Annotated in this window: 58 protein-coding genes, 1 tRNA gene and 1 riboswitch (1 of these 60 only partly in view); of the genes, 28 read left to right on the plus strand and 31 right to left on the minus strand. The window is 65.2% G+C overall.

Going from position 1 to position 54,771, the window contains the following annotated elements; all coding sequences use genetic code 11:
* Positions 1-192, plus strand: a 192-nt coding sequence (locus PSA7680_RS06210; RefSeq protein ID WP_217808310.1) for a transposase, incomplete at its 5' end; no start/stop codon positions are given.
* On the opposite strand, the gene PSA7680_RS06215 is transcribed toward PSA7680_RS06210, so the two are convergent.
* Entirely contained in the window at positions 189-1,064 is an 876-nt protein-coding gene (locus PSA7680_RS06215; protein ID WP_085867808.1) for an SDR family oxidoreductase, read from the minus strand. The genes PSA7680_RS06210 and PSA7680_RS06215 overlap by 4 nt on opposite strands.
* A 175-nt stretch (positions 1,065-1,239) precedes the next feature.
* Here PSA7680_RS06215 and PSA7680_RS06220 point away from each other — a divergent pair, with 175 nt between their 5' ends.
* From PSA7680_RS06220 to PSA7680_RS06230, 3 genes are read left to right on the plus strand one after another with little or no spacing between them, the layout of a single operon-like run.
* Positions 1,240-1,554: an ArsR/SmtB family transcription factor gene (locus PSA7680_RS06220; RefSeq protein WP_085867809.1), complete on the plus strand. Its 315-nt coding sequence runs from the start codon at positions 1,240-1,242 to the stop codon at positions 1,552-1,554.
* Position 1,555: 1 nt separating this feature from the next.
* A complete protein-coding gene (locus tag PSA7680_RS06225) occupies positions 1,556-1,990 on the plus strand; it encodes an SRPBCC family protein (RefSeq protein ID WP_085867810.1) in 435 nt (144 codons plus the stop codon).
* 18 nt (positions 1,991-2,008) lie between these two features.
* Positions 2,009-2,323, plus strand: coding sequence for a YciI family protein (locus tag PSA7680_RS06230; RefSeq protein ID WP_085867811.1), 315 nt, complete (start codon positions 2,009-2,011; stop codon positions 2,321-2,323).
* A 75-nt stretch (positions 2,324-2,398) separates the two neighbouring features.
* On the opposite strand, the gene PSA7680_RS06235 is transcribed toward PSA7680_RS06230, so the two are convergent.
* The 6 genes from PSA7680_RS06235 to ade form a co-directional block, all read right to left on the minus strand.
* Positions 2,399-2,809, minus strand: a complete 411-nt coding sequence (locus PSA7680_RS06235; RefSeq protein ID WP_085867812.1) for a thioredoxin family protein — start codon at positions 2,807-2,809, stop codon at positions 2,399-2,401.
* 10 nt (positions 2,810-2,819) lie between these two features.
* Positions 2,820-3,533 carry a cytochrome c biogenesis CcdA family protein gene (locus tag PSA7680_RS06240; protein ID WP_085867813.1) on the minus strand — a complete coding sequence of 238 codons (714 nt, stop codon included), beginning with the start codon at positions 3,531-3,533 and terminating at the stop codon, positions 2,820-2,822.
* Between the two features lie 69 nt (positions 3,534-3,602).
* Positions 3,603-4,472 (minus strand): DMT family transporter, encoded by an 870-nt coding sequence (locus PSA7680_RS06245; RefSeq protein ID WP_085867814.1) that lies wholly within the window; start codon positions 4,470-4,472, stop codon positions 3,603-3,605.
* An 84-nt stretch (positions 4,473-4,556) separates the two neighbouring features.
* Positions 4,557-4,844, minus strand: coding sequence for an HU family DNA-binding protein (locus tag PSA7680_RS06250; RefSeq protein ID WP_085867815.1), 288 nt, complete (start codon positions 4,842-4,844; stop codon positions 4,557-4,559).
* A gap of 143 nt (positions 4,845-4,987) precedes the next feature.
* Complete coding sequence (locus PSA7680_RS06255; protein ID WP_085867816.1) at positions 4,988-6,469, minus strand: AMP nucleosidase; 1,482 nt, start codon at positions 6,467-6,469, stop codon at positions 4,988-4,990.
* 4 nt (positions 6,470-6,473) lie between these two features.
* Positions 6,474-8,282, minus strand: coding sequence for an adenine deaminase (gene ade / locus PSA7680_RS06260; RefSeq protein WP_085867817.1), 1,809 nt, complete (start codon positions 8,280-8,282; stop codon positions 6,474-6,476).
* Between the two features lie 122 nt (positions 8,283-8,404).
* Here ade and PSA7680_RS06265 point away from each other — a divergent pair, with 122 nt between their 5' ends.
* Entirely contained in the window at positions 8,405-9,154 is a 750-nt protein-coding gene (locus PSA7680_RS06265) for a class II aldolase and adducin N-terminal domain-containing protein (RefSeq protein ID WP_085867818.1), read from the plus strand.
* A 31-nt stretch (positions 9,155-9,185) separates the two neighbouring features.
* Here the strand turns inward: PSA7680_RS06265 and PSA7680_RS06270 are convergent, their stop codons facing one another.
* From PSA7680_RS06270 to PSA7680_RS06300, 7 genes are all read right to left on the minus strand, one after another.
* Positions 9,186-9,863, minus strand: coding sequence for an HD domain-containing protein (locus tag PSA7680_RS06270; protein ID WP_245824487.1), 678 nt, complete (start codon positions 9,861-9,863; stop codon positions 9,186-9,188).
* Entirely contained in the window at positions 9,847-10,959 is a 1,113-nt protein-coding gene (gene aroC, locus PSA7680_RS06275) for a chorismate synthase (protein ID WP_085867819.1), read from the minus strand. Before aroC ends, PSA7680_RS06270 begins: the two co-directional genes overlap by 17 nt.
* Positions 10,960-11,091: 132 nt before the next feature.
* Complete coding sequence (locus PSA7680_RS06280) at positions 11,092-11,886, minus strand: cytochrome c1 (protein ID WP_085867820.1); 795 nt, start codon at positions 11,884-11,886, stop codon at positions 11,092-11,094.
* 20 nt (positions 11,887-11,906) lie between these two features.
* The gene (gene petB, locus PSA7680_RS06285) at positions 11,907-13,235 is read right to left on the minus strand and encodes a cytochrome b (RefSeq protein WP_085867821.1); all 1,329 of its coding nucleotides are present in this window, start codon (positions 13,233-13,235) and stop codon (positions 11,907-11,909) included.
* Positions 13,236-13,246: 11 nt separating this feature from the next.
* Complete coding sequence (gene petA, locus PSA7680_RS06290; protein ID WP_085867822.1) at positions 13,247-13,807, minus strand: ubiquinol-cytochrome c reductase iron-sulfur subunit; 561 nt, start codon at positions 13,805-13,807, stop codon at positions 13,247-13,249.
* A 247-nt stretch (positions 13,808-14,054) separates the two neighbouring features.
* Positions 14,055-14,660: a glutathione S-transferase gene (locus tag PSA7680_RS06295; RefSeq protein WP_085867823.1), complete on the minus strand. Its 606-nt coding sequence runs from the start codon at positions 14,658-14,660 to the stop codon at positions 14,055-14,057.
* Between the two features lie 58 nt (positions 14,661-14,718).
* Positions 14,719-15,339: an FMN-binding negative transcriptional regulator gene (locus tag PSA7680_RS06300; RefSeq protein ID WP_085867824.1), complete on the minus strand. Its 621-nt coding sequence runs from the start codon at positions 15,337-15,339 to the stop codon at positions 14,719-14,721.
* A gap of 65 nt (positions 15,340-15,404) precedes the next feature.
* Positions 15,405-15,549: riboswitch (FMN riboswitch) on the plus strand.
* Positions 15,550-15,638: 89 nt separating this feature from the next.
* On the opposite strand from PSA7680_RS06300, the gene PSA7680_RS06305 reads away from it, so the two are divergent.
* Positions 15,639-16,073 carry a 6,7-dimethyl-8-ribityllumazine synthase gene (locus tag PSA7680_RS06305; RefSeq protein ID WP_085867825.1) on the plus strand — a complete coding sequence of 145 codons (435 nt, stop codon included), beginning with the start codon at positions 15,639-15,641 and terminating at the stop codon, positions 16,071-16,073.
* 102 nt (positions 16,074-16,175) lie between these two features.
* Here the strand turns inward: PSA7680_RS06305 and PSA7680_RS06310 are convergent, their stop codons facing one another.
* Genes PSA7680_RS06310 through dapF form a run of 3 tightly spaced genes read right to left on the minus strand, consistent with a single transcriptional unit; the run spans position 16,176 to position 18,916 of the window.
* A complete protein-coding gene (locus PSA7680_RS06310) occupies positions 16,176-16,808 on the minus strand; it encodes a glutathione S-transferase (protein ID WP_085867826.1) in 633 nt (210 codons plus the stop codon).
* 1 nt (position 16,809) lies between these two features.
* Positions 16,810-18,078 (minus strand): tRNA (N(6)-L-threonylcarbamoyladenosine(37)-C(2))-methylthiotransferase MtaB, encoded by a 1,269-nt coding sequence (gene mtaB, locus PSA7680_RS06315; protein WP_085867827.1) that lies wholly within the window; start codon positions 18,076-18,078, stop codon positions 16,810-16,812.
* Position 18,079: 1 nt separating this feature from the next.
* Positions 18,080-18,916 carry a diaminopimelate epimerase gene (gene dapF / locus PSA7680_RS06320; RefSeq protein ID WP_085867946.1) on the minus strand — a complete coding sequence of 279 codons (837 nt, stop codon included), beginning with the start codon at positions 18,914-18,916 and terminating at the stop codon, positions 18,080-18,082.
* 107 nt (positions 18,917-19,023) lie between these two features.
* On the opposite strand from dapF, the gene PSA7680_RS06325 reads away from it, so the two are divergent.
* The 10 genes from PSA7680_RS06325 to PSA7680_RS06370 all read left to right on the plus strand — a co-directional run bounded on the left by PSA7680_RS06325 (position 19,024) and on the right by PSA7680_RS06370 (position 27,257).
* Positions 19,024-19,099 (plus strand) — tRNA-Lys (locus tag PSA7680_RS06325).
* Positions 19,100-19,282: 183 nt separating this feature from the next.
* Complete coding sequence (locus tag PSA7680_RS06330; protein ID WP_085867828.1) at positions 19,283-19,519, plus strand: Lrp/AsnC family transcriptional regulator; 237 nt, start codon at positions 19,283-19,285, stop codon at positions 19,517-19,519.
* A gap of 171 nt (positions 19,520-19,690) precedes the next feature.
* Positions 19,691-21,427, plus strand: coding sequence for an ABC transporter substrate-binding protein (locus tag PSA7680_RS06335; RefSeq protein WP_085867829.1), 1,737 nt, complete (start codon positions 19,691-19,693; stop codon positions 21,425-21,427).
* Positions 21,428-21,551: 124 nt separating this feature from the next.
* Positions 21,552-22,616, plus strand: coding sequence for an ABC transporter ATP-binding protein (locus PSA7680_RS06340; RefSeq protein WP_085867830.1), 1,065 nt, complete (start codon positions 21,552-21,554; stop codon positions 22,614-22,616).
* A gap of 14 nt (positions 22,617-22,630) precedes the next feature.
* A complete protein-coding gene (locus tag PSA7680_RS06345) occupies positions 22,631-23,716 on the plus strand; it encodes an ABC transporter ATP-binding protein (RefSeq protein ID WP_085867831.1) in 1,086 nt (361 codons plus the stop codon).
* Positions 23,716-24,579, plus strand: a complete 864-nt coding sequence (locus PSA7680_RS06350) for a carbohydrate ABC transporter permease (RefSeq protein WP_085867832.1) — start codon at positions 23,716-23,718, stop codon at positions 24,577-24,579. The genes PSA7680_RS06345 and PSA7680_RS06350 overlap by 1 nt, the downstream gene beginning before the upstream one ends.
* A gap of 10 nt (positions 24,580-24,589) precedes the next feature.
* Positions 24,590-25,387: a carbohydrate ABC transporter permease gene (locus tag PSA7680_RS06355; protein WP_085867833.1), complete on the plus strand. Its 798-nt coding sequence runs from the start codon at positions 24,590-24,592 to the stop codon at positions 25,385-25,387.
* Positions 25,387-25,665 (plus strand): DUF2160 domain-containing protein, encoded by a 279-nt coding sequence (locus PSA7680_RS06360; protein ID WP_085867834.1) that lies wholly within the window; start codon positions 25,387-25,389, stop codon positions 25,663-25,665. Before PSA7680_RS06355 ends, PSA7680_RS06360 begins: the two co-directional genes overlap by 1 nt.
* A gap of 82 nt (positions 25,666-25,747) precedes the next feature.
* Complete coding sequence (locus tag PSA7680_RS06365) at positions 25,748-26,155, plus strand: BlaI/MecI/CopY family transcriptional regulator (protein ID WP_085867835.1); 408 nt, start codon at positions 25,748-25,750, stop codon at positions 26,153-26,155.
* Positions 26,130-27,257, plus strand: a complete 1,128-nt coding sequence (locus tag PSA7680_RS06370) for a M56 family metallopeptidase (protein ID WP_085867836.1) — start codon at positions 26,130-26,132, stop codon at positions 27,255-27,257. The genes PSA7680_RS06365 and PSA7680_RS06370 overlap by 26 nt, the downstream gene beginning before the upstream one ends.
* A gap of 75 nt (positions 27,258-27,332) precedes the next feature.
* Here PSA7680_RS06370 and tal read toward each other — a convergent pair whose 3' ends face one another.
* Both tal and PSA7680_RS06380 read right to left on the minus strand, forming a co-directional pair.
* Positions 27,333-28,280, minus strand: a complete 948-nt coding sequence (tal, locus tag PSA7680_RS06375) for a transaldolase (RefSeq protein ID WP_085867837.1) — start codon at positions 28,278-28,280, stop codon at positions 27,333-27,335.
* Positions 28,281-28,429: 149 nt separating this feature from the next.
* Complete coding sequence (locus tag PSA7680_RS06380) at positions 28,430-29,455, minus strand: NAD-dependent epimerase/dehydratase family protein (protein WP_085867947.1); 1,026 nt, start codon at positions 29,453-29,455, stop codon at positions 28,430-28,432.
* Positions 29,456-29,707: 252 nt separating this feature from the next.
* Between PSA7680_RS06380 and PSA7680_RS06385 the strand changes: the two genes are divergently transcribed.
* Complete coding sequence (locus tag PSA7680_RS06385) at positions 29,708-31,210, plus strand: SulP family inorganic anion transporter (RefSeq protein WP_085867838.1); 1,503 nt, start codon at positions 29,708-29,710, stop codon at positions 31,208-31,210.
* A gap of 11 nt (positions 31,211-31,221) precedes the next feature.
* Positions 31,222-32,070: a universal stress protein gene (locus PSA7680_RS06390; RefSeq protein WP_085867839.1), complete on the plus strand. Its 849-nt coding sequence runs from the start codon at positions 31,222-31,224 to the stop codon at positions 32,068-32,070.
* Positions 32,071-32,184: 114 nt separating this feature from the next.
* Here PSA7680_RS06390 and PSA7680_RS06395 read toward each other — a convergent pair whose 3' ends face one another.
* Positions 32,185-33,465 carry a DEAD/DEAH box helicase gene (locus PSA7680_RS06395; RefSeq protein ID WP_245824489.1) on the minus strand — a complete coding sequence of 427 codons (1,281 nt, stop codon included), beginning with the start codon at positions 33,463-33,465 and terminating at the stop codon, positions 32,185-32,187.
* A gap of 432 nt (positions 33,466-33,897) precedes the next feature.
* On the opposite strand from PSA7680_RS06395, the gene PSA7680_RS06400 reads away from it, so the two are divergent.
* Both PSA7680_RS06400 and PSA7680_RS19070 read left to right on the plus strand, forming a co-directional pair.
* The gene (locus PSA7680_RS06400; protein ID WP_085867841.1) at positions 33,898-34,920 is read left to right on the plus strand and encodes an aspartate-semialdehyde dehydrogenase; all 1,023 of its coding nucleotides are present in this window, start codon (positions 33,898-33,900) and stop codon (positions 34,918-34,920) included.
* 529 nt (positions 34,921-35,449) lie between these two features.
* Positions 35,450-35,581 carry a hypothetical protein gene (locus PSA7680_RS19070; protein ID WP_275936520.1) on the plus strand — a complete coding sequence of 44 codons (132 nt, stop codon included), beginning with the start codon at positions 35,450-35,452 and terminating at the stop codon, positions 35,579-35,581.
* 37 nt (positions 35,582-35,618) lie between these two features.
* On the opposite strand, the gene PSA7680_RS06405 is transcribed toward PSA7680_RS19070, so the two are convergent.
* Positions 35,619-36,269, minus strand: coding sequence for a carbonic anhydrase (locus PSA7680_RS06405; protein ID WP_085867842.1), 651 nt, complete (start codon positions 36,267-36,269; stop codon positions 35,619-35,621).
* 164 nt (positions 36,270-36,433) lie between these two features.
* Between PSA7680_RS06405 and PSA7680_RS06410 the strand changes: the two genes are divergently transcribed.
* From PSA7680_RS06410 to PSA7680_RS06420, 3 genes are all read left to right on the plus strand, one after another.
* Complete coding sequence (locus PSA7680_RS06410; protein ID WP_085867843.1) at positions 36,434-36,787, plus strand: hypothetical protein; 354 nt, start codon at positions 36,434-36,436, stop codon at positions 36,785-36,787.
* 65 nt (positions 36,788-36,852) lie between these two features.
* Positions 36,853-38,238, plus strand: coding sequence for a leucyl aminopeptidase family protein (locus PSA7680_RS06415; protein WP_085867844.1), 1,386 nt, complete (start codon positions 36,853-36,855; stop codon positions 38,236-38,238).
* A complete protein-coding gene (locus PSA7680_RS06420; protein ID WP_085867845.1) occupies positions 38,235-39,077 on the plus strand; it encodes a C40 family peptidase in 843 nt (280 codons plus the stop codon). The genes PSA7680_RS06415 and PSA7680_RS06420 overlap by 4 nt, the downstream gene beginning before the upstream one ends.
* 75 nt (positions 39,078-39,152) lie before the next feature.
* On the opposite strand, the gene PSA7680_RS06425 is transcribed toward PSA7680_RS06420, so the two are convergent.
* A complete protein-coding gene (locus tag PSA7680_RS06425; RefSeq protein WP_085867846.1) occupies positions 39,153-39,500 on the minus strand; it encodes a DUF2794 domain-containing protein in 348 nt (115 codons plus the stop codon).
* Positions 39,501-39,790: 290 nt separating this feature from the next.
* Here PSA7680_RS06425 and PSA7680_RS06430 point away from each other — a divergent pair, with 290 nt between their 5' ends.
* Positions 39,791-40,111, plus strand: a complete 321-nt coding sequence (locus PSA7680_RS06430; protein WP_085867847.1) for a hypothetical protein — start codon at positions 39,791-39,793, stop codon at positions 40,109-40,111.
* A 6-nt stretch (positions 40,112-40,117) separates the two neighbouring features.
* Here the strand turns inward: PSA7680_RS06430 and PSA7680_RS06435 are convergent, their stop codons facing one another.
* The 4 genes from PSA7680_RS06435 to gpmI all read right to left on the minus strand — a co-directional run bounded on the left by PSA7680_RS06435 (position 40,118) and on the right by gpmI (position 44,712).
* A complete protein-coding gene (locus PSA7680_RS06435) occupies positions 40,118-40,606 on the minus strand; it encodes an RNA pyrophosphohydrolase (protein WP_085867848.1) in 489 nt (162 codons plus the stop codon).
* An 84-nt stretch (positions 40,607-40,690) separates the two neighbouring features.
* Positions 40,691-42,031, minus strand: coding sequence for a S41 family peptidase (locus tag PSA7680_RS06440; protein WP_085867849.1), 1,341 nt, complete (start codon positions 42,029-42,031; stop codon positions 40,691-40,693).
* A 6-nt stretch (positions 42,032-42,037) separates the two neighbouring features.
* Positions 42,038-43,195, minus strand: coding sequence for a murein hydrolase activator EnvC family protein (locus tag PSA7680_RS06445; RefSeq protein ID WP_085867850.1), 1,158 nt, complete (start codon positions 43,193-43,195; stop codon positions 42,038-42,040).
* Positions 43,192-44,712, minus strand: a complete 1,521-nt coding sequence (gene gpmI / locus PSA7680_RS06450; protein WP_085867851.1) for a 2,3-bisphosphoglycerate-independent phosphoglycerate mutase — start codon at positions 44,710-44,712, stop codon at positions 43,192-43,194. The genes PSA7680_RS06445 and gpmI overlap by 4 nt, the downstream gene beginning before the upstream one ends.
* Before the next feature lie 123 nt (positions 44,713-44,835).
* Between gpmI and PSA7680_RS06455 the strand changes: the two genes are divergently transcribed.
* Positions 44,836-45,360, plus strand: a complete 525-nt coding sequence (locus tag PSA7680_RS06455; protein WP_139838572.1) for a GNAT family N-acetyltransferase — start codon at positions 44,836-44,838, stop codon at positions 45,358-45,360.
* Between the two features lie 6 nt (positions 45,361-45,366).
* Here PSA7680_RS06455 and PSA7680_RS06460 read toward each other — a convergent pair whose 3' ends face one another.
* From PSA7680_RS06460 to dapE, 5 genes are all read right to left on the minus strand, one after another.
* Positions 45,367-46,689 (minus strand): lytic murein transglycosylase, encoded by a 1,323-nt coding sequence (locus tag PSA7680_RS06460; RefSeq protein ID WP_085867853.1) that lies wholly within the window; start codon positions 46,687-46,689, stop codon positions 45,367-45,369.
* A 120-nt stretch (positions 46,690-46,809) separates the two neighbouring features.
* On the minus strand, positions 46,810-49,071 hold the full coding sequence (gene rnr, locus PSA7680_RS06465) for a ribonuclease R (protein WP_085867854.1): 2,262 nt from the start codon (positions 49,069-49,071) through the stop codon (positions 46,810-46,812).
* A gap of 31 nt (positions 49,072-49,102) precedes the next feature.
* The gene (locus tag PSA7680_RS06470; RefSeq protein ID WP_139838573.1) at positions 49,103-49,666 is read right to left on the minus strand and encodes a TIGR04282 family arsenosugar biosynthesis glycosyltransferase; all 564 of its coding nucleotides are present in this window, start codon (positions 49,664-49,666) and stop codon (positions 49,103-49,105) included.
* Positions 49,667-49,698: 32 nt separating this feature from the next.
* Complete coding sequence (locus PSA7680_RS06475) at positions 49,699-50,124, minus strand: GNAT family N-acetyltransferase (RefSeq protein ID WP_085867855.1); 426 nt, start codon at positions 50,122-50,124, stop codon at positions 49,699-49,701.
* Positions 50,121-51,269: a succinyl-diaminopimelate desuccinylase gene (dapE, locus tag PSA7680_RS06480; protein WP_085867856.1), complete on the minus strand. Its 1,149-nt coding sequence runs from the start codon at positions 51,267-51,269 to the stop codon at positions 50,121-50,123. Before dapE ends, PSA7680_RS06475 begins: the two co-directional genes overlap by 4 nt.
* 299 nt (positions 51,270-51,568) lie before the next feature.
* On the opposite strand from dapE, the gene PSA7680_RS06485 reads away from it, so the two are divergent.
* The 3 genes from PSA7680_RS06485 to PSA7680_RS06495 form a co-directional block, all read left to right on the plus strand.
* On the plus strand, positions 51,569-53,131 hold the full coding sequence (locus PSA7680_RS06485) for a Hint domain-containing protein (RefSeq protein ID WP_245824491.1): 1,563 nt from the start codon (positions 51,569-51,571) through the stop codon (positions 53,129-53,131).
* Positions 53,132-53,201: 70 nt separating this feature from the next.
* Positions 53,202-54,260: a Hint domain-containing protein gene (locus PSA7680_RS06490; RefSeq protein WP_085867858.1), complete on the plus strand. Its 1,059-nt coding sequence runs from the start codon at positions 53,202-53,204 to the stop codon at positions 54,258-54,260.
* A 37-nt stretch (positions 54,261-54,297) separates the two neighbouring features.
* A protein-coding gene (locus PSA7680_RS06495) for a transporter substrate-binding domain-containing protein (RefSeq protein ID WP_085867859.1) crosses the window boundary here: on the plus strand, positions 54,298-54,771 show its 5' end (the start). Its footprint extends 582 nt past the window's final position; the window shows 474 of its 1,056 coding nt (coding positions 1-474); it begins with the start codon at positions 54,298-54,300; its stop codon lies off the right edge, out of view.

The raw sequence follows: 54,771 nt of genomic DNA on the forward strand, positions 1-54,771 counted from the left end.
AACGTCCGCGTGGTCAGGACCGTCGACCGAGACCTCTACCGCGAACGCAACAAGGTCGAACGGTTCTTCAATCGTCTCAAACACTTCCGCGGCATCGCAACGCGATACTTCAAAACCGCAGCAAACTTCCTCGCCGCACTTCACCTCGCTTGCTCAAGGCTCTGGATCAGACATTATGAGTCCACGACCTAGGGCGTTTCGGCCTGCAACAGAGCCTGAAGCCCCTCCTTGTAGGTGGGGTATTTCAGGCGGACGCCCAGTTCGCCCTTGATGCGATCGTTCCGGACGCGCTTGCTTTCGGCGTAGAAACTGCGCGCCATCGGCGTCATCTCCGCGGTGGCGAAATCCTCCGCGGGCGGCACCGGCACGCCGAGCAGGCGCGCGGCCTCCTCGATCACGTCTTCGGGCGGCGCCGGATCGTCGTCGCAGAGGTTGTAGATCGCGCCGGGGTTGGGCCGGGCGATGGAGGCCGCCAGCACCTGCGCGATGTCGTCCACGTGGATGCGTGAAAACACCTGGCCGGGCTTCACGATGCGGCGCGCGGTGCCGGCACGGACCTTGGCGAAGGGGCCGCGGCCGGGGCCGTAGATCCCGGCGAGGCGGAAGATGTGCAGCGGCAGCCCTGCATCCGCCGCGAGATCCTGCCATTGGCGCTCGGCCATCACGCGCAGTTGGCCGCGCTTCGTCGAGGGGGTTAGCGGTGTGCTTTCATCCACCCAGTCACCGCCGTGGTCGCCGTAGACGCCTGTCGTCGAAAGATAGCCCACCCATTCCAGTTGCCCGGCATTCCGGGCGATGGCGTCCTGCCACCGGGCGAGCACGGGATCCCCGGCCTCATCGGGCGCGGCAGAGATCAGCAGGTGGCTGGCCTCGGAGATGGCCGGCTCGACCTCCTGCTCCTGCGATCCCGGCCAGAGGATGACCCGCGTTCCGCCCGCAGCCAGTTGCCTTGCCCTGTCGGGCGAACGGGTCGTGCCGGTCACCTGCCAGCCACGCGGGCGCAGGATCTGTTCGAGGGCCTGGGCCGAATAGCCGTGCCCGAAGGAGAAAAGAGAACGCATCATGGGGAAAACTTAGGTGCGTTGCGGGGCGGCGTCGACGGCCAACTGCCTCTTGGAAAAAGAAAAAGAGCAAGGTTTCGGTGCTTGGCCTGCATGTGCGGATTGGGAGGGGTCGGTGGCGGTGTTGACAGCGATTGATTAAGATGATTGTTAATTAACAAAAATAAGAATCAAGATCATGCAGCTGACACAAGCTTTCTCGGCCCTGGGGGACGAAACACGATTCGCCATCGTCACCACGCTTCTGCGGGACGGGCCGCAGCCGGCGGGCGCGCTGAACAAGGTGGCGCAGGTGTCTGCGCCGGCCATTTCGCGGCATCTGAAGGTGCTTCGCGAAGCCGGCATCGTGCGGCAGCAGGTGCGGGGGCAGAACCGGATCTACAGCGTGGTGCCGGATACGATCCGGGCCATCAATGCCTGGACGATGGATCACGAGGCCTTCTGGAAAGCCAGCCTCACGCGCTTGGATGCCGCGCTCAAGGAGATCGAATGACATGCGCAAGCTGACCCTGACGCGCGAGTTTTCCGCCAACATAGAGACAGTTTTTGCCTTCGTCACCCAAACGGAACACCTGCTCAAGTGGTGGGGGCCGGAGGGCATGACCGTGCCTGAGCATCAGCTCAGCTTCACGGCGCGCGGGCCGTGTGTCTCCGTCATGGAGAATGCGGAAGGCCAGCGCTACAAGGTTTCGGGCCATGTCACCCATGTGGAGGCACCCTACTCGGTGGGGTTCACCTGGGCTTGGCATGACGAGAACGACAAGAGGGGCGTTGAAAGCCACGTCACGATCAAGCTGGTTCCAAGCCAGTCGGGCGGCACCACGTTCACCCTGACCCATGCCGACCTGCCGGACGGGGATACCGCGGTGAACCACGAGCAGGGGTGGACGTCTTCCCTGCGCAAACTGGAAAGACTCGCAAACGCTTGAACGCGAAAGGAGATTTCAATGCCCAAGTTCATGTTCGTCTATCACGGCGGCAAAGCCCCCGAAGATCCCGCCGAAGTCGAGAAGGTCATGGCCGCGTGGAACGCCTGGTACGGAAGCATGGGTGATGCGTTGGTGGACGGTGGCGGGCCGGCGGGCCTGTCCAAGACGGTTTCCGCCGAAGGTGTCGCCGACAATGGCGGGCCGAACCCGGTATCAGGGCTCACGATCGTCGAAGCGGCGGATCAGGACGCTGCCGTCGAGATGGCCAAGGGGTGCCCGATGGTTCTGGACGGCACCGGCTCGGTGGAGGTTGCGGAGATCCTGCAGATGTAGGCCTGATCGGGCCAATTCAGGCTCGAAACAGGCAAAGAAAGCCCCGCTCGGATGCCTGCCGGGCGGGGTTCTTCGTCAGGAGGTCGCGGCGTTGAGCGCGGTGTCCATCAGCGCCTTGATGTCGGATTTCGAGACTCCGGCCACGATGCGCCCGAGTTCCTGGTTCCCCTTCAGCACCACCAGAGTGGAGCGGCGCGGGATCTTCAGATCCTTGGTGATCTTGGCGGAGCGGAACTCGTCCCAGTCCACGTTGATGAAGCTGATGTTCTGCTCGTAGGCCGGGTTTTCTGCCATGAGTTTGGCGATCACCCGTTCCTGCGCGGCGCAGGTGCTGCACCAGCTGGCCTTGAAGTCGAGAAACACCGTCTTGCCGGCGGCCAGTTCCTGTTCGACGAGGCCCGGCGTGTAGTCGACCGGTCCGGCCGAGGCCAGCGCGGGCAGCACGGCGAATGCGGCGGATATGGCGAAAAATGCGCGTCTGTTCATGTGGGAACTCCTAAAGTGAAACCGAGAGATCGTTGAGCCAGGCTGGCAGGGTCTGAACGGCCCAGGCTTCGGCCATGTGATGCCAGCGCAGCAGGATGGCGACGCCGACGAAGATGAATACCGCGCCCAGAACGGGGCGCGAGCGCTCGGCGATGCGCCGCAGCAGGGCTTGGCGCTTCTGCAGCGCGGAGCGGGCGCCGTAGCCCAGTAGAAGAATGATGGTGGAAACACCGAAAGCGAAGAAGAGCATGATGCTGCCTGCCCAGAACAGGCTCTGTCCCTGCGCCGCAAGCGAGATCGCCCCGCCGAGCGTCGGCCCGACGCAGGGGCTCCAGACCGCTCCGAGAAGCATCCCGCCGATGAACTGACCCTTGAGGCTTCCGTGATCCAGCTGGTCCATGCCGCTGTCGGCCCGCGCCGATATTCCGGCGGTCGCGGTGGCGAAGCCCTGCGACAGGCGGGGCACCAGAAGGATCAGGCCGAAGCCGATCATCAGAACAGCTCCGGCCTGGGCGATGGCTTCCTCCGTGATGCCGAGCGCGTAGCCGGCCGAGGCCACGAGCACGCCGAGGACGACGAAGGACAGGCTCATGCCTGCTGCCAACGCGGCCGGGCCGCGCGGATCGGCCTGCAGAGCGGTTGCGAGCACGATCGGCAGCACTGGCAGCACGCATGGGTTGATGAGCGTCAGCAATCCCGCGCCATATGCGAAGAGCAGTTCCATGTCGCTGTTATCTGTGATCGCGGGGGCGCCTGTCACGCCTCAGGGGGCTTGCGCGGGATCACAAGCGCGTCAGCGAGGTGGCTGGCGCGAGAGTTGAACCGCGAGGATCCCAACCGTGACGATGCCCACGCCGATCACGTCCAGCCAGCCGAGCCGTTCACCCAGCAGCGCGGCGGCGATGGCCACGCCGAACACCGGGTTGAGGAAGTGGAAGGTGGCGGCACGCACGGCCCCGATGCGGTTGACCAGGGAAAACCACACGAAGGTGGCCAGCAGCCCGGGCACGAGCGTCGTGTAGGCGAAGGCAAGCCCCAGACCTAGCGTAGGCGTGAAGGAATGCGTCTCTGTAACGGCCGAAACGACGGCCAGGATGAGGGCGCCGACGAACATCTGAAGGCCGACGATCATCATCACGTTGCCACCGGATGAGGCGCCGCGCACCGAAAGCGTGGCCACGGTGAGCGCGACGGCGCCCAGCACGCAGAGCAGAAGGCCCGTCAGGTCGACGCCGGCGCTGATGCGCGACCCCATGATGAGGCAGACGCCGAGAATGCCGAGCCCGAGCCCCAGAAGCCCGAGCGGAGGCAGCCTGTCCTTGAAAACCAGCCAACCGGCGCCGGCCACCATGAGCGGCATCGTTGAGGCGATGATGGACGCAAGCGAGGCTTCGATCCACTGCATCGCCACAAAGTTGAGGCCAAGGTAGAGCGCGTTCTGGCACAGGCCGAAGATCAGGGTGGCGCGCCACTGCGCGCGGGTCAGCCGCCACGTCTGGCCCATCGCACGGGCCAGGGCGACCCCGATGAGTCCGGAGAGGAAGAAGCGCAGCGAGAGCGAGGCCAGCGGCGGGGCATCCTGCACGATGATGCGGGCCGACGTGAAGGCGGAAGACCACATCAGGGCAAAGGCGAGCCCCATTCCTATCGCGCGCAGATCCAAACTCGAAACCCTCAAATGAAAAAGGCCGCCCGAGGGGCGACCCTAATGGCTTGCCGGGCGGGCGCAAGGCCCGCCGCGTGCCGATCAGCCGTTCACGCTGTCCTTCAGCGCTTTGGCGATCGTCATCTTGACGACCTTGTCGGCTTCCTTCTTGATCTGCTCGCCGGTGGCAGGGTTGCGGACCATGCGCTCGGGGCGCTCGCGGCAATAAATCTTGCCAACGCCGGGCAGGGTGACAGCGCCGCCTGCGGACACTTCACGGGTGATGACGTTCACGATTGCGTCGAGGCAAGCGGAAGCGGATTTCTTGTCGGCACCCATTTCTTCGGCCAGAGCGGCCACGAGTTGGGTTTTGGTCAGCGGTTTCGCCATTATTATGGTCTCCTCGTTCTGCCCGATACTTGGGGCGTTATTGGCGGCATTAAACGCAATCTGGGGTACCGACACAACAATTTGTGGCAGTTTTCCCCAAGAAAACGATAATTTTTGCGTCTTTTTTGCCGCTTTCCCCAGCGTCAGAGGAAGGCCGTCTCCTCGAACGAGCGCAATTTACGGGAATGGATCCGTTCGAGCGGCATTTCACGGATGGTTTCCATCGCGCGAATCCCGATCTCGAGGTGCCTTGCGACCTGTGTTTTATAGAAGTCCGAAGCCATTCCGGGCAACTTCAATTCGCCGTGCAGCGGCTTGTCGGAGACGCAAAGCAGCGTGCCGTATGGCACACGGAAACGAAAGCCGTTCGCGGCGATCGTGGCGCTTTCCATATCGAGGGCGATGGCACGGGACTGGCTCAGCCGCTGGACGGGCCCGGACTGATCCCGGAGTTCCCAGTTTCGGTTGTCAATTGTCGCCACCGTGCCTGTCCGCATGATCCGCTTGAGCTCGAAGCCCTGAAGCCGGGTCACCTCTTCCACGGCTTTCTCCAGCGCGATCTGAATTTCCGCCAGCGCCGGAATCGGGACCCACACCGGCAGGTCGTCGTCCAAAACGTGATCTTCGCGGAGATAGGCGTGGGCGAGCACGAAATCCCCGAGGCTCTGGGTGTTCCGCAGCCCGGCGCAATGGCCGACCATCAGCCAGGCATGGGGGCGCAGGACGGCGATGTGGTCCGTCGCCGTCTTCGCGTTCGACGGGCCGACGCCGATGTTGACAAGGGTGATGCCGCTGCCGTCGGCGCGTTTCAGGTGGTAGGTCGGCATCTGCGGCGTCTTGGGGGACGCGGGCAGAGGCGCTTCCGGATCGGTGATCTCGACGTTTCCGGTGGAGACGAAGCTCGTGTAGCCGCTCTCTGGATCGGCCAGCTTGGCGCGGGCGTAGGCTTCGAACTCCGACACGTAGAACTGGTAGTTCGTGAACAGCACGTGATTCTGGAAGTGCTCCGGATCCGTCGCCGTGTAGTGCGCGAGGCGGGCCAGCGAGTAATCCACCCGTTGCGCGGTGAACGGTGCCAGCGGATGGATGCCCGTGCTGCCCGGGTCATACGTCCCGTTCACGATGTCATCGTTCGTGGTGGCGAGATCCGGAACATCGAAGTAATCCCGCAGCGGGAACGTCATCGAGCCTTCCTGGGGGATCGTCAGTTCCGAGCCGCCCACGGCGAAATGCACCGGCATCGGCGTGTCGGAGACATCGATGACCACGGGCACGCCGTGGTTCTCGATCAACAGCTGGATCTGCTGTTCGAGGTAGTTGGCGAAGAGATCCGGGCGGGTGACGGTGGCGGCATAGGTGCCGGGTGCCGCCACATGGCCGAAGCTCAGCCGGCTGTCGACATGGGCGTAGCTCGTCGTGGTGATGCGGATCTCCGGATAGAACGCGCGGAATCGGGCCTTCGGCGTCTTGCCCGAGATGGCGTCCGCGAAGCGTTCCGTCAGGTAGTTCGTGGCGGAGCGATACAATTCGTTCAGGCGCTCAACCGCCTTTTTAGGGTCTGTAAAACTCTCCGGCTGCGGCACGGCGGGGGTGTGCAGGGGGAGGTTCAATGCATTGGCTGCCATTTTCTTATCCTTCTTGTTCAAACAGCGGTGTCAGCTCGAATGTGCGCACGTCCACGAGGCCCAGGTCGGAAATGCGAAGCTCTGGGATGACGACGAGCGCCAGCAGGGAGTGTTGCATGTAGGCGTTGTTGAGGCGGCAGCCGCAGGCGGCCATCGCCTCCACCATCTTCTGGGCCTTGGCGGCCACTTCCGTGGCGGGCCTGTCGCTCATCAGGCCGGCGACGGGCAGTTCGACAAGCGCGATCTCTTCGCCGTCCTTGAAGATGGTGATGCCGCCACCAACCTCGCCCAGGCGGTTGGCGGCGCGGGCCATGTCTTCGCGGCTGGTGCCGACGACGATCATGTGGTGGCTGTCATGCGCCACGGTCGAGGCCATGGCCATCGGGCCCTCGTAGCCGAATCCGGACACGAAGGCGTTGGTCACGCCGCCGGTGCCGCGATGGCGTTCCACAAGGGCGATCTGGCAGACATCCTGTTCCGGATCGCCTTCCACCAGCCCGTCGGTGACGGCCAGCGAGGCGGTGAGCGCCTTGGTGGGAGCCTGGTTCTCGACCATGCCGATCACCTTGGCCTTCACCCGGTTGGCCCCTTCGGGCGCCTTGATCTCGAAATCGGCGGGCGCAAGCGTCTTGCCGAGGCGGACGGTGGCGCGGGCATCCTCGGGCCAATCCAGATGGGGGCAGTCCACCGTGATCTCGCCTTCCCTTGCCACGGTGACGCCGCGGGCGATCACATGCTCTATGGGAAGCGTTTCGAGATCGCTCGTCAGGATCACATCCGCGCGTCTTCCGGGTGAAATAGAGCCTATTTCGCGTTCGAGGCCGAAATGGGTCGCGGTATTCACGGTGGCCATCTGAAGGGCGATGAGCGGATCGCACCCGCAGGCGATGGCGTGGCGCACCACGCGATTCATGTGCCCGTCGTTCACGAGGGTGCCGGAGTGGCAATCATCGGTGCACAGGATGAAATTGCGCGGATCCAGCCCCTTCTCGGTGATCGCCGTGATCTGGCTCTCCACGTCATACCAGGCGGAGCCGAGCCGCATCATCGCCCGCATCCCCTGCCGCACGCGTGCGATGGCATCGGCCTCGCAGGTGCCCTCGTGATCATCGGCCGGGCCGCCGGCTGCGTAGGCGTGGAAGGCGGGCCCGAGATCCGGACTGGCGTAGTGGCCGCCGACTGTCTTGCCGGCGCGCTGCGTGGCGGCGATCTCGGCCAGCATCTTGGCATCGCCGTTCACGACGCCCGGAAAATTCATCATTTCGCCGAGCCCGACGATGCCGGGCCAGGTCATGGCTTCGGCAACGTCTTCGGGGGTGATCTCGTAGCCGGTGGTTTCGAGCCCCGGCGCCGATGGCGCGCAGGAGGGCATCTGGGTGAAGATGTTCACCGGTTGCAACAGCGCCTCATCGTGCATCAGGCGCACGCCGCGCAAGCCCAGCACGTTGGCGATCTCATGCGGATCGGTGAACATCGTCGTGGTGCCGTGGGGGATGACGGCGCGGGCGAACTCGGCCGGCGTCAGCATCCCGCTTTCGATGTGCATGTGCCCGTCACACAGACCCGGAATCATGTAGCGCCCCTGCGCCTCGATGATCTCGGTGCCTTCGCCGACGCAATGGCTTGCATCAGGGCCGACATAGGCAAACCGCCCCTCGGCAATGGCGATGTCATGATTGTCGAGGATCTCGCGGGTCTGGACGTTCACCCATTTCCCGCCCCGGATCACGAGGTCGGCGGCCTCACGGCCAGCGGCGACGGCAACAAGTTTGGCCGCGCTTTCGGGCCAGCTCTTCAATGTCTTCGTTTCCATGGACCAATTGTCAGGATCGGTTCGGCGGGTGCAAGTGGAATTCAGCTTTGCAGGGCATTGCAACAGTTTTTCCTTCGAGGCGATAATCCGGTGTGCCGGCGTCCGGCCATCGGGAGGAAAACATGACTGCAGAGCGCGCCAATATCGACCACTGGTCCGAACGGGTGGATATGGCGGCCGCCTTCCGCTGGACGGCCCGTCTGAACCTGCACGAGGCGGTCGCCAATCATTTCAGCCTCGCGGTGAACGAGAGCGGAACGCGCTTCCTGATGAACCCCGACAAGCGCCATTTCAGCCGGATCACGGCCTCGAGCCTGCTGCTGCTGGATGCCGACGACCCCACCGCGCTGGACAAGCCCGGCGCACCCGATCCCACGGCCTGGGGGCTGCACGGGGCCTTGCATCGCCTGTGCCCGCACGCGCGCTGCGCCATGCATGTGCACTCGATCTTCGCAACGGTCCTGGCCAGCCTCGCCGATAGCCGCCTGCCGCCGATCGACCAGAACTGCGCCATGTTCTTCGACCGCCACGTGGTGGACGATAGCTATGGTGGATTGGCGTTCGAGGAGGAGGGCAAGCGCTGCGCCGAGCTGTTGAAGGATCCGAAGAAGACGGTGCTCGTCATGGGCAATCACGGGGTCATGGTGATCGGCCAGACCGTGGCGGAGACGTTCAACAGGCTCTATTACTTCGAAAGAGCGGCCGAGACCTATGTGCGGGCGCTGCAGACGGGCCGGCCGCTGCGGGTGCTGTCAGACGAGATCGCGGAGAAGACGGCGCGCGAAATAGAGACCTATCCGGATCTCGACACATGCCATTTTTCCGAGCTGAAGGCGATCCTCGACGAGGAAGGCAGCCGCTACGCCACCTGACGGGCGAATTGCCTCCGTGCCGGGGGGGCGGTCAGGGGAGAGGGCCCACGCGCCAGCCATCGGGGAGAGGGCGGCCGATCTCCAGCGCCAGTTCGTCAAGGAAGGCCTGCATCAGCGCGATGCGTTCCTCGGCGATACAGCGGGCGGTGCGCGTGCGCAGGCCGTCGGCGAGACCCAGCAGTTTCAGCCGCCAGTGGTCCAGCGCGTAGCGGGTGTCGTCGAGGGATCGGTTGGCGGCGAAAGGATCGTTCGGGTGGTAGAGCGCCTGGCCGGTCTGCCCGGCGACGGCGAAGTTTCGGGCGATGCCGATGGCGCCGAGCGCGTCCAGCCGATCTGCGTCCCTCAGGATTTCGGCCTCCGCGGTTTCAGGCTCTATTCCGGCGGAAAAGCTGTGTGATTCGATGATGTGCCGGATCGCGCCGATCTCGACGGGCGCGTAGCCGAGGGCGGGCAGACGGGCGGCGGCGGCCTCGGCCGCGAGGCGGGAGGCGCGGGCTCGGGCCGGGCTGGACTTGGGAAGGTTGACCAGATCGTGAAGGTAGGCGCCGGCCACGAGCAGGCGGGGATCGCCCCGGCCCTCGCCGGCCACGATCCGCTGGCAGGCGATCCAGACGCGATCCAGATGGGCGAGATCATGGGCGCTGTCCGCCGCCATCTCGCGCGCCGCGAGGGCGCGCAGCGCGGCGGTAAGCTCAGCCGATGGTGCCACGGGTTTCCCCAACGGCGCCACCGATCTGACCCCGATGCAGAAGGATGTGATCGAGGATCACGCAGGCCATCATCGCCTCGGCCACCGGGACGGCGCGGATGCCGACGCAGGGGTCGTGGCGGCCCTTGGTGATGATCTCGGCGGCCTCACCGGATTTGGTGATCGTCTTGCGGGTGGTGAGGATCGAGGAGGTCGGCTTCACGGCAAAGCGGACGACGATGTCCTGGCCGGTGCTGATGCCGCCCAGAATGCCGCCTGCGTGGTTGGAGGCGTATTCCGGTCCGTCCGGCCCCATGGAGATCTCATCGGCGTTCTCCACGCCCGTCAGTGCCGCTGCGGCCATGCCGTCGCCGATCTCCACGGCCTTCACGGCGTTGATGGACATCATGGCCGCGGCGAGATCGGTGTCCAGTTTGCCGTAGATCGGCGCGCCGAGGCCGGCGGGGACGCCGCGGGCGACCACTTCGATCACTGCGCCCACCGAGTTGCCTTCCTTGCGCAGCCCGTCAAGGTAATCCGCCCAATGGGCGGCGGCGGCGGAGTCAGGCGTCCAGAACGGGTTCTGTTCGATCTGGTCCCAGTCGAAATTGGCGCGATCGATTCCGTGGGGGCCGACCTGCGTCATGTAGCCGGTGATCCGCACCTCTGGCGCGAGCGCGGCCAGCGCTGCGCGAGCCAGCCCGCCGGCGGCCACGCGCGCCGCTGTTTCACGCGCGGAAGAGCGCCCGCCGCCGCGGTAGTCGCGGATGCCGTATTTCTGCCAGTAGGTGATGTCGGCGTGACCGGGGCGGAACTTCTCGACGATGTCGCCGTAGTCCTTGCTGCGCTGATCGGTGTTCTCGATCATCAGCTGCACCGGCGTGCCCGTCGTCTGGCCTTCGAACACACCGGACAGGATCTTCACCGCATCGGGTTCGCGCCGCTGGGTGGTGAACTTGTTCTGCCCGGGCTTGCGCTTGTCGAGCCAGTGCTGGAGTTGGGCTTCGTCGATCTGGATGCCCGGCGGGCAGCCGTCCACGGTGGCACCGAGTGCGGGACCGTGGCTTTCGCCCCATGTGGTGACGCGGAAAAGATGCCCGAAGGTATTCATCGACATGGCTGCAGTGCTCCTTTGCCCCATGCTCTAGCGGCTGGCCGGCGCGGCCTCAAGGGTGGGTGCCCGCAGGGGGCTCCAAAAAAGGAAAACGCGCCCCGAAGGGCGCGTTCCCGCATTCGGTTCCGGAAGGCCTCAGGCCTCTTTGGCCTTCTTCTTCACCGGCGCCCAGAGGCGTTTGTTGGTGAGATACATCAGGCAGGCGAAGATGGCGAGGAAGAGCACGCCGGTGAAGCCGGCCTGCTTGCGGGCCATCATCTTCGGCTCGGCGGTCCACATCAGGAAGGCGGACACGTCCTCGGCCATGTGGTGCAGCGAGTTGGAGTGGCCGTCGTCGAATTCCACGAGCCCATCATCCAGCGGCGGCGCCATCGCGATCCAGCCACCCGGGAAGGCGGTGTTCTCGTAGAAGGTGGTGCCGGCCTGCTCTTTTTCCTTGCCGGTGTAGCCGGTCAGGATCGAGGCGATGTATTCCGGGCCGCCCATGCCTTTGACGATCTGGTTGATGCCCAGGCCGTAGGGGCCGTGGAAGCCGGCGCGGGCCTTGGCCATCAGGGTCAGGTCAGGCGCGTTCTCGAGGTTCGACGGCGGGAAGTGATCGGCCGGCGTCGCCGGACGGGTGTCGTCGAGCTCGGGGTCGAACACTTCGAAGCCGGAGGCGTAGGCGCGCACTTCGTCGTCGGAGTAGTGCGGGCCGCCTTCGTCGCCCAGGTTGCGGAAGGTGAGGTATTTCAGCCCGTGGCAGGCGGAGCAGACCTCGGTGTAGACCTTCAGGCCGCGCTGCAGCTGGTTCTGATCGAAGGTGCCGAAGGGCCCTTCGAAGGAGAAGGCGAAATCCTCGATGTGCTGCTCACCGCCACCGGCGGCGTAGGCGCCACCGGAGGTCAGGGCCAGCGCGGCGAGCGCCGTGAGTGCGAATTTCTTGATCATTGTACTCTTGATCCTCTTTCTCACTCGGCCGGCGTCGCGTCGGACGATTTGCCGTAGTGGGCTTTGAAGTCGTCTTCGATGGTGGCCGGCGGGGTGTCCGGTTTCTCCAGCACGCCCAGGAGCGGCAGGATCACCAGGAAGTAGGCGAACCAGTAGGCGGAGGCGATCAGCGAGATCCAGTCATAGGGGAACTCGGCCGGGCGCGCACCGACCCACATCAGCACCATGAAGTCCACGCAGAGCACGGCGAACCACCACTTGAACATCGGGCGGTAGCGGCCGGAGCGGACGCTGGAGGTGTCCAGCCACGGAGCCAGGGCCATGACGGCGATGGCGCCGAACATGGCGAGCACGCCGAAGAACTTTGCGTCGATGATGCCACCGGTGATGAAGCTCACGAACTGGACGGCCCAGACGTCGGCGGTGAAGGCGCGCAGGATCGCGTAGAACGGCAGGAAGTACCATTCGGGCACGATGTGTGCGGGCGTCGCCAGCGGGTTGGCTTCGATGTAGTTGTCCGGGTGGCCAAGGTAGTTCGGCATGAAGCCGACGATGGCGAAGAAGACGACGAGGATCACGGCCAGCGCGAAGATGTCCTTGATCACGAAGTAGGGCCAGAAGGGCAGCGTGTCCTTCTCGGCCTCGGCCTTGGAGCCGCGGCGCACTTCCACACCCGTCGGGTTGTTGTTGCCGGTGGAATGGAAGGCCCAGACGTGGACGATCACGAGGCCGGCGATGACGAAGGGCAGCAGGTAGTGCAGCGAGAAGAAGCGGTTCAGCGCGGGCTGGCCGACGGCCGTGGCACCCAGCAGCCAGGTCTGGATGGCTTCGCCGATGCCCGGGATGGCGCCGAAGAGGCCCGTGATCACGGCGGTGCCGTGGAAGGACATCTGACCCCAGGGCAGCACGTAGCCCATGAAGGCGGTGCCCATCATCAGCAGGTAGATCAGCATGCCGATGATCCAGGTGACTTCACGCGGCGCCTTGTAGGAGCCGTAGTAGAGGCCACGGAAGATGTGGGCGTAGACCGCCACGAAGAACAACGAGGCGCCGTTCATGTGCATGTAGCGGATCATGTGCCCGCCGTTCACGTCTCGCATGATGTGCTCGATGGACGCGAAGGCGAGATCCACGTGCGGCGTGTAGTGCATCACCAGCACGACACCGGTGGCGATCTGCAGCACGAGGCAGAAAACGAGAACGATGCCCCAGATCCACATCCAGTTCAGGTTCTTGGGGGTGGGGATCATCAGGGTGTCATAGAGCAGGCCCACCACGTTCAGACGGGAGTGAAGCCATTTTTCGATGCCCGTCTTGGGCTCGTAGTGATCGTGCGGAATTCCGGCCATGTTTGCCTCCCTTATCCCAGCTGGATCGTCGTTTCGTCGACAAAGGCGACGGTCGGAATGTGAAGGTTTTCCGGAGCGGGGCCCTTGCGGATCCGGCCGGCGGTGTCGTAGTGCGAGCCGTGGCACGGGCAGAACCAGCCGTGGAAATCACCGGCGCCATCGCCCAGCGGCACGCAGCCGAGGTGCGTGCACACACCCAGCATCACCAGCCATTCGCCTGCTTCGTCCACCGCGCGGTTTTCATCGGTGGCTTCGAGGCCGGGCTTGTTGGCGTTGCGGTCGTCGGTGTCGAGCAGGTCGCTCAGCTCAACGGCGCGCGCCTCGGCGATTTCTTCTTCGGTGCGGCGGCGGATAAAGACGGGTTTGCCCTGGAACATGACCGTGAGCTGGGTGCCGACTTCCACACCGGAAACGTCGACCCGGATCGAGGACAGTGCTTGAACATCCGCCGACGGGTTCATCTGATTGACCAGCGGCCAGACGGCGGCACCGGTGACAACCGCACCTGCGCCAGCGGTCGCGTAGTACAGGAAATCCCGGCGGGTGCCTGCGTGATCTTCTGCGTGGGACACGAGTGTTTCTCCATTCCATGACCGCGATTCGGGCCAAATACGTCAAAGCAACCCCAATGAAGGGGCCGGCTTGGCGGGCTGTTTAGCCGCCCGAAAGCGCTACGTCCAGCGGACAATCGGGCGCAGCGGTATACTGGGCGCATGTTTCAAGGGGGCGCCTTGGAATCAACGAACACTGAGCGGTTCGCCGCGCAGATGGGAAAGCCCGGAGCCGCCGGAAGCGGTGAAACGGGGGCGCCGGGGGCGGTCAGGCCGCCGGAGCGGTCTGAACCATGCTCGGGCGCCGAGAGAAGGCCTCGAACCACGCCGCGAGGGCATCGCGGCCCCTGCGCCAATCGCGGGCGTCGTGGCGGAAATCCAGGTAGCCGAGAGCGCAGGCCACGGCGATCTGCCCGGCGTCGAGCGGGCCGTTCAGATGGCTCATCCAGCGCGTGTTCAGGGCGTCGAGCGCGCGGTCGATCTTGGCCCATTGGCCCTCTACCCACTCGGGAAAGCGGATCGGTTCCGGCCGCAGGCGGCTCTCGTAGACCATCAGGAGCGCGGCATCGAGGATGCCGTCGGCGGTGGCTTCCAGCGTCAGCACGTCGAAGTAGCGCGCCCTCGGGTAGAGCCCGGCCTGGGCGCGGGTGTCGAGGAACTGGGTGATGACCCGGCTGTCATAGAGCGTCGGACCCTCCGGGCGTTCCAGCGCCGGCACTTTGGAAAGAGGATTGGCGGCGGGCAGGCCTTCGGCAGGGGCGAGGGGTGTGCCGCTGGCCGTCACCAACTCCACCGATGCAAGTTGCTCGGTTTCGTGCAGAAGGACCATCACCTTGCGGACGTAGGGCGAGGTTGGGCTGTAATAGAGACGCATATGGGGCCCTTTCTTGGTTCGGCGCTCGGCGCACTCTAGGCGGTGCGGGCGTGCCTGACTAGGCTTTCACGGCACGCATCAGCGCCGCAAGGTGCGCGGTTTCGCTGCCGATGCCGCCCGTCTCGACGCCCTCCGCCGCCCCGAGCCTCTGGGCCGGCGTCTTGTTCTGGTTCATTTTCCAGGTGCCTTCGACGCTCTCGACATGGAACCGGAAGGGCCGGATGGTGCGCATCATCCGGTCGAGGGCGCCCGCCTCCATCTTGGCAGTTGTCCAAGGGGGCTTGGGCAGAAGGCGGTGCTCGAAATGTGCGGAGAGCAGGTCGAGATCGGCGCGCAGTTCTTCCTGCGGCCGAGGTTCCAGAGCGCCGCGCAGGTGCACGGCGATGTAGTTCCAGGTGGGCACCTGTCCGGGATCGCCATACCAGTCGGGGGAAACGTAGGCGTCGGGGCCCGTCACCGCGATGGCGGCTGGGGTCGCGGCGGTGGTCGCGCGCACGATCGGGTTGGAGCGCAGCAGGTGCAGGCGCGCCTCGTGGCCGCTATCCGACAGCACGAAGGGGATGTGGGAGATCAGCGGACCGGCGCTTCCGTTCAGGCACAGGGTGCCGAACCCTCTGTCCCGCGCGAAGGCGAGGTTGCGGGCGGCGTCGGCCGTGCGAAAGGCGGGATTGGGGTGCATGTCGTTTTCCTCTCATCCCATGTCTAGCCTTGGCTTGCGGGCCGTGGAAGGGCGGCGTAGGAGGGGGATGTTCTCAGGGCGGGGCGAAATTCCCCACCGGCGGTGATGGCCTTGGCCAAAGCCCGCGAGCGCCCCGGCCCATGCCGGGGGTCAGCAGACCCGGTGCAATTCCGGGGCCGACGGTCATAGTCCGGATGAGAGAGAACGTGAAAGGGGCGACGCGCGAGCGGTTTCGCGCGCCTTTTCCTTTTCGCGGGATCACGCCTTGGGCCCGTGTCTGAGAGGAAAAGGAGAAGATCATGACACAGCCCCGCTACGCCTTCATCAAGGCCAACTGGCATGCCGACATCGTGGATCGCGCTCTCGAAGGGTTCTGCGAGCTGATTCCCGCGGCGCAGGTGGATGTTTTCGACGTGCCTGGCGCCTTCGAGATGCCGCTTCTGGCGCGCGATCTGGCTGGGTCAGGCCGCTACGCCGCCGTAGCCGCCGCCGCTTTCGTGGTGGATGGCGGCATCTACCGGCATGATTTCGTGGCCCAGGCCGTGGTGGATGGCTTGATGCGCGCCGGGATGGACAGCGGCGTGCCGGTGCTGTCGGTTTCGCTCACGCCACACCAGTACCAGGACACCGATCATCACAACGCGATCTATCGCGCCCATTTCGTGGAGAAGGGCCGCGAAGCCGCCCGCGCGGCTCTGATGATCGGCAAGACCCGCGCCGCGCTGGCGGCCTGAGGGGTTGCGCGCTGCCGTGCGGCAGGTGCGCCATGGCGCCGGCGGTGCCCGCCGGCGCGGACTTTCATGCCTCCGGCGGGGATATTTTCCGGAACAAAGTGGTCAGGGAAAGAACGTCGGCGGATCGCCGGCCTGCCATTTCGGGTATTTTCCCATGATGGCGGCGAAGCGCTCCGAGGCGAGGAAGGTATCGAGCCAGGCTTGCAGATGAGGCCAGGGTTGGGCGTCGAACCAGGGGCGGTCGACCATGGCGAACTGACGGACGAAGGTGAGGGTTGCCATGTCGGCGAGCGTGGGCCTCTCGGCCAGAAGCCAACGGCTGGCGGCCAGTTTTTCATCCAGTTCCTGCAGGAAGAGAGCCGCTTTTCGCCGTTCGGCCTCAGGGTCTGCCCCGGGGATCCGGCTGGCATATTTGTAGCGGTCCAGCGCCTGTTTGAACGGCCCTTCGATCAGGGAGATAAGGGCGAGCGCCTCCTGTTCGCGGTAGAGCCAGCCCTCGGGATCGTTCCGGTGCAGTGCCCAGAGCATGATGTCGAGGCTTTCCTCGATCACCGCATCCTCCGTGACAAGCACGGGAACGGTGCCCTTCGGCGAAGTTTCGAGGAGCTCCGGCGCCTTTTCCCGCAGGACGATCTCGCGGAGTTCGACCTGGATTTGCGCGCTTTGCAGCGCGAGACGGGCGCGCATGGCGTAGGGGCAGCGGCGGAAGGAATAGAGGATCGGCACCCGCGCCATGTCAGGCGGCGGTCAGCTGGTGGCCCGAAAGCCCGGTGATCCGTGCTTCAACGATCGTGCCTTCGCCCTGGTCGCTCTCGAAGGTGACCTCCGTGAACTGCTCCGTCCGGCCCATCCGGGCGTTTTCCATCAGGATGCGGTGGGTGCGCCCGACCTGGGCTTCGAGGTGTTTGCGCACCTGCGCTTCGCCGGCGGCGCGCAACCGCGCGGCGCGATCCCGGATGATCTTGCCGTTCACCTGCTGCGGGATTCGCGCGGCCGGCGTGCCTTCGCGCCGGGAGTAGGGGAAGACGTGCAGCCAGGTCAGATCGCATTCCTCAACCAGCTTCAGCGAGTTGGCGAAGTGATCTTCGGTTTCGGTGGGAAAGCCGGCGATGATGTCGGCGCCGAAAGTGATGTCGGGGCGCAGGGCGCGGGCTTCTTCGGTGAAGCGGATGGCATCGTCGCGCAGGTGGCGGCGCTTCATGCGCTTCAGGATCAGATCGTCGCCGTGTTGCAGGCTGAGGTGCAGGTGCGGCATCAGGCGCGGCTCGGTGGCGATGGCCTGCATGAGGTTTTCGTCCACCTCGATCGAATCGATGGAGGAAATGCGCAGGCGCGGCAGATCCGGCACGAGTTTCAGGATGCGCATCACCAGATCGCCCAGCTTGGGTTGCGCGGGCAGATCCGCGCCCCAGCTGGTGAGATCGACTCCCGTCAGCACCACCTCGTTGAAGCCCTTCTGCACCAGCCGCTTGATCTGATCCACGACGACGCCCGCCGGGACGGAGCGCGAATTGCCCCGGCCGTAGGGGATGATGCAGAAGGTGCAGCGGTGATCGCAGCCGTTCTGCACCTGCACGTAGGCGCGCGAACGGGTGCCGAAGCCGTCGATCAGGTGGCCGGCGGTTTCGGTGACGCTCATGATGTCGTCCACCTGGACCTTTTCCGTCTCACCGACGAAATCCGGCCCCTTGAGGCTTTCCCAGGTGGCGGCCTGCATCTTCTCGGTGTTGCCGACCACGAGATCGACCTCGGCCATGCTGGCGAAGGTCTCGGGCTCCGTCTGGGCGGCGCAGCCGGTGACCACGAGCTTGGCGGTCGGATTTTCCCGACGCAGTCGCCGGATTTCCTGACGGGCCTTGCGCACGGCCTCCGCCGTGACGGCGCAGGTGTTGACGACCACGGCGTTTTCCACCCCCGCCTCTTTCGAGAGGGCTTTCATCGCCTCGGTTTCATAGGCGTTCAGGCGACAGCCGAGCGTCGCGAAGACGGGCGGTTTGGCGGCCATGTCACAGGGCCTCCAGGAAGGCGCGCGAGAGCGTGGCGTCGAACACGTGGGCGGTGGGCCCCGTCATCCAGACGCCATCCTCGCGCCAGTCCAGCATGAGCCAGCCACCGTCCACCTCCATGCGGACGGTGCGGCCGGTGAGGCCCCTCCGGTGGGCGGCGACGGCAGTGGCGCAGGCGCCGGAGCCGCAGGCCAGCGTGATGCCGGTGCCACGTTCCCAGACGCGCATCCGAATCTCGCCTTCGTTGCGCACTTCGGCGAACTCCACGTTTGTGGCCTCGGGGAAAAGCGGATCCTTCTCGAAGCGTGGGCCCAGGCCGGCGACATCGACGCTCTCCGCGCTGTCCACGAAGAAGACGCAATGGGGGTTGCCCATGCCCACCGCCACCGGATCGCCCGCGAGCGGCAGGTGGAGCGTATCCACATCCCGGGCGAGCGGCACCTCGGCCCAGCCCAGCTGTGGGTGCCCCATGTTCACGGCCACGAGCCCGCCTTCGGCCCGTTCGGCGTGCAGCAGGCCGCGGGTTGTGCGGATCGTCAGGCTGTCCTGCCCGAGTTGATCCATCATGTATTGCGCCACGCAGCGGGTGGCATTGCCACAGGCTCCGGCGCGGCTGCCGTCGCTGTTCCAGAAATCCAGATCGATGTCGGCCGAGTCGCTGCTGCGGATCTCGGCGAGCTGGTCGAAGCCGACTCCGCGGTGGCGATCGCCCAGCCCGCGGGCCAGCGCTTCCGTCACCACGGCATCGCGGCCCCGTGAATCGAGGATCACGAAGTCATTTCCCAGCCCGTGCATCTTCATGAACGTCAGGGATTCGGAGGAGGAGCTATCGCGCATGCCCGCGATATAAGGCTCGCGGAAAAAATTTACCAGATAGCGAAAATAATCGCCCGAATCCGCTTGACCCTCCGAAGCCACATGCTTAGAAGCCGCCCTCACAGAGTGGGCCGTTAGCTCAGTTGGTAGAGCAACTGACTTTTAATCAGTGGGTCGCAGGTTCGAATCCTGCACGGCTCACCACTGAACCTCCCGAAAACTGAACCTCCCGAAACATGATGCATCTGCCGGATACGCCGCGGCGTGTTTCGCTCGGATCGTGCCGGTTGCCTGTAGGCGCCGCATCTGGCGCGCCGATTTCAGGTTGTGCCGGGCGCCGAGTTGGGTGAACACTTCGGCAAGATCACCTGCAGACGGGATTGCCGCATGACCTGCCTTTTCATCCAGATCCAGTGCCGCCCGGGGACGACCTACCGGGTCGCCGAAGCCATCGCGCTGAAAGAGATCCATTCCGAGCTTTATTCCACCTCGGGCCAATACGATCTGCTGATGAAGCTCTACGTGCCGGAAGGCAAGGATGTGGGCAAATACATCAACGATCATCTGCTGGACATCGACGGGATCGAGCGGACCTACACGACGCAAACCTACAAGGCCTTTTGAGCAGCACGGCTTGATACTATTTTATTAGTAGAAAAGAAGTGAATATTTCCAAAGGTTTATCAGGCAAGCGCAGCTTCTACTAATATTTTAGTTTGACACAAGTCACTCCTCTGTGCGGAAGTGGGGCAGCCGGGTAGACACCGGCGCCACAACACATAGGGAGGAGACAGGATGCGCAAGTATCTGCTCTCCGCAGTCGCGGTTTCTGCCGTCGCTGCGGGGTCGTCTGCGGCTTTTGCCGATGCAGAGGCGGCCAAGAAATGGATTGATCAGGAATTTCAGCCCTCGGTGCTCAGCAAGGAAGAGCAGATGGCGGAGATGCAGTGGTTCATCGACGCCGCCGCGCCGTTCGCCGGGATGGAGATCAACGTGCTGTCGGAGGGCATTCCGACCCACAGCTACGAATCCGAGGTGCTCACCAAGGCGTTCGAAGACATCACCGGCATCAAGGTGAACCACCAGATCCTCGGCGAGGGCGAGGTCGTGCAGGCGGTTCAGACCCAGATGCAGACGAAGCGCAACCTCTACGATGCCTACGTCAACGATTCCGATCTGATCGGCACGCACTCGCGGCTTCAGCTCGCCTACAACCTGACGGACTGGATGGCCGGCGAAGGCGCGGACGTGACGAACCCCGGCCTCGACCTGGATGACTTCATGGGCACCCAGTTCACCACCGGCCCGGACGGCGATCTCTACCAGCTGCCCGACCAGCAGTTCGCCAACCTTTACTGGTTCCGCAAGGATTGGTTCGACCGCGAGGATCTGAAGGCCGCCTTCAAGGAAAAATACGGCTACGAGCTGGGTGTTCCGGTGAACTGGTCGGCCTACGAGGACATCGCCGAGTTCTTCTCCAACGACGTGCAGGAGATCGACGGAACCCGGATCTACGGCCACATGGACTACGGCAAGCGCGCGCCGGATCTCGGCTGGCGGATGACGGATGCCTGGCTCTCCATGGCCGGCGCCGGTTCCAAGGGTGAGCCCAACGGCGTGCCGATCGACGAATGGGGCATCCGCATGGAAGCCGGTTCCTGCAATCCGGCCGGTGCTTCCGTCACCCGTGGCGGTGCGGCGAACGGCCCGGCGGCCGTCTACGCGATCCGCAAGTGGGATGAGTGGCTGCGCAACTACGCCCCGCCGGGTGCTGCGTCCTACGACTTCTACCAGTCGCTCCCCGCTCTGGCGCAAGGCAACGTGGCCCAGCAGATCTTCTGGTACACCGCCTTCACCGCCGACATGGTGAAGCCGAAATCCGAAGGCAACAACACCGTGGACGACGAGGGCAACCCGCTGTGGCGGATGGCGCCCAGCCCGCACGGCCCCTACTGGGAAGAAGGCCAGAAGGTCGGCTACCAGGACGTGGGTTCCTGGACGATCCTGAAATCCACCCCGGTGGATCGTGCAAAGGCGGCCTGGCTCTACGCCCAGTTCGTCGTGTCCAAGACGGTGGACGTGAAGAAATCCCACGTCGGCCTGACCTTCATCCGCGACTCCTCGGTCAACCACGAGTCCTTCACCGAACGTGCACCGAAGCTCGGTGGCCTCATCGAGTTCTACCGTTCGCCTGATCGCGTGCGCTGGTCCCCCACGGGCATCAACGTGCCGGACTATCCGAAGCTGGCCCAGATCTGGTGGCAGCAGATCGGTGACGTGAACTCCGGCGCCTTCACTCCGCAGGAGGCCATGGATCGCCTCGCCGAGGAGATGGACATCACCATGGCCCGCATGCAGCAGGCCGACGAGCGCGCCAACGTCTACGGCGGCTGCGGCCCGCGCCTGAACGAGGAAAAAGACCCCTCCGAATGGATCGGCAAAGGCGGCGCCAAGGCGAAGCTGGAGAACGAGAAGCCCCAGGGCGAGACCATCAACTACGATGAACTCGTCGCCCGCTGGGCCTCGCAATAACCTCCCCGTCTGGCCCGCACCAGCGTGCGGGCCGGCACACCGGCCGGGGCCCTGCATGGCCCCGGCCAATTCTCACAGAGTGCGCAGGCCCAGGCGCCACTTCCGCGGACGGACACGAGCCGAAATGACTGTTGAACTGAAGAACGTAACCAAGAGCGTCGGGGGGGTTGAGCACATCAAACCCGTCTCCCTGCGGCTCGAAACCGGGCACTTCAACGTGCTCCTCGGGGAAACCGGGGCCGGGAAGACCTCGCTCATCAAGCTGATGGCCGGTCTGGACAAGGCCGCGAGCGGGCAGATCCTGATCAACGGGCAGGATGTCACCCGGCTGAATCCGCAGAAGCGCAACATCAGCCTCGTGCACCAGTTCTTCGTGAACTACCCGCACATGACCGTCTACGACAACATCGCCTCCCCGCTGAAGGTGGCCGGCATGGCCAAGTCCGAGATCCGCGACCGCGTGGAGGAGGCGGCGAAGATCCTGCAGCTCGAGCCGATGCTCGCCCGCCGCCCGCAGGAGCTTTCGGGCGGGCAACAGCAGCGCTGTGCCCTCGCCCGCGCCATCGCCAAGGAGAGCTCGGCGGTGTTCCTCGACGAGCCGCTGGCCAACCTCGACTACAAGCTGCGCGAGGAACTGCGCGATCAGCTGCCGGAGCTTTTCGCCGGGCGCGGGGCCGTCGTCGTCTATGCCACGTCAGAGCCGGAAGAGGCTCTACTGCTGGGTGGCCATACCGCCCTGATGCATGACGGCACCGTCACCCAGTTCGGCCCCACGGCCGAGATCTACCGCAACCCGAAGAACCTGGCTTCCGCGCGGGTGTTTTCCAATCCGCCGATCAACGCCGCACCGATCACCAAGCAGGGCACGCAGGCGAGGCTGAACGCCAACGTGAAATGGGAGCTGACGGGCAAGGCCGCCGATCTCGCGGATGGGGAATATACCGTCGCCGTGCGCCCGCACTACGTCTCGCCCATCCGGCACTCCGCCGCCCATGTGCCCCTCACGGGCACGGTGCAGGTGACGGAGCTCAGCGGCTCGGAGAGCAGCGCGCATTTCACCCTGGGTGCCGAAAGCTGGGTTTCGCTTGCGCCCGGCGTGCACCCCTACCGCGTGGGGGAAGACCATGAGTTCTTCATGGACCCGTCCAAATGCTTCTACTTCGCGCCCGACGGCGCGCTCGTGGCCTGAAGAAAGGCTCTGACATGGCGAAAATCACCCTTTCCCAACTGCGCCACAGTTACATGCCCGCTCCGAAGGGGCCGGAAGACTACGCGCTCAAACAGATCGATCTGGATTGGCAGGACGGCGGCGCCTATGCGCTGCTCGGCCCCTCGGGCTGCGGGAAATCGACCCTGCTCAACATCATTTCCGGGCTCCTCGTGCCGTCCGAGGGCCGCATCCTGTTCGATGGCCGGGACGTGACGGACCTGCCGCCGGACCAGCGCAACATCGCGCAGGTGTTCCAGTTCCCGGTGATCTACGACACGATGACGGTGCGCGAGAACCTCGCATTCCCGCTCAAGAACCGCGGCGTCGCCCCGGCGCATATCGAAGCCCGCGTGGCCGAGATCGCCGAGATGCTGGAAGTGACGGAGATGCTCGATCAGCGCGCCGCCGGGCTGTCGCCCGACAACAAGCAGAAGATCTCAATGGGGCGCGGGCTCGTGCGCGATGACGTGAACGTGGTGATGTTCGACGAGCCGCTTACCGTGATCGACCCGCATCTGAAGTGGAAGCTGCGCTCCAAGCTCAAGGAGCTGCACCAGCGCGTCAACGCGACGATGATCTACGTCACCCACGACCAGACCGAGGCGCTCACCTTCGCCGACCAGGTGGTGGTGATGCAGCTGGGCGAGGTGGTGCAGATCGGCACGCCGGTGGAGCTGTTCGAGCGCCCGGCGCACACCTTCGTGGGCCACTTCATCGGCTCACCCGGCATGAACGTCCTTCCCTGTGAAGTGCGTGATGGCGGGGCGTTCTTCATGGGCCGGAACGTCCCGCTTGAAGGCAGCATTACCCAAAGTGGCACGCGCAACGAAATCGGCATTCGCCCGGAGTTCGTCACGCTGTCCGAAAGTGGCATTCCCGGCGCGGTCCGCAAGGTCGCCGATCTTGGCCACAACGCCGTCGTGGAGGCTGTCGCCGCGGATGGCACCCGCATTTCGGCGGTGCTGCACGGGGGCGATCTGCCGGCCCAGGGGGAGACGGTTCACATGCAATTTGCGCCGGAACAGACACGTTTTTACGCGGATGGCTGGCTGGCCTCCGAGGCACGGGGGGCCGCCTGATGAAAACCGAAAACCAGAAAGCATGGTTCTTCGTGCTGCCCGTCCTTCTGCTGGTGGCCTTCAATGCGCTGATCCCGATGATGACGGTCGTCAACTACTCGGTGCAGGAAACCTTCGGCGACAACGTCTTCTTCTGGGAGGGCCTCGGCTGGTTCGAACAGATCCTGCGCTCGGACCGCTTCCACGCCGCGCTCGGCCGGCAGTTCCTGTTCACCGGCATGATCCTGATCATCGAGATCCCTCTGGGCGTCATCATCGCGCTTTCGATGCCCCGAAAGGGCTTCTGGGTGCCCATCTGCCTCGTGACGATGGCGCTGCCGATGCTGATCCCGTGGAACGTGGTGGGCGCGATGTGGAACATCTTCACCCTGCCCGACATCGGCCTCTTGGGCTACTTCATGAACCACACGCTCGGCATCGACTACAACATGACGCAGGATCCGCTGGCGGCCTGGATCACCATCATCGTGATGGATGTCTGGCACTGGACCTCGCTGGTGGTTCTGCTGAGTTACGCTGGATTGGTCTCTATTCCGGACGCCTATTACCAGGCGGCCAAGATCGACGGCGCCTCCAACTGGTCGGTGTTCCGCTACATCCAGCTGCCGAAGATGAAGCAGGTGCTCACCATCGCGATCCTGCTGCGCTTCATGGACAGCTTCAACATCTACACCGAGCCCTTCGTGCTGACGGGCGGTGGCCCCGGCAACTCCACCACGCTCCTGTCGATCGATCTCGTGAAGATTGCGCTTGGGCAGTTCGATCTCGGGCCGGCGGCCGCCATGTCGCTCATCTACTTCGCCATCACGCTTCTGGTCAGCTGGCTGTTCTACACGCTGATGACCCAGAACGATCAGAAATAAGGGCAGGACCATGAAGAAACGTTCCCTGATCCCGATCCTCTACATCCTCTTTCTCATGCTGCCGATCTACTGGCTGGTGGCGATGAGCTTCAAGACGACGAACGAGATCCTTTCGGGCTTTTCCCTCTTCCCGCAGACTTTCACGCTGCAGAACTACCAGACGATCTTCACCGATCCGACGTGGTACTGGGGCTACATCAACTCGATCATCTACGTGTCGCTGAACACGGTGATCTCCGTCTGCGTGGCGCTGCCGGCGGCCTATGCCTTCAGCCGGTTCAGCTTCCTGGGCGACAAGCACCTCTTCTTCTGGCTGCTCACCAACCGCATGGCCCCCGCGGCCGTCTTCGCGTTGCCCTTCTTCCAGCTTTATTCCGCCGTGGGCCTGTTTGACACCCACCTTGCGGTGGCGCTGGCGCACTGCCTGTTCAACATCCCGCTGGCGGTGTGGATCCTTGAGGGCTTCATGTCGGGCGTGCCGAAGGAGCTGGACGAAACCGCCTACGTGGACGGCTACTCCTTCCCGCGCTTCTTTGTCTCGATCTTCCTGCCCACGATCAAGGCCGGGGTCGGGGTGGCCGCCTTCTTCTGCTTCATGTTCAGCTGGGTGGAGCTGCTGCTCGCCAAGACGCTGACCGCCGTGGAGGCCAAGCCCATCGCCGCGACCATGACGAAGACCGCGTCGTCAGCGGGCTATGAGCTGGGGCTGTTGGCCGCCGCCGGGACTCTCACCATCATCCCCGGCGCCATCGTGATCTATTTTGTCCGCAACTACATTGCCAAGGGCTTCGCCCTGGGGAGGGTGTAATGCTCAGCTGGATGGCCTGGACCTGGCCCACTGCGCTTGTCTTCATCGGGATCTTCACCGCCATGGGCATTCTGACCGTGATCGAGATCCGCCACCCCGGCGGGAACGAGCGCAAGGGCGCGCTGGGCCTGACCACCACGCGGGGGGATCGCCTGTTCATCACCCTCCTGGGGACGGTCTACATCTTCCTCGCCTGGCTCGGGCTCGTCGGCATGCCGCTCTGGGCGCCGCTGGGCTTGAGCATCGCCTGGGGGATCTTCTGTTTCTGGAAGGTATGAGGGATTTCGCTTGGAAAAACGTAAGTTTTAGTATTTGATCGAGGGAGGGAGGAGTGCACCGGAAGTTTCGGGGCCACAGGACATGCGAAAGAAGAAGAACAGCGAATTTCTGACGGAAGTCGAACTGGAATTCATGTCCGAGCTCTGGGAGTTGGGGGAGGGATCCGTGCGTGACGTGCTTGAGCGCCTCGCGCCGGAACGCAACCTGGCCTACACGTCCGGTGCCACGATCCTGCGCATACTCGAGAAAAAGGGATTCGTGAAAAGCACGAAGCAGGGCAAGACGTTCATCTACCGACCGCTTCTGACCAAGGACGCTTATCAATCGAAATCCCTGAAAAATCTGTCCGAGAAACTCTTCGACGATACCCCGGCCTCGCTGGTGGCGCGCCTCGTGGATGATTTCGAACTGTCGGACAATGATTTTGAGGAACTTCGAGCGTTGTTGGACAGGAGAATGAAAGATGGAAACGGTCCGTCCGATCTTTGAAGCGTTCGTCGACGTCAACATCGTCCTCGCGCTTTCGGTGATCCTCTGGATGGGGATCAGGCATCTCATGGATCGCAGCCCCCTTCGGCACGCCTACGGGCTGAAGCTGCAAATGCTCAACGGCCTTGCGTTGGCCGTTCTGCTCACCCCCTTCGTGGCCCTGCTCTACGGGAAGGCCAAGCTGCTTCTGGGCATCGGCCGCGACCCGCTGAATTTCTCCGATCTCCTGGTGGCCAGCTATCTGAAGGGCGGAATCGCCCTGAAGGCCAGCCAGTTCGAGGCCCTGTTGGCCTGGCGGAGCGAGGCGACGGAACACTTCCTGCTGCGTGACACCCCCGTCTGGCTGGCGCTGTTCTCGGTCCTGGTGCTGGGGGCGCTGTTCCATGCGGCCCATCTCGCCGTCCAGATCTTCCGGCTCCGCCGCACCATGGCCGACTGCCACGAGTGGCGCCGCATGGGCCGGCTTTCGCTGCTGGTGTCCGATCACGTGGCGGTGCCCTTTTCCACGCGCGGGCTTCGCCGGCGCTACGTGGTTCTTCCGGCGGGCCTGCTGACGCGCCCGACCGATCTGAAGCTGGTCCTGCGCCACGAGTTGCAGCACCTGCGCCAGAACGATGTCGAGTGGGAGATCCTGCTCGAATGCGCCCGCCCGTTCTTTTTCTGGAACCCGGCCTACCGGCTGCTCAAGCGCGAGGTCGAAGTGCTGCGCGAACTGGCCTGCGATCAGCAGGTGGTCACGCGCCGCGGCACCGATCTGCGCGCCTATTGCGATTGCCTGCTGCGCGCCTGCCGCCGGGGCTTTTCCCAGCAGGCGCAGCCGATGGACGTTCCGGTGGTGACGCTTGTGGAAGTGCGGCGTTCGTGGTTCGGGCAGGGCTCCAGCCAACGCCTGCGCGACCGGATGCTGACGATGTTCGACCACCGCGATTTCGGCGCCGGCGTGGGCCGCCTGCGGCACCTCTCTCTGCTGTTCTGTGCCGTGCTGATGCTCGTGGTGATCGGGATGCAGAAACCGGCGGACTGGAGCCATGACCGGCTGATGCTGGACGCGATCGTCAACCTGGAGCAGCTCAACAAGCACAACACCTTCGGCCGGCCCTGAGCCGCCGGGGCACCCAAGAAAAAAGCGGGGCCATGCGCCCCGCTTCTGCTGTTCACAGGCCTTTTCGGCGTGGCGTCACGCCTCCGCCAGTGCGGCCTCGATCATCGCGTAGAGCTTCTCGGTATCCTTGTTGAAGTTCCGGATGCCCTCGGCCAGCTTTTCGGTGGCCATCGGATCCTCGTTCATCGCCCAGCGGAAATCGGCTTCCGTCATCGGGATCTCGGCGACGCCGGAGGCCTGTGCCGGATCCAGCTTGCGCGGCAGTTCGCCTTCATCGGCGGCGAGTTCCTGCAGCAGCGCCGGCGAGATCGTCAGACGGTCACAGCCCGCCAGCGCTTCGATCTGGCCGGTGTTGCGGAAAGAGGCGCCCATGACAATCGTCTTGATGCCGTTGGACTTGTAGTAATCGTAGATGCCGCGCACCGAGAGCACGCCCGGATCTTCTTCCGGCGTGTAGGTGCGGCCTTCCGCCTTGCCGTACCAATCGGTGATCCGCCCCACGAAGGGAGAGATCAGGAACACGCCGGCATTGGCGCAGGCGATGGCCTGGGCCTTGGAGAAGATCAGCGTCAGGTTGCACTGGATGTCTTCCTGCTCCAGCACGCGGGCGGCTTCGATGCCTTCCCAGGTTGCGGCGAGCTTGATCAGGATGCGATCGCGCTTGATGCCGCGCGCCTCGTAGGCGGCGATGATGGCGCGGGCCTTGGCGATGGAGGCTTCGGTGTCGAAGGAAAGGCGGGCGTCCACCTCGGTCGAGACGCGGCCCGGCACGAGCTTGCACAGCTCGGCGCCCACGGTCACCGTCAGATCGTCGGCGATGGCGGTGACGGCGTTTTCCTTGCCCTTGCCGGCGGCCACGGCGGCTTTGAACGCCTCGGCGAAATCATCGCTCTGCAGTGCCTTCAGAACGATGGAGGGGTTGGTGGTGCAATCCTCGGGCTTCAGTGCGGCCACGGCGCCGACGTCGCCGGTATCGGCAACGACGATCGTCATTTCGCGCAGTTGATCAAGCTTGCTGGCCATGTTCGGGCGTCTCCTCTGGCGGCAATGTGCGGGTTCGCTCCGCTTCTACATCCGTTGCGCGCAACGGTCCATGCGGCACGGGGCCAAAACCCGTGAAATCCGCGTGAAACCGTGCCTGAAGGGGGCAAACCAGGCCGCGGGGGCTGGTTTCAGCGCCTCTGCGGGGCGTAATCGGCTTTGTACCACTCGACGAAAGCCTTCACGCCCTCCGCCAGTTCGGTGCGCGGGATCGGCCCGACGAGATGGCGCAGCAGCTTGTCGTCGGCCCAGGTCGCGGGCACGTCGCCGGGCTGCATCTCCATGAAGTTCTTTTCCGCTTCCTGCCCCAGCGCGGCCTCGATGGCCTCGATGAAAGTGCCAAGGGCGCTGGGGGCACCATTGCCGATGTTCACCACGCGCCACGGGGCGACGGGGGAGAGGCTGTCCACTTCGGCGATGTCTTCAGGCGAAGCCGGGCGCTCGGGCGCGACGTCGATCAGGCGGCGGATGCCTTCGACGAGATCGTCGATGTAGGTGAAATCGCGCTGCATGTTGCCGTGGTTGTAGACGTCGATCGGGCGGCCTTCGAGAATGGCGGAGGTGAACTTGAACAGCGCCATGTCGGGCCGGCCCCAGGGGCCGTAGACGGTGAAGAAGCGGAACATGGTGGTGGGCAGCCCGTAGAGATGGGCATAGGAATGGGCCATCGCCTCGGTGGCCTTCTTGGTGGCCGCGTAGAAGGACATCTGCAGATCGGCCTTGTCGGTTTCCGCGTAGGGCATATCGGTGTTGGCCCCGAACACCGAGGAGGTGGAGGCCAGCAGCATATGCGCGGGCGGATGGGCGCGGGCGGCTTCCAGAAGTTCGAAGGTGCCCACGAGGTTGGCCTCGACGTAGGAGCGCGGCGCGTCGATCGAGTAGCGCACGCCGGCCTGTGCGGCGAGGTGGATCACCACGTCCGGCTTGTGGGTGGCGAAGATCTCCATCAGCGCGCCCGGCTTTTCAAGCCGTTTCTCGATGGCCGTGAAACCCGGTGTCTGCAGCAGCATGGCATGGCGGCGGTGTTTGAGCGACACGTCGTAGTAATCCGTCATGGCATCGAGCCCGATGACGGTGAACCCATCGGCCAGCAGGCGCTTGCAGGTGTGGAACCCGATGAACCCGGCGGACCCGGTGACGAAAGCAACGCGCGACATGGCAACCTCCTGCGACTCGTTTTGCGCCGCACCATAGGCATGCGCCGCGCCGAGCACAGCCAAAAGCCGGGGCCTGCGCTTCGAGAAGGCGCTCAACCGTGTCATTCCGGCCAGATCGCGTCATTTCTGCACCTGCGAACGGGGTGCGGGGTGGCCTGCGAGCGCTCACGCCAGTAAACGCGGGAGCGAAAACCGCGAACCGGACGGGTGCCGCGCGCACCCGCGACGCTCCAGACCAGATGGAGATTCCCTGTGAAAGCAGACACACTTTCAACGCTCCGCCAGGATTGGCTCGGCAACGTCCGCGCCGATCTTCTGGCCGGGCTCGTCGTGGCGCTGGCCCTCATCCCCGAAGCCATCGCCTTCTCGATCATCGCCGGGGTCGATCCGAAGATCGGCCTCTACGCCTCCTTCTCGATTGCGGTGATCACCGCCATTGCAGGTGGCCGGCCGGGCATGATCTCCGCCGCCACGGCCGCCACCGCCGTGCTGATGGTGACGCTGGTGAAGGATCACGGACTGCAATACCTGCTGGCCGCCACCGTATTGGCGGGCCTGCTTCAGATCGTCTGCGGCTTGCTGAAACTCGGCAACCTGATGCGCTTCGTCTCCAAATCGGTGATGACGGGCTTCGTCAACGCGCTGGCGATCCTGATCTTCCTTGCACAGCTGCCCGAGATGGACCTGCGCAACGAGGGCGTCACCTTGCTGACGTGGATCATGATCGCCGCCGGCCTGGCCATCATCTACCTCTTCCCGCTGATCACCAAGGCGATCCCCAGCCCGCTGGTGACGATCATCGTGCTGACGACGTTGGCGATGGTGCTGGGGCTCGACGTGCGCACCGTGGGTGACATGGGCGAACTGCCTGACACGCTGCCCGTGTTCCTGATCCCGGACATTCCGCTGAACCTCGAAACCCTGCGCATCATCCTGCCCGTCTCCGCCGCTATCGCCGTGGTGGGCCTGCTGGAAAGCCTGATGACGGCGCAGCTCGTGGATGACCTGACCGACACCAAATCCGACAAGAACCGTGAATGCGTCGGGCAGGGGCTGGCCAATACCGCCACCGGCTTCATCGGCGGCATGGCGGGCTGTGCCATGATCGGCCAATCCATGATCAACGTGAAATCCGGCGGGCGCGGGCGGCTTTCCTGCTTTGCCGCCGGCGTGTTCCTGCTGATCCTGATCGTCGGGCTGGGCGATCTGGTGGCCCAGATCCCGATGCCCGCGCTGGTGTCGATCATGATCATGGTCTCGATCGGGACGTTCTCTTGGTCTTCCCTGAAGAACCTGAAGGAGCATCCGCGCCCCTCCTCCATCGTGATGGTGGCGACCGTGCTGGTGACCGTCTTCTCCCACAACCTCGCCATCGGCGTTCTGACGGGCGTGCTGCTCTCGGGCATCTTCTTCGCCTGGAAGATCGCTGCGGTCTTCCGCATCACCAGCGTGCTTTCCGAGGACGGGCGCAAGCGCACCTACACGGTGGAAGGGCAGCTGTTCTTTGCCACCGCGCCCGACATCGCCGAAGCCTTCGACTTCAACGAGGTGCTCGACGAGGTGGTGATCGATGTGAGCCGTGCGCATATCTGGGATATTTCCGCCGTCTCCGCGATTGATATGGTGGTGCTGAAGTTCCGCCGCGAAGGCGCCGACGTGCGCATCATCGGCATGAACGAAGCCAGCGAAACCCTGATGGGGCGTCTGGCCGAACACGACAAGCCCGGCGCGCTCGAGCGCCTGATGGGCCACTGAGGGAGGGGCGAATGTCCAAGATCATCGCATTGGTGGATGGCTCCACCTACTCGGAAAGCGTCTGCGACTACGCCGCCTGGGTGGCCACGCGCAAAGGGAGCTCCGTCGAGGTGCTGCATGTGCTTGGCCGCCGGGAAGGTGTGCAGAGCAACCTGTCGGGCAACATCGGGCTCGGCGCGCGCAGCAAGCTGATGGAAGAACTGGCGGAACTCGACATGGCCAAGGCCAAACTGGCCCAGAAGCGCGGACGCGCCATACTGGAGGACGCCGAGGCCCGTCTCCGGGCCGATGGGGTCGAGACAGTCACCACGCGCCTGCGCCACGGCGACCTGGTGGAAGAAGCCACGGCGGCCGAGGAGGGCGCGGACCTGATCGTCATCGGCAAGCGTGGCGAGGGGGCGGATTTCGCCAAGGGGCATCTGGGCAGCAACCTGGAGCGCGTGGTGCGCGCGAGCCGGATCCCTGTGCTGGTGGCCTCGCGGGCGTTCAAGCCGGTCGAGCGTTTCCTCATCGCCTATGATGGCTCCCCGGCTGCGATGCGCGCGGTGGATCACATCGCGCGGTCCGACGTGTTCGGCGGGCTGGAAGCCTGCCTGCTGACGGTCGGCGAGGAAGAGGCCAAGGCACGGCGGGCGCTGGAGGGGGCAGAAGCGATGCTGAAGGGGGCGGGCTACGCGGTGTCTTCGCAGATTGCCCGCGGCAACCCGAAAACCGTGATCGCCGAACAGGTGAAGGCGCAGGGCGCGGATCTTCTGATGATGGGGGCCTATTCGGCCTCCCGTCTGCGCAGCCTGATCATCGGCTCCACCACGAGCGAAATGATCCGCGGCTGCCAGGTGCCGATCCTGCTGTTCAGGTAGCGGGTGGGGGCGCTGCCCCCGTCGCCTGCGGCGACTCCCCCGAGGTACTTGAGGCGAGAGGAAAGGGGCGGTTCATGCGAGCCGCCCCATTGCGTTGCTTTGGTGTGGCCCCGTTCAGGCCGCGCGACGTTTCTGGTGGCGTCTGCGCTGCGGCTTGCCTTGCGCGTGTGCACCGCCCGGTTTGCCTGCGGATTTCGCGAAACCCGGTTTTCCACCCCGGCGCGGCCCGCCGCGGCGGCGGCCTTTGGAGGGGGCTTCTTCTTCCTCGGGGCGTTCACCACCGGCCACTTCGATCGAGCGCTTCATCAGCTTCTCGATGTCCTTCAGGCGGCCCAGTTCGGCGCCACCCACGAGGGAGACGGCCTTGCCCGCCTTCCCGGCGCGCGCGGTGCGGCCGATGCGGTGGACGTAGTTCTCGGGCACTTCCGGCAGTTCGTAGTTGTAGACGAAACGCACGCCCGGGATGTCGATCCCGCGGGCGGCCACGTCGGTGGCGACGAGGATGCGGGCCTTGCCATCGCGGAAGGCGCGGATGGCGCGGTCGCGCTGGCCCTGGCTTTTGTTGCCGTGGATGGATTCGGCCGGGTAGCCCCGATCCTCGAGGTGTTTCTTCAGTTTCTCGGCGCCGTGCTTGGTGCGGCAGAAGACGAGCGCGAGCTCCTCCGGGTGGGTGTCGAGCATCTCTTTCAGGAGATCGTATTTCCCCTTCCCGCCCACGAAGTGGAGGCTCTGGTCGATCTTCTCGGCGGCCATGCCCGGCGGGTTGACCTGCACCTTTTTCGGGCGGTCGAGATAGGCCTGGCTGAGTTCTTCCATCTGCTTTGGCATGGTGGCGGAGAACAGCATCGTCTGCCGTTCCTCGGCCAGCATCTGTGCGATCTTGCGCAGCGCGTGGATGAAACCGAGGTCCAGCATCTGGTCGGCTTCGTCGAGCACGAGGAAATGCGCGGTGTCGAGGCGCACGGCCTTGCGGTCCGTCAGGTCGATCAGGCGGCCGGGCGTGGCGACAAGGATGTCGGTGCCGCGCGACAGGAACTGGATCTGCTTGTTGATCGAGGCGCCGCCGACGACGGTATGCACCTTGAGCGGGGTGCCCTGAACATAGGCCTTCAGGTTCTCGGCGATCTGGTTGACCAGCTCCCGGGTCGGGGCCAGAACCAGCGCCTTCACCGTTTTAGGATCGGGTTTGCCGAACTGGCCGAGCAGGTGGTTGACGAGCGGCAGGCCGAAGGCGGCCGTCTTGCCGGTGCCCGTCTGGGCGAGGCCCATCACGTCATGGCCGTTGAGCACATGGGGGATGGCCTGGGATTGAATGGGGGTGGGTTTGTCGTAGCCCGCTGCTTCGATGGCGGCGAGCAGCTTGGGGTGAAGCCCCAGCTCTTTGAACGTGGTCACGAAGACCTTTCCTTTCCGGCATGCTTTCGACATGCCCGGTCATGAACGAATGGCATTGGCTGCGCGAAACACGCAGGTGCCGAGCGTTGTTTGCGGTGCAATCCTGACCCGGCCACATCATGCGGCGGCAGGCCGATCGAACCGTCAGAACCCCGCGTGAAATGGGAACTTGGGAAAACGCCCTGTCGAGAAAACAGGCCCGGGGCGAGAGCGGGCGGACGTGCCGGCTGTGGCGGCGGGGCTGCTCACGCGGCAGCCGATCCTGGTGGTTGATATGGGGCATGTACCGGGGGGTGTCAACGGTGCGGGTGGCGAAAGGGCCATGTTTCGCCGCGTTGCGGCATGTTTGCCGCCGGATTTCTTGCGAAACGGCCTTCCTTGCGCTAAGAGGCCGCGTCCTTCCCGGACATTGATTCAAAGGAGTCCCTGATAATGGGTTACAAAGTCGCTGTCGTCGGCGCCACCGGTAACGTGGGCCGCGAAATGCTGAACATCCTGGCCGAGCGCCAGTTTCCCGTGGATGAGATCGTTGCGCTGGCTTCGCGCAAGTCTCTGGGCACAGAGGTCAGCTTTGGCGACAAGACACTCAAGACCAAGGATCTGGACACGTTCGATTTCACCGGTTTCGACATCGCGCTGTTCGCCATCGGCTCTTCCGCCACGAAGACCTATGCGCCGCGCGCCGCCGAGGCCGGCTGCCTGGTGATCGATAACTCCTCGCTCTACCGCTACGACCCGGAAATCCCGCTGATCGTGCCGGAAGTGAACCCGCAGGCGGTCCACGACTACCGCAACAAGATGATCATCGCGAACCCCAACTGCTCCACCGCGCAGATGGTGGTGGCGCTCAAGCCGCTGCACGATCGTGCGCGGATCAAGCGCGTCGTCGTCTCCACCTACCAGTCGGTATCCGGCGCCGGCAAGGAAGGCATGGACGAACTGTGGGATCAGACCAAGGGCATGTACGTGCCCGGCCAGGAGCGCGATCCGTCGAAATTCACCAAGCAGATCGCCTTCAACGTGATCCCGCACATCGACGTCTTCATGGAAGACGGCACCACCAAGGAAGAGTGGAAGATGGTCGTGGAGACGAAGAAGATCGTCGATCCGGCGATCAAGGTCACGGCTACCTGCGTGCGCGTGCCGGTTTTCGTGGGCCACTCCGAGGCGATCAACATCGAGTTCGAGGAGTTCCTCGATGAGGATGAAGCCCGCGATATCCTTCGTGAAGCGCCGGGCATCATGGTGATCGACAAGCGCGAGGACGGCGGCTACGTGACGCCGGCGGAATGCGTCGGCGATTTCGCCACCTTCATCAGCCGGATCCGTCAGGACAGCACCGTGGAGAACGGTCTGAACCTGTGGTGCGTCTCCGACAACCTGCGCAAGGGTGCGGCCCTGAACGCGGTGCAGATCGCCGAGCTCTACGGCCGCGAGATCTTGAAGAAGGGCTGACGTCAGCCTAAATTGATGAAATGGGAGAAGGGGGCCTGCGCCCCCTTTTTTCGTGCATCCACTCCACCCCGTTCGGGACGGCGGGGCAGGGCAGCGATCTCAGGGTTCACCTTTGATCAACGACGAAAGGTCGAAGCTGAAGGGATGCGGAGGGCATGAGCGGCGTCGCCTATCCGAAAGGCTGGGGCGCCATACCAAGGCCCCGGTGCGCCGGGGGGGCACAGGGGGCCAGACTGGCCGCCACGATCACGCCGCGAAAGCAGCCCGAAATGTGCCATATTTGCAAGAGTAACTGTTGATCATGCTGTATCTGTCCGTTCGTCCCGCCGGAACTGCCCCGGCCACGCCGCCGCCCACTGACGTGGGTCATGCTGCGCTGCAGGAGGCGCTGGAGCGCGCTCCGGGGGCTCCCTACCAATATGCCGCCAATGCTCCGCTGCCACCGTATCGGCCGCACCCGGCTCCTGTCGCCAGGCGCTGGCGGCTTCGGATTGCCGTTCCGGCCCTCTGGCCCTCGCTGAGACGGATGATGAAACGCTTCGGAGCCGGTGCGGCTTCGGCGCCGCGCCAGCAGGGCCCGGCCACGCGGGAAGAGCTTTCCACGCTGTTCTCGCGCGAGCTTCAGGATTTCGCGCGCGCGCGGCCGCAGCGCCGCCGCTGAGCGCGCACTTCAGCCCCGGAAGGCGACGAACCCGTTTTCAGACGGCGACGAACCTGTCTTCGCTGGGGCGATATTCTTCCAGCGTGCCGTTGCCGATATCGTGCCAGAGCCCGTGCAGCGCCAGCCGCTCGGCTTCCACCGCTTCCTTCACGAAGGGAAAGGACATCAGGTTCTCGATGGAAACGAGCACCGCTTCCTTTTCCAGCGCACGGGTCCTTGCCGCTTCATCCTCGATGCCCGCCACGCGATCGTAGCCGGGGCGCAGGATGTCCATCCAGCGGCCGACGAAGCTGCTTTTCTCTTCCAGCTCCGGGGCCTTGCCAGAGCACATGTCGTGGCAACCCTTCACTCCGCCGCAGCTCGAATGGCCCAGAACCAGGATATGGGCCACATTCAGTGCCGTGACGGCATATTCCACCGCCGCGGAGGTGCCGTGGGCTTCCCCGTCCGGCTCGTAGGGCGGCACAAGGTTGGCGATGTTGCGGTGGATGAAGAACTCGCCCTGGTCAGCCCCGAAAATCGAGGTGACATGCACGCGGCTGTCGCAGCAGGAGATGACCATGGCACGCGGGCGCTGGCCTTCGTCCGCCAGGCGGCGGTACCACGCCTTGTTTTCCTCGTAGGCCGTGGCCTTCCAGCCGTGATAGCGCTTGGCGAAATAGGCGGGCAGCGGCTTTGCGAAACTCATGCGCGAGATCTCCAGTTGTTTCGGGGGGGGTTGTATTGGTGATTTCCGTAGAATTCGAGAAGTTTCTTCTTGCGGCGGCAACGCTTTGGTAGGAGCTGCGCGCAATTCTGGCCCGGATGACACATCCGGAGGGAAGTTTGATGGCGAGAGCACCGAAGCGCCTGATGCAGGCCGATGAATCCGGCGCGCTGCTGCGGGAGGAGATTGCCTTGTACCTGGCGCGGCACGGCACCGCGGACATCTGCAAGATTCTCGAATTCGCCCTGCAGGAACTTGAAACGGCGCAGCGTCATTTCGAACTGGGTCACTTCGTGCAGCTGCGGATGGAGGCACGGGCGCTCGGCCGCCGGATGGGGCGCATGGGGCTCAGCCGGCCGGAGGCGGTTGCCACGGCTCTGGCCGAGGTGGCCGGTGAACGGCGGATCGTCGAGGCGGCGGCGCTTCTCGAGCGGCTCGGCCGCATCCTGCGCTTCGCATCGCGCACCGCGGCGCTGATGGAGCCGCCCGCCTACCTGTGATCCGCAGCCCTTGCGCCGCGCGTTCCAAGGGCTAGGGTATGGGCAACACCGCAACAAGAGCCGCCATGCCCACGATATTTGCTTCCGCCGAAGATCCGTCCATCCCCGTTCACGCCATGGAAGAGGCCGGCTGCGCCTCCGCGCTCGCGGCCTTGCCTCGGCAGGCGCGCAACTGGGCCGAACACATCGGGTTCTCCGCCCGGCTCGGTGACACGCTGCCGGTGCCGGGCGAAGACGGCAGGGTGGCCATGGTGCTCATCGGGCTCGGTTCGGCCGAGGCGCGGGCGCGAAAGCGGTTCGGTGCCGTCGCGAACCTCTCCGTGCTGCCGGCCGGCACCTATCACATCGCATCTGCGCTGCCGCTTCCCCTGCTCGAGGAAATGACGCTGGGCTGGCTACTCTCGTCCTACGGCTACGATCGCTACGCCGGGAAACCGGCGCCGGAGCGGGCCCTCAAGCAGCCCGAGGGGATCGACGCCAAACGCATGGATGCGATCGTCGCCGGCGAGTTCCTGACGCGGGATCTGATCAACACCCCCGCCAACGACATGGGGCCGGACGAGCTTGAAGCCGCCGTGCTCGCGCTCTCGCTCGAGTTCGGGGCCGACGTGTCCGCCATACGTGGCGAAGAACTTCTGGAACAGAACTTCCCCCTGATCCATGCGGTGGGCCGCGCCTCGCCGCGCGCGCCGAGGTTGCTTGATCTGCGCTGGGGCAGCCAAGGCCCGGCGCTCACCCTCGTCGGCAAGGGCGTCTGCTTCGATACCGGGGGCCTCAACCTGAAGCCCGGAAGCTCCATGGCGCTGATGAAGAAAGACATGGGCGGCGCCGCAACGGTCCTCGGGCTTGCCAGCATGATCATGGCGCTGGACATGCCGATCCGTCTTCGAGTGCTGATCCCCGCGGTGGAAAACGCGGTCTCCGGCCCGGCCTTCCGGCCCGGTGACATCCTGACGGCGCGCAACGGGCTGACGGTGGAGATCAACAACACCGATGCCGAAGGCCGGCTGGTGCTGGCCGACGCCCTGAGCCTCGCGACGGAGGAGAAACCCGATCTCCTGGTGTCCATGGCCACGCTCACCGGCGCGGCCCGCGTGGCCGTCGGGCCCGATCTCGCCCCCTTCTACAGCACGCAGGACGATTTCGCCGAGGCGCTGTCCACGGCGGCGGCGGAGGTGCTGGATCCGGTCTGGCGGATGCCGTTCTGGGCGCCCTACGAGGCCCTGATCGAGCCGGGAATCGCGGATCTGGACAATGCGCCCTCCGGCGGTTTCGCGGGCTCGATCACAGCGGCACTCTTTCTGCGCCGCTTCGCGGCTACCGCGCCGAGCTACGCGCATTTCGACATCTACGGCTGGCAACCCGCCGCAGCGCCCGCGCGCCCCAAGGGGGGCGTCGGCCAAGGCGCGCGCGCCCTGCTTGCCGCCCTGCCGAAGGCGCTCGGCCTGTGATCGACCGCCGCTTCCACCCCGAGAATGCCCGGGTGGCCCATGCCTCCCTCGGTGCCGCGGCGCGGGCGCCCGAACGCACCGAAGGTACACCGATGCGCTGCCGGCGCCCCGTGGCCGACCTGTGCGAAAGCCCGGGAGGTGCCCGCGACAAGCAGGTGCTGTTCGGCGAAGAGCTCCAGGTTCTCGAGAGCCACGCGGGATGGGCCTTCGCCATCCACGGGGCCGACGGCTACGTCGGCTATGTTGCGCAGGAGGCGCTCGAGCCGGTGGGAGCGGCGGCAACGCACCGCGTCGTGGCGCGTTCCACGCATGTCTACGGCGAAGCGGATATGAAATCGCCGGAGCGCTTTTCCTTGAGCTTCGGCGCGCGCCTCACCGCCCTGCATGAGACGGAAGGGTTCCTCGCATTGGAGGGCGGTGGCTATGTTCCGCTCCAGCACGTGGCGCCGCTCTCCGAAACCGCCGCCGACCCGGCTGCAATCGCCGAGCTCTTCCTCGGAACTCCCTACCTGTGGGGCGGCAACAGCGGCTTCGGGATCGATTGCTCCGGGCTGGTGCAGGCCGCGATGTGGGCGGCGGGGCAAGCCTGCCCCCGCGATTCCGATCTGCAGGCCGCGCTCGGCGCCCCGGTGGCCGATGTGGCGGAGCTCGCGCGGGGCGATATCGTCTGCTGGCGGGGCCACGTCGGCATGATGCTGGATGCGTCGCGGCTGATCCACGCCAACGCCCACCATATGGCCGTGGCCATCGAGCCCCTCGCGCAGGCGCGCCACCGCATCGCGGAGCGGGAGTTCGGCGAGATCACGGCGCTGCGCCGGGTCACGCCCGCGCGCCCGTAGGCGTTCCTCTCGCGCAAAATACCTCGGGGGAGGCCCGGCACGGGCCGGGGGCAGCGCCCCCAAGCGCGGCTGGGGTCACTCGATCGAGCGGATCAATTTGCGTTCCAGCACCCGCAGCACGGTTTTCAGGTCGTGGCCCCGCTTCAGAACCAGCCCGTCCATGCCCACCACCGCGTAGAGCCCCTGGCGGTGGCGCAGCTTCGGGCGTTTCTCGATCCGGTAGATCGGGTTCTCCGCCGTGCGCCTGAATACGGAGAACACCGCCACGTCTCGCAGCGACGAGATGCCGTAGTCCCGCCATTCCCCAGCGGCAACGAAGCGGCCGTAGAGCCCGAGGATGAGACCAAGTTCCTTGCGGTCGAAGGCCACGCGGTCGGGCTGTCCGATGGAAGGGGCGCGCGGGGGGCCGGGCTCGATGTTCATGGATCAACGGTGACGAAGCCCCGCCCAAAAATCAAGCCTGCCCAGCCTTTGCCGCGAAAACACCCGCAAAACTCCCCGCGCCCGACCGCCCTTCGCCCTGACGAAGGGTTAGCTTGAGGGACAAGCGTTACCTGTTGCCCGGTTCCATGGTTTTCTTGCCCCCACCCGTCCCATGAACCGGCGGTGCGCCACTTGGCCCCGTCCTGACGTGACGGGGCCGATTTTTTTCTCGTTTGCGGCAGGAAGCTTGGGTAGACTCGGACCGAAGAGCCCACCAAGGAGCAGCGCACATGGGACACAACCTCGCCACGGCCCTTGCAGGGATCGCTATCCTGGCAAGCGGGCTTTCCGCCTGTTCGACCGTTTCGACGGAAAGGGTGCCCTCCTACGACACGGCGGACCTGGTGCTCGTACGCGGGTTCCGCGCCGAAGGAGATCCGTGCAAGGTGACGGGCGAAACAGCCTATACCAACCAGTTCCTCGACGACTCGGCCACGCTCGTCAGCTGCCCGGCCACCTACAGCGGGCTTGCTGCCTTCGTGCAGGAGACCGGCGCGCGCCGCGTGGGGCAGCGCGGGGATTTCCTGCTCTACAGCGTGCCCCGGCGCTGATCCGGCTCAGCCGGCCAGCCTGTCGCGGAAGGCGCGCACAACGGCGCGGTAGATGTCCTTCTTGAAAGGCACGATGCTGTCGATCATCTCTTCCGGCCCGATCCACCGCCACGCCGAGAACTCGGGGTGCTCGGTGTCGATCCGGATGTCGGCATCGCTGCCCTTGAACCGCAGCAGGAACCAAAGCTGCTTCTGCCCGCGGTAGCGCCCTTTCCAGACGCGCGGCACCAGCTCGTGCGGCAGATCGTAGGTGAGCCAGTCCGGCGTGCGGGCTTCGATCTCCACCAGATCGGCCGACACCCCTGTTTCTTCCCGAAGCTCGCGCAGGGCGGCGGCCTCAGGGTCTTCGCCGGGATCGATCCCGCCCTGTGGCATCTGCCAGGCGGGGGTTTCGCTGTCGATCCTCTGGCCCGCGAAGATCAGGCCTTGGGCATTCACCAGCATCACGCCGACGCAGGGGCGATAGGGCAGTTTCTCGATCTCTTCCGGGGTCATTCCTGGGCCTTCTCGTGCGCAAAACAGGGTTGAAAATGCATCGGGCCGGGAAGATCCCGGCCCGCGTGTCAGAGGTGCAGAGGGTTACTGCGCCGGGCCAAGGGCGGAGAGGCCCTTGAGGATGTCGATCGCATAGGCGAGCTGGTAATCCTCCTCGCGCAGCTTGGCGGTTTCCTCGACCTTGCGCTCCTCTTCTTCGAGCTGCTTGCGCTCGTCCTCGGAGATGGAGTCGTTCTTGAGGCTGCCGCGCAGATCGGCCTCGGAGCGGCTGAAGTCCGCCTCCGAACGGGGCTCGTCCTCTTCCGGCTCGGGCCGGCGGCGCGGCTGCTCCACGATGATGTCGGGTGCCACGCCGAGGGCCTGGATCGAGCGGCCGGAAGGCGTGTAGTAGCGTGCCGTGGTCAGGCGCATGGCGCCATCCCCGCGCAGCGGCATGACTGTCTGCACCGACCCTTTGCCGAAGCTCTTCGTGCCCACGACGATGGCGCGGCGGTGATCCTGAAGGGCACCGGCAACGATCTCGGACGCGGAAGCGGAGCCGCCGTTGATGAGCACGACGACAGGCTTGCCCTGCGCGAGATCGCCTTCGGTGGCGTTGAACCGCTCACCGTCTTCCGGGTTGCGGCCACGGGTCGAGACGATCTCCCCCTTGTCGAGGAAGGCATCGGACACCTTGATGGCCTGTGTTAGCAGCCCGCCCGGGTTGTTGCGCAGGTCGATGACGAAGCCGTTGACGTTCTCGATGCCGCCCAGTTCCGCGACCTTCTCGTTCAGCTCCTCTTCGAGGTTCGGGTAGGTCTGATCGTTGAAGGTCGTGATGCGCAGCACCACGGTGTCGCCCTGCACGCGCGAGCGCACGGCGGTCAGCTTGATCGTGTCGCGGATGATCGAAACGTCGAAGGGCTCGTCCTCGCCTTCGCGCACGATGGTGACGATGATCTCGGACCCCACGGGCCCGCGCATCAGCTCCACCGCTTCGTCCAGCGTCAGGCCGAGGATGCTTTCACCGTCGACGTGGGTGATGTAGTCGCCGGCTTCGATCCCGGCCTCGAAGGCCGGCGTGTCGTCCATCGGGGAGACGACCTTCACGAAGCCCTCTTCCTGGGTGACCTCGATGCCGAGGCCGCCGAATTCGCCGCGCGTCTGCACGCGCATGTCGTCGAAATCCTCGGGGGCGAGGTAGCTGGAGTGCGGGTCGAGCGACGTCAGCATGCCGTTGATGGCGGCCCGGATCAGCTCGCGCTCGTCCACTTCCTCCACGTATTGCGCGCGGACGCGCTCGAAGATGTTGCCGAAGAGATCGAGCTGCTCGTAGACCGACGCTTTCGCCTCCGCTTCCTGCGCGATCAGCGGGCCAGCCACCTGCGTGCTGACGATCGCCCCGGCGAGGGTGCCGCCCAGGGCGGCCATCACGAGTTTCTTCATCGCTTCCTATTCCTTGTTCACGGCGAACCACGCGGCGGGGTCCGTGGGCTCCTGCCCTATCCTCAACTCAATATAAAGCGTTTCTGACTGCGCTGCGCCACCACCTTGAACGCTTTCCACCAAAAACTCTTCGGCCTCGGGCGCCGCGCCGCCCATCATGCCCACCGGCGTTCCCGCCGGCACGACATCTCCGACCTCACCATAGACCGACTCAAGCCCCGCCAGAACCAGCAGGTGGTTCTCCGCTGGCTCAAGGATCATCACGTTTCCGTAGTCCAGAAGCGGCCCACGATAGCGAATGGTAGCGGGCCAGGGCGCCTTGACCAGAGCCAGCGGGCGGGTGGCGATCACGAGGCCGGGGCGCGAGATGCCGCTGGCGTCGGCTTCGCCGAAGCGGCGCAGCACGGTGCCGTCGGCCGGCAGGGGCAGCTGGCCCTTGGCTTCCGGAAACGTGCTGCCCTCCGGCGCGGAGCCCGGACCGTCAACGAGCCTGAGCCCGGTGGCGAAGCCTTCGAGCGTCTCGGCGTTGTCGGCCAGTTCCCGCAGCTGGTGGGGATCGGAGGCGTAGCGCTTGGGGAGATCGCTGCGCTCGGAGATGGCCTTGGAGAGCGACGTCCGAGCCTCCTGGATGCCGTGAAGCCCCTCGGCCAGATCATCCTTGGCGCTCTCCTGGAGGGTGCGCAGAAGCGTGACTTCCTCGAGTTGCCGGCGCAGCGCCTCGGCTTCCGCCTGCAGCGCGGGCGCGAGGGCCGAGATCATCATGCCCGAGCGCGCGGTTCCCAGCGGGCCGGAGGGGTGCATCAGGTGCAGCGCCACCGGGCCGTTCTGAAGCGTGCCGAGTGCGGCGAGCAGCCGTGAGACCTCTTCGCTGCGCAATTGCCAATCGGTGCGGATCTCCTGCTCGCGCAGGGAAGAGGCGCGCAGCCCCTCGCGCAGGGCTTCGAGACCCTCCTCATAGGCATGAATCGTCTCTGTAAGGGCGGAAACGCGATCTCTTGCGCCGCGGGCCTGTTCCAGCCGCGTGGTGGCTGCCGCCAGTTGCTGGGCCGCCTTGCGCGCGCTCAGGGCGGGGTCCGTCTCGGCGTGGGAGGGGGCCAGGGCCAGCAATGCGATGGCCGCGCCAACGGCCAGGGCGGAAGTCCGGATGCGCAGCGGGCGGATCATCGCAGGATCAGGCTCTCCCCGGTCATCTCCGGTGGCTTGGGGAGGCCCATCAGATCGAGGACCGTCGGCGCCAGATCGGCGAGGCGGCCTTCACGCAGCGATACGCCGGCCGGGCCGCCGACGAGGGCAACGGGCACGGGATTCAGCGTGTGCGCCGTGTGGGGGCCGCCTGTTTCCGGATCCACCATCATTTCGCAGTTGCCGTGGTCGGCGGTCACGATCATCGCGCCGCCGGCGGCTTCGATGGCGGCCACGACACGGCCCAAGCCGGCGTCCACCGCCTCGCAGGCCTTGATCGCGGCGGCCAGATCGCCGGTGTGTCCCACCATGTCGGGGTTTGCGTAGTTGGTGACGATCAGATCATAGCCCTTTTCGATGGCTTCCACGAACTTGTCCGTTACTTCGCCGGCGCTCATCTCGGGTTGCAGATCGTAGGTCGCCACCTTGGGCGACTTCGGCATGAAGCGGTCCTCGCCGGGTTCGGGCGTTTCCTTGCCGCCGTTCAGGAAGAAGGTCACGTGCGGGTATTTCTCGGTTTCCGCGAGGCGGAACTGCGTCTTTCCCTGCTTTGCGACCCATTCGCCGAGGGTGTTGACAATCTCGCGCTTGGGGAAAAGCGTCTGCATGTAGCTGTTGTGGCGATCGGAGTATTCGACCATGCCGCAGACGGCGCCCCAGTTCGGGCGCGCGGAGGCATCGAATTCGGCGAATTCCGGATCCGCCAGCGCCGCGAGGATCTCGCGGGCGCGGTCGGCCCGGAAGTTGATGAAGAGCAGCCCGTCGCCGTCTTTCGGTTGCTGGTAGGCGGCCAGTCGCGTGGCCTTGATGAACTCGTCCGTCTCGCCGCGTGCCCAGGCCTCGGAAATCGCCGAAAGGGCCGTGTCAGAGACGTTTCCGGTCCCGGACACCACCACGTCGAAGGCTTCCTTGACGCGCTCCCACCGGTTGTCGCGGTCCATCGCGAAGTAGCGGCCCACGAGGCTGCCGATCCGCGCGCCTTCGGGCAGGGCGGCTTCGAACTCCGCCACCTGCGCATCGGCGGATTGGGGCGCCACGTCGCGGCCGTCGGTGATGGCGTGGATCTGGACCGGCACGCCGGCGGCGGCAATGGCCTTGGCGGCCTCGACGAGATGGGCCTGGTGGCTGTGGACCCCGCCGGGCGAGACGAGCCCCATGAGCTGGGCGGTGCCGCCGTTGGCCTTCAGCGTGGCGATGAACTGCTGAAGCGTTTCGTTGCTGGCGAAGCTTCCGTCTTCGATGGCGAGATCGATCTGGCCGAGATCCATCGCGACGACGCGCCCGGCGCCGATGTTGGTGTGCCCGACCTCGGAATTGCCCATCTGGCCGGTGGGCAGCCCGGCGTCCGGACCGTGGGTGGTGAGGATGTTGTGGGGGCAGCGCGCCATGATCGAGTCGAAGGTTGGCGTCTGCGCCAATGCCGGTGCGTTGGCGGTGGTGTCTTCCCGCTGGCCCCAGCCATCGAGAATGCACAGAACAACGGGTTTCGGGGTGGTCATGGGTGCCTCGCCTCACTGCTACGCAGCGGTTTTACGGGCCTCGCCCCGGCAGGGCAAGGCGAGGCTGGGGCGGCAGCCAAGATTTGCTTGACGCGTGATCGCTTTGCGGGCGTTCTGGCGGCCATGACACGTGAATTCACCCTCCGCAGAGCCGTTCGGGGCGATTATCCCGCGATCGCCCGTCTGCAGACCGAAAGCTGGCGCACCGCCTATGCCGGGCTGCTGGACGCTGCCTACATCAACGGCCGGATGGCGGCCGATCTTCAAGCCTTTTGGGCAGAGCAGACGCAGGGCGGGCTCCGCTTCCAGATCGTCGCGGAGGGCGCAGACGGTGGCCTTCTGGGCTTCGTGGCGCTCCTTCCCAAGGCGGACGGACCCTATGTCGACAATCTCCACGTTTTGCCGGCGGCCAAGGGGCGGGGCCTCGGGCGGGCGCTGATGGCGCGGGCGGCCAAGGAGTTGATCGAACTCGGCGAAAACAGTGTCTATCTCACCGTGATCGCGGCAAATGAACCGGCCATCGCTTTCTACGAGTCGATTGGCGGGCAGGCCTCGGGCCCGTTCGCCGATGCCGTCTTCGATCAGCAGGTCAGCGCCTACCGCTACGACTGGACAGATCTGCCAGCACTTGCGGCGCAGGCCGGCTGACCCGCCTCAGCGCAGGTATTTCATCAGTTCCTTGGAGGGGTAGCCGTCGGGCGTGATCCCGATCGAGGATTGGTAGGCCCGGATCGCGTTCACCGTGTTGGGGCCGATGATGCCGTCGATCTTGTCGTTCAGGAAGCCGGCGCGCCGCAGGCGGCGTTGCATCTCTTTCTTCTCGTTGAACGAAAGCGGTTGGTAGCCGCGCGGCCAGCTCGCCTGGATTTCCGGGCCACCGGTGATCCTGTCCGACAGGTGCCCGACACCGATCACGTAGGCATCGGCCTTGTTGTAGCGCTCGATCACGGAGAAGTTCTTGAAGATCATGAAGGCTGCGCCGCTCGCCCCCGCCGGCAGCAGGATCGAGGCCGAACCGTAGTTGGGCACCGGCTTGCCGTCCACGCCGACGACGCCGAGCTTGGCCCAGTCCGACGGCATCTTGAGCGTCTTGCGGTTGGCGAGCCCGTAGTTGAAGCCGCGCGGCAGGCGCACTTCCTTGCCCCAGGGCTGACCCTTGATCCAGCCGGATCGCTTCAGGTAGGCGGCCGTGGAGGCCAGCGCGTCCGTGGGATCGTCGCTCCAGATGTCGCGCTTGCCGTCGCCGGTGAAATCCACCGCGAAGGCGAGGTAGGAGGTGGGGATGAACTGGGTGTGGCCCATCGCCCCGGCCCAGCTGCCCTTCATGTTGCGCGGGCTGGTATCGCCGGACTGGATGATCTTCAGCGCCGCGATCAGCTGGCTTTCGAAGAATTTTCCCCGGCGCCCGTCGAAGGCCAGCGTCGCGAGGCTCTCGATGACGGGAAGATCGCCACGGTGTTCCCCGTAGGCGCTTTCTAGGCCCCAGATGGCGACGACGACATCCCTGTCCACGCCATAGGTGGCCTCGATCTTCTTCAGCGTGCGGTCGTATTTCCGCAGGGCCGCCTTGCCGTTCTTCACCCGCGTCGGGGACGCGGCGCTGTCGAGGTAATCCCAGATCTGCTTGGTGAACTCGGATTGGTTGCGATCTTTCGCGATGACGGAGGTGTTGTATTCCACACCCTTGAAGGCGCGGTCGAGCGTGGCGCGGCTGATGCCCTGCGCCTGAGCGCGCCCGTAGAAGGACTGGATCCAGCGCTGGAATGCCAGGTTCGAGGTATGGGCCTGTGCCAGAACGATCTCTCCGCGCGCCGTGGGCCTCAGCGATCGCTCAAGGCCGGTGTCAGAATGGGATTGAACCGCACGTTGCACGGGCCGCAGGGAAGATTCAACCGCACCGCTGGCTGCGAAGGCGGCCGGCCCGGTGAGGCAAAGGCTGGCCCCGAGAAGGGCCGCGGAAACTCTGGAAATAGGCATCTGCTCAACACTCGTTTTTTCGAATGCTAGCCCGAATCCGCCAATGTTCAAAGGGCTTCGGCGGCCATCGACGGCGGGTTTGCGCCGATGGCTGCGGAGTGGTTGATAAGGCAGGAGAAATTAGCCCCGCCTTTTGCGGGTGACCTTGCGGGCCGTCTTCTTTCCCTTGACGCGGGATTTCGCGAGCTTCCGTTTCGGGCTGCCTTTGCCCCGGCGGGGGCCGCCGGAGCGCGGCAGCGGGGTATCCTCCACGCTGAGCAGTTCGAGGATGAGCCCGCCGGTGAGCGGATCCGTCTCCGAAAGGCGCACGGTCACGCTCTGGCCGAGGGCGAGGGTCAGGCCGGAGTGCTCGCCGGTCAGGGTCTGTGCGTCCGCGTCGAAATGGAAGAACTCCCGGCCGAGGGTGCGCACCGGGATCAGGCCGTCGGCCCCGGTCTCTTCCAGACGTGCGAAGGCACCGAACTTGGCGATGCCCGAGATCCGGGCGGCGAATTCATTGCCCATCCGCTCTGACAGATAGGCCGCGAGGTAGCGGTCCGTTGTGTCTCGCTCCGCGACCATCGAACGGCGCTCGGTGTCCGAGATCAGCTTCGCCGTGTCTTCGAGGTTCTCGATGTCCCAGTCCGAAAGGCCGTCCTTGCCCCAACGGTGGGCGGAAATCAGCGCGCGGTGCACGATCAGGTCCGAGTAGCGGCGGATCGGCGAAGTGAAATGGGCGTAGTTGCGCAGGGCGAGGCCGAAATGCCCGAAGTTCTCGGGGCTGTAATAGGCCTGCGTCATGGAGCGCAGCGTGGCCATGTTGATCTGTTCCGCGTTCTCCGTTCCCGCTGCGGCCTTCAGCAGCGCGTTCAGGTGGCGCGTGCGCAGCACCTGCCCCTTGGCGAGCGTCAGCCCCGAGGCTTCGGCGACATCGCGCAGCGACTCGAGCTTGTCCGGGTTCGGTTCTTCGTGCACGCGGAAGAGCAGCGGGCTTTTCTTCGCGATCAGTTCCTCGGCGGCGCAGACGTTGGCCAGCACCATGAACTCCTCGATCAGCCGGTGTGCATCCAACCGCTCGCGGAAGGCCACGGAGGTGACTTTTCCGTCCTCATCCAGTTCGATCCGCCGTTCCGGCAGGTCCAGATCAAGCGGCTGGCGCGTTTCGCGCGCGTGTTTCGTGGCGCGGTAGGCGGCATAAAGCGGCTCTATCACGGCGGAAAGCCACGGTTGCGTCCGATCGTTCGGCGCGCCGTCCACGGCGGCCTGAACCTCCCCGTAATGGAGCGAGGCCTTGGATTGCATCATCGCACGGGTGAAGCGGTGGGCGATCTTCGCGCCCTGGGCATCCAGCACCATGCGCACTGCGATCACCGGGCGCGCCACGCCTTCGTGCAGGGAGCAGAGATCGCCCGACAGCCTGTCGGGCAGCATCGGCACGACGCGATCGGGGAAATAGGTGGAATTGCCCCGCTTGCGCGCTTCGCGGTCCAGCTCGGAGCCCGGTGTCACGTAGTGTGCCACATCGGCGATCGCGACCCATACGACATGGCCGCCCGGGTTCTTCGGGTCATCGTCGGCATGGGCGTAGACGGCATCGTCGTGGTCACGGGCATCTGCCGGATCGATGGTGATCAAGGGGAGATCGCGCAGATCCTCCCGCTTGCCGAGCGGGGCGGGCTTGGCCTTGTCGGCCTCGGCGATCACCGCGTCGGGAAACTGGTCCGGGATGCCGTGCTGGTGGATGGCGATGAGCGAGACGGCCCTCGGCGCGCTCGGATCACCTAGGCGGCTCACGATCCGGGCGCTGGGCAGGCCGAGGCGGCCCTTGGGGCCAGCCTGTTCGGCCTCCACCAATTCACCGTCCTTCGCGCCGTGGGCGGCCGACTCCGCGACCCGCCATTCCTTGTCCTGGCCCTTGTCGATGGGCACGATCCGCCCGCCTTCGTGCCCCTTGCGGTAGATGCCGAGAATGCGCAGGGGATTGTGACCGATCTTGCGGATCAGGCGGGCTTCGTACTCATGGCTTTCACCGGAGACTTTCGTCAGCCGGGCCAGCACACGATCCCCGGCGCCGAGCGCGGGATCGCTGGCCTTCGTCACCACGAGAATCACGGGCGCCTTGCCTTCCCCCTGCCATTCCAGCGGCTTGGCGAAGAGATCGCCGTCTGCGTCGGGGGCGAGGATCTGCAACACGCTCACGGGCGGCAGCCCTTCCGGATCGCGGTAGGTTTTCCGGCGTTTCCGGAGGTGGCCGTCGGCCTCCAGCTCTTTCAGGACTTTCTTGAGTTCGATGCGCGCAGCGCCCTTGATGCCGAAGGCGCGGGCGATATCGCGTTTGGAGGTGAGGGTCGGGTTCTCGGAGATCCAATTCAGGATCTCTTCCCTGGAAGGAATACGGGTCATGAGTCCGCCCTATCACGCGCGCCGCGGCGCGTCATGCAGATATGCGTTCGAGATCGGCAAGCGTATCCACGTCCTCGAGCGTGTCCACTAAGGCGACACGGCCTGTGCCCAGCGATGCCAGCGTATCCTGAAGCGCGTGCTCCGTTGACCAGCGCACCCCCGAAAACAGGCTCTGTTTCGGCGCAAACGTGCGTTTCAGGCCAATCAACCAATAGCCGCCATCGGGCGCCGGGCCGAGGACGGCCTCGTGGCGGCCGAGCGCCTCGAAGGCCTTGGCGACATGCGCGGGTGCAATTCCTGGTATGTCCCCGCCGATGATCACGACAGGACCCGGCGGCAGGCCGCGGAACAGGCGGCCCATGCGATCGCCCAGATCGCCGCCCCCTTGCGGCACGCGCGGCAGGTGGTGCGGCCAGACGCGGCTCCTGAGCCCCTCTGCGTCGGGTGCCACCGCGAGCACGAGATCCCAGCGCGGATCTTCGAGCCGGCGCAGAAGGCGCGAAAGCTGGTGGCGGAACCACCAGGCCGCGCCCACCATGCCGAGATCCCGGCCCAGCCGCGTCTTGACCCGGCCCGGGCGGGGCTCCTTCACCATCACCACGAGGCGCGGTCGGCGCACCGCTGGGATCACAGCGGCATGTCCATGTCGTAATGGGGGATGCCGGCGTCCATGTATTCCGGCCCGCAGACGGAGAAGCCCAGCTTCTCGTAGAAGCCCACGGCATGGGCCTGCGCCCCCAGTTTCGCACGGGTCAGGCCATCGGTCGCCTTCAGGATCTCGACGGAATGCCGGATCAGATCCGCCCCGAGCCCGGTGCCGCGGTGCTCCTTCAGCACGCAGACGCGGCCAATCTTGCCAGTTTCCCCGGCGAAGAGCAGCCGGGCGGTGCCTGCCGGCGCGCCGGTCTCGTCCGTGGCGAGCAGGTGCACGGCCACGTCGTCCAGATCGTCCATCTCGATGTCTTCAGGGACATTCTGTTCGTCGATGAAGACGGCCCGGCGCAGGGCCAGGCAGGCGTCGATGTCGTCTGTGCGGGTGATGGTGTAACTCATGCGAAATAGTCTCTGAGTATGCGCGAATAGATCGATTTCAGCGCGGTGATTTGCGCCACGGGAACGCGCTCGTCCACCTGGTGCATCGTCTTGCCGACGAGGCCGAACTCGACGACGGGGCAGTGATCCTTGACGAAGCGCGCATCCGATGTCCCGCCCGAGGTGGACATCTCGGGCACCCGGCCGGTTTCGGCTTCGACGGCGGCCGCCACGAGCGAGGAGAGCGGGCCGGGGGGGGTCAGGAAGCTTTCCCCCGAAACCTGAACCCGCATGGCGATCTCCACGCCGGTGGCGGCCTGCACGGCATCGGCCTCGCTGCGCAGCCACGCGGTGAGCGATTCCGAGGAATGCGCGTCGTTGAAGCGGATGTTGACGGTGGCGCGGCACTCCGCGGGGATCACGTTGTTGGCCGGGTTCCCGGTGTCGAAGGTGGTGACCGCCAGGGTGGAGGGGTCGAAATGGGCGGTGCCGCGGTCAAGCTCGTGTGTGGCCAGCCTGTCCACCAGCCGCGCCAGCGCCGGAACCGGGTTCTTCGCCCTGTGGGGGTAGGCGGAATGGCCCTGGATGCCGGTGGCGGTGAAATAGGCCGTCATGCTGCCGCGGCGGCCGATCTTCATCATCTCGCCCATCTCGTTCGGGCAGGTCGGCTCGCCCACGAGGCAGGCGCTCATGGCTTCACCGTTCGCGGCCATCCAGTCCAGCAGCGCCAGCGTGCCGTGCTGCGCGTCACCCTCCTCGTCGCCGGTGATGGCGAGGATCACGGCGCCGTCGGGCGGGGTCTGCCGCACGAAATCGACGGCCGCGGCGGCGAAGGCGGCAACGCCGGATTTCATGTCGGTCGCACCCCGGCCCCACAGCTGCCCGTCGCGGATCTCCGCGCCGAACGGGTCCGCCGTCCAGGAGGCGAGATCCCCCACCGGCACCACGTCGGTGTGGCCGTTGAATCCGAAGGTTCTTGCGTGGCCCTTCGCCCCCCAGCGGGCAAAGAGATTGGCGATGCCGCCGCGATCCACGCGCCGGCAGTCAAAGCCGGCGCTTTCCAGAAGCGCCTGCAGCAGCCGGAGCGCGCCGCCTTCCTCGGGCGTCACGGAGGGGCAACGGATCAGATCGGCGGTCAGGGCGACCGGATCGACAGGCTCTTGCATGGGGCTTCTCCTTCTTCGCGCAACGGGGATAATGGCTCTCCCCCGCATTCGCAACGCGCGAATATGTGACCCGGCTGCACCAATCCTGCCTGACGCGTGCGGAAGGCGATTAGTTTTTTCTTAACTACGAAAGGGATTTATGCTGCTATCATCGCACAAAGAGACCTGAGGCAGGGCAAGCGCAGGCAGCACGGGCAAAAACTCCGGCGCCACGCAGTGAACGAGAAGCAAGAGAGCGCGCATCGCAAAGCGTGCCACGAGCAGCGTTTGCGCTGCCCCGCATGAGGCAAGGGGCAGGCATGGTCACGATAAACAACAGCGCCACTGCGGAGCAGATGGCGCAGGCGATCCTCGGCGACGGCGTGCAGATCGTCGGGGCCAGCTACACGGGGGACAACCGGGCTTCGGGTATCTACTCCGATGCCGACAGCCTCGCACCGGGCGTGGCGCCCTCCGATACCGGGGTGATCCTTTCCACGGGGCAGGTGAACCAGTTCATCGGGCTGGATTCCAACCCGAACGATTCCGGGTCCACGACGTCCGGGTCACGCGGGCCGAACAACGAGGCGGGTTTCAACGCCATCGCCGGCACCAGCACCTACGACGCCGCCTTCATCGACATCGATTTCACCTCCGACAACGATCTGCTCACCATGCAGTTCGTCTTCTCGTCCGAGGAATATCCCGAATACGTCAACTCCATCTACAACGACATCGTGGGGGTCTGGATCAACGGTGCGCAGGTGCCGCTTGAGGTGGGCAACGGCCAGACGAACATCGGCAACGTCAACGAGCAGAACAACTTCAACCTCTACGTCGACAACACCAACGATGACTACAACACGGAGATGGACGGCTTCACGGTGACACTCACCCTGACGATGCCGGTGGATACGGAGGGCGTGAACTCCATCCGCATCGGGATCGCGGACGTGGGCGACAACCGCTACGACTCCAACCTTCTGATCGCCGGAAACAGTCTCCAATCCGCCCTGATCGCGACCTCCGACACCGAGACGATGGGGGTCAACAGCTCCAAGACGATCGACGTTCTGGGCAATGACATCAACGGCGGCACCGGGGTGATCCGGATCACCCATATCAACGGAATACAAGTGAACGCCGGCGACTCCGTGCTGCTTGCGACGGGCCAGCGCGTCTGGCTCAATGCCGACGGCACGTTCACCGTGGAAACCGACGGCGACGTGGAGCCGGTCAACTTCACCTACGGGATCGAGAATGACGACGGGGTCACCGACACGGGCTTCGTCACCATCAACACCGTTCCCTGTTTCGTGGCCGGGACGCGGATCCGGACACCCGACGGCGACGTGCCGGTGGAAACGCTCTGCCCGGGCGACCTGGTGGAAGCCCATGACAACGGCCCGCAGCCGGTGCGATGGATCGGTCGGCGCCGGGTGCCGGCCTGCGGGAAACACGCGCCCGTCGTCATCAGGGCCGGGGCGTTCGGCAATCACGGCGAGCTCAAGGTTTCTCCCCAGCACCGGATCCTGCTGCGCGATACGCTGGCGGAGCTTCTGTTCGGCGAGCGCGAGGTGCTCGTGGCGGCGAAGGATCTGGTGAACGACAGATCGATCCGCATCGTCGAGGGCGGGGAGGTGGAATACGTCCATATCCTCTTCGACGAACACCAGGTGATCTATTCGGAGGGGCTGGCGACGGAAAGCTTCCTGCCCGGGCCTCAGACGATGGACAGTTTCGAAGAAGACATCGTTGCCGAACTGGCCTCGATCTTCCCGGAGATCGATCCGGAAACGGGTGCGGGCTACGGCGCGTCCGCGCGGCGCACGCTCAGGAAATTCGAGGCGGCGGTGCTGATGTCCCGGCGGTGGGCGGCCTAGGGGCGGCCGGAACGGGGAATGGGGTGATGCCCGCGTGCGTGGGCGTCGGAATGAAGGCGGAAGAACAAGAATGACATGGCGAGCCCTGATCGATGCCGGCGCGCAGGCCTTCCGCAGCAGCGGAGCGGCGCCCGAAGCTATGGACGCCCGCGGAAGCCTCGTGGTCGAACTGGCGCTCTGCGCGTCGCGCTCGGATGCGTTTACCGCACTGAAGGCCCGCAGCAGGGACGGCGGGTTCGCCCTGCTGCTCACCGTGGATCCGCACGGCGCCGTCCGGCTGGAGCTATCGCAGGGGCGCGACACCCGGATCATGGCCGCGAAGAGCGGCACGGCGCTGTCCCACCGCGCGCTGCGCATCACCTATTCCTGGTGCCTCGAGGAAGGGCTTGGCGTGTTGACGGTCGAGAACCTGCTGGACGGCTGGTTGTCGCAGGCAGAATACCGCGGCCCGCTGGCGATTCCGGCGCGGGTGCTGGCCGGCCCGGCTGCCCGTTCAGGGGGGATCGAGCTTGATTCCGAGGTGGCCTTTGCCGGGATTTCCTCGGAGATGGAGCCGGTGGGCCTTCCGGCCTCGATCGCTGAGGGCGCGCCCGTTCTGACCGAGACCGGCCCGCGCCCGATCGAAAGCCTGAGGCCGGGCGATCTGGTGCAGACGCGTGACAACGGGCTGCAGCCGGTGCGCTGGGTGGTGAAGCGCAGGGTGCCGGCCGTCGGCGGCTTCCGCCCCGTCCGGCTGTGCGCGCCCTTCTTCGGGCTGACGCGCGACCTTCTGCTCGGCCCGGATCAAAGAGTGCTCGTCGAGGGCGCTTCCGTCGAATACCTGTTCGGCGAGGAGGAGATGTTCGTCGAGGCCCGCCATCTGGTGGACGGCCGTGCGGCAATGGAAGAGGGTGCCGCGCGCATGGTCACCTACTACCAGCTCCTGCTCGACAACCATGAGATCATCTCCGTCGGCGGGCTGGAGCTTGAAAGCCTCTTCATCGGCGATCTCTGCGATGACCCGGCGCTGCTGCGCACAACTTTGCTTGCAGACCTCGCCCCTGATCGACTACCACGCCACGCACGCGTCGCGCGCCCGCAGTTGCGCGCCTACGAGGCCCCGACCCTGCGCAACGCGTTGAACGCGTGATGCGGCAGGTTGGGCAAAGAGGGATGAGAGACTTCGGATGATCCGCTTGCTGGGCATCTTGTTGCTGGCGCTGCTTCCGCTCGCCACGCAGGCCACCGCGCAGGATCTGCGCGTGGCCACGGTGACGCGGCCACCGTTTTCCATGGTGGAGAACGGCGTGGATACCGGTTTCAGCCTCGATCTCTGGGCCGCGCTCATGGAAGAGATGGAGCAGAGCTACGAGGTGGTGCGCGTCGAGGAATTCCAGGAGATGCTGGACCTCGTGCAGAGCGGCGAGGTGGATGCCGCCGTGGCCAACATCTCGATCACCGCCAGCCGCGAGATGATCATGGATTACTCGCAGCCGATCTTCGAATCCGGCCTTCAGGTGATGGTGCCGGCCTCGGGGCAGGCGGATTTCTCGATCTGGAACGCCATCCTGTCACGCGACCTTCTGATCGCCGTCGCCATGGCCTTCGGCCTGCTGCTCGGCGGCGGCATGTTGATGTGGCTGTTCGAGCGCCGCGCGCAG

The organism is Pseudoruegeria aquimaris, from assembly GCF_900172235.1.
Classification (GTDB): Bacteria; Pseudomonadota; Alphaproteobacteria; order Rhodobacterales; family Rhodobacteraceae; genus Pseudoruegeria; species Pseudoruegeria aquimaris.

Coding starts and splice junctions, on each gene's coding strand:
- PSA7680_RS06410 (WP_085867843.1), top strand. CDS start 36,434: ATGCAGGCCGATGAATCCGGCGCGCTGCTGCGGGAGGAGATTGCCTTG.
- dapE (WP_085867856.1), bottom strand. CDS start 51,269: ATGCAAGAGCCTGTCGATCCGGTCGCCCTGACCGCCGATCTGATCCGT.
- PSA7680_RS06300 (WP_085867824.1), bottom strand. CDS start 15,339: ATGCACCCCAATCCCGCCTTTCGCACGGCCGACGCCGCCCGCAACCTC.
- ade (WP_085867817.1), bottom strand. CDS start 8,282: ATGGAAACGAAGACATTGAAGAGCTGGCCCGAAAGCGCGGCCAAACTT.
- PSA7680_RS06335 (WP_085867829.1), top strand. CDS start 19,691: ATGCGCAAGTATCTGCTCTCCGCAGTCGCGGTTTCTGCCGTCGCTGCG.
- PSA7680_RS06440 (WP_085867849.1), bottom strand. CDS start 42,031: ATGAAGAAACTCGTGATGGCCGCCCTGGGCGGCACCCTCGCCGGGGCG.
- PSA7680_RS06295 (WP_085867823.1), bottom strand. CDS start 14,660: ATGCGTCTCTATTACAGCCCAACCTCGCCCTACGTCCGCAAGGTGATG.
- PSA7680_RS06445 (WP_085867850.1), bottom strand. CDS start 43,195: ATGATCCGCCCGCTGCGCATCCGGACTTCCGCCCTGGCCGTTGGCGCG.
- PSA7680_RS06255 (WP_085867816.1), bottom strand. CDS start 6,469: ATGGCAGCCAATGCATTGAACCTCCCCCTGCACACCCCCGCCGTGCCG.
- PSA7680_RS06340 (WP_085867830.1), top strand. CDS start 21,552: ATGACTGTTGAACTGAAGAACGTAACCAAGAGCGTCGGGGGGGTTGAG.
- PSA7680_RS06345 (WP_085867831.1), top strand. CDS start 22,631: ATGGCGAAAATCACCCTTTCCCAACTGCGCCACAGTTACATGCCCGCT.
- rnr (WP_085867854.1), bottom strand. CDS start 49,071: ATGACCCGTATTCCTTCCAGGGAAGAGATCCTGAATTGGATCTCCGAG.
- PSA7680_RS06460 (WP_085867853.1), bottom strand. CDS start 46,689: ATGCCTATTTCCAGAGTTTCCGCGGCCCTTCTCGGGGCCAGCCTTTGC.
- PSA7680_RS06240 (WP_085867813.1), bottom strand. CDS start 3,533: ATGGAACTGCTCTTCGCATATGGCGCGGGATTGCTGACGCTCATCAAC.
- PSA7680_RS06305 (WP_085867825.1), top strand. CDS start 15,639: ATGACACAGCCCCGCTACGCCTTCATCAAGGCCAACTGGCATGCCGAC.
- PSA7680_RS06230 (WP_085867811.1), top strand. CDS start 2,009: ATGCCCAAGTTCATGTTCGTCTATCACGGCGGCAAAGCCCCCGAAGAT.
- PSA7680_RS06225 (WP_085867810.1), top strand. CDS start 1,556: ATGCGCAAGCTGACCCTGACGCGCGAGTTTTCCGCCAACATAGAGACA.
- PSA7680_RS06370 (WP_085867836.1), top strand. CDS start 26,130: ATGGAAACGGTCCGTCCGATCTTTGAAGCGTTCGTCGACGTCAACATC.
- PSA7680_RS06485 (WP_245824491.1), top strand. CDS start 51,569: ATGGTCACGATAAACAACAGCGCCACTGCGGAGCAGATGGCGCAGGCG.
- PSA7680_RS06430 (WP_085867847.1), top strand. CDS start 39,791: ATGGGACACAACCTCGCCACGGCCCTTGCAGGGATCGCTATCCTGGCA.
- PSA7680_RS06355 (WP_085867833.1), top strand. CDS start 24,590: ATGAAGAAACGTTCCCTGATCCCGATCCTCTACATCCTCTTTCTCATG.
- PSA7680_RS06235 (WP_085867812.1), bottom strand. CDS start 2,809: ATGAACAGACGCGCATTTTTCGCCATATCCGCCGCATTCGCCGTGCTG.
- PSA7680_RS06425 (WP_085867846.1), bottom strand. CDS start 39,500: ATGAACATCGAGCCCGGCCCCCCGCGCGCCCCTTCCATCGGACAGCCC.
- PSA7680_RS06330 (WP_085867828.1), top strand. CDS start 19,283: ATGACCTGCCTTTTCATCCAGATCCAGTGCCGCCCGGGGACGACCTAC.
- PSA7680_RS06435 (WP_085867848.1), bottom strand. CDS start 40,606: ATGACCCCGGAAGAGATCGAGAAACTGCCCTATCGCCCCTGCGTCGGC.
- gpmI (WP_085867851.1), bottom strand. CDS start 44,712: ATGACCACCCCGAAACCCGTTGTTCTGTGCATTCTCGATGGCTGGGGC.
- PSA7680_RS06280 (WP_085867820.1), bottom strand. CDS start 11,886: ATGATCAAGAAATTCGCACTCACGGCGCTCGCCGCGCTGGCCCTGACC.
- PSA7680_RS06400 (WP_085867841.1), top strand. CDS start 33,898: ATGGGTTACAAAGTCGCTGTCGTCGGCGCCACCGGTAACGTGGGCCGC.
- PSA7680_RS06360 (WP_085867834.1), top strand. CDS start 25,387: ATGCTCAGCTGGATGGCCTGGACCTGGCCCACTGCGCTTGTCTTCATC.
- PSA7680_RS06220 (WP_085867809.1), top strand. CDS start 1,240: ATGCAGCTGACACAAGCTTTCTCGGCCCTGGGGGACGAAACACGATTC.
- PSA7680_RS06455 (WP_139838572.1), top strand. CDS start 44,836: ATGACACGTGAATTCACCCTCCGCAGAGCCGTTCGGGGCGATTATCCC.
- petB (WP_085867821.1), bottom strand. CDS start 13,235: ATGGCCGGAATTCCGCACGATCACTACGAGCCCAAGACGGGCATCGAA.
- PSA7680_RS06490 (WP_085867858.1), top strand. CDS start 53,202: ATGACATGGCGAGCCCTGATCGATGCCGGCGCGCAGGCCTTCCGCAGC.
- mtaB (WP_085867827.1), bottom strand. CDS start 18,078: ATGGCCGCCAAACCGCCCGTCTTCGCGACGCTCGGCTGTCGCCTGAAC.
- PSA7680_RS06265 (WP_085867818.1), top strand. CDS start 8,405: ATGACTGCAGAGCGCGCCAATATCGACCACTGGTCCGAACGGGTGGAT.
- PSA7680_RS06390 (WP_085867839.1), top strand. CDS start 31,222: ATGTCCAAGATCATCGCATTGGTGGATGGCTCCACCTACTCGGAAAGC.
- PSA7680_RS06470 (WP_139838573.1), bottom strand. CDS start 49,666: ATGGTGAAGGAGCCCCGCCCGGGCCGGGTCAAGACGCGGCTGGGCCGG.
- PSA7680_RS06215 (WP_085867808.1), bottom strand. CDS start 1,064: ATGATGCGTTCTCTTTTCTCCTTCGGGCACGGCTATTCGGCCCAGGCC.
- dapF (WP_085867946.1), bottom strand. CDS start 18,916: ATGCGCGATAGCTCCTCCTCCGAATCCCTGACGTTCATGAAGATGCAC.
- PSA7680_RS06350 (WP_085867832.1), top strand. CDS start 23,716: ATGAAAACCGAAAACCAGAAAGCATGGTTCTTCGTGCTGCCCGTCCTT.
- PSA7680_RS19070 (WP_275936520.1), top strand. CDS start 35,450: ATGAAACGCTTCGGAGCCGGTGCGGCTTCGGCGCCGCGCCAGCAGGGC.
- PSA7680_RS06380 (WP_085867947.1), bottom strand. CDS start 29,455: ATGTCGCGCGTTGCTTTCGTCACCGGGTCCGCCGGGTTCATCGGGTTC.
- aroC (WP_085867819.1), bottom strand. CDS start 10,959: ATGTCGATGAATACCTTCGGGCATCTTTTCCGCGTCACCACATGGGGC.
- PSA7680_RS06250 (WP_085867815.1), bottom strand. CDS start 4,844: ATGGCGAAACCGCTGACCAAAACCCAACTCGTGGCCGCTCTGGCCGAA.
- PSA7680_RS06365 (WP_085867835.1), top strand. CDS start 25,748: ATGCGAAAGAAGAAGAACAGCGAATTTCTGACGGAAGTCGAACTGGAA.
- PSA7680_RS06415 (WP_085867844.1), top strand. CDS start 36,853: ATGCCCACGATATTTGCTTCCGCCGAAGATCCGTCCATCCCCGTTCAC.
- PSA7680_RS06310 (WP_085867826.1), bottom strand. CDS start 16,808: ATGGCGCGGGTGCCGATCCTCTATTCCTTCCGCCGCTGCCCCTACGCC.
- PSA7680_RS06475 (WP_085867855.1), bottom strand. CDS start 50,124: ATGAGTTACACCATCACCCGCACAGACGACATCGACGCCTGCCTGGCC.
- tal (WP_085867837.1), bottom strand. CDS start 28,280: ATGGCCAGCAAGCTTGATCAACTGCGCGAAATGACGATCGTCGTTGCC.
- PSA7680_RS06405 (WP_085867842.1), bottom strand. CDS start 36,269: ATGAGTTTCGCAAAGCCGCTGCCCGCCTATTTCGCCAAGCGCTATCAC.